Source organism: Rhodococcus sp. BS-15 (assembly GCF_000813105.1).
GTDB lineage: Bacteria > Actinomycetota > Actinomycetes > Mycobacteriales > Mycobacteriaceae > Rhodococcoides.
In genome coordinates this window covers 1-51,977 of the sequence record NZ_BAOX01000005.1, presented here as the reverse complement: position 1 = coordinate 51,977, position 51,977 = coordinate 1, and the positions used below count along the sequence as shown (strand labels likewise).

The following is a 51,977-nucleotide window of genomic DNA, read 5'->3' as shown; positions in this document are numbered from 1 at the left end:
TTGGCCCGGCCGCGGCGGCATCTGCGTCGGCACGGTCGGCACCCGGCCGCGGACGAGGATCGTCAGCAGCCAGGCGTAGCCGGCGACCATCACGGCCTCGCTACCGATGCGGAAGAGATTGAGTACTCCTGCTGCGGTGCCGCTGCTGTGCGGTGGAACTGCCGCGAGTGCTTCACCGTCGACCAGGCCGATCGGGAGCCCGAATCCCAGCCCCAACAGGATCATCGGGGCCACGACGGCGGCGAGCGGGAGGCCGGGTTCCAGGGCCAGCATGCCGAGATTGCCGAGAATCAGGCAGCCGAGGCTCGCGAGAACGATGCGGTCGGGGGTGATTGCGTCGAACATCTCGGTCAGCTTGGCGACGGTCAGTGGGGCGATCAATACCGGGATCGTCATCGCCAGCATGAACAGTCCGGCTCGCCCGGGAGTGAGGGATGCCACGGCGCTGAGCGCAGCGGGCAGATAGGTGAGAAGGGTGACGAATCCGATGGCTCCGGCGACCGGGACCAGGCACAGAGCGAGGAAGCGGCGGTTGCGCAGTAGGCCGAAATCCAGCAGTTTCGATGGTGTCGATGCGCTTCGCAGAGCAGGAAGGGCCAGTGTTCCGACGGCCGCGACGAGCAGAACGAGCGCCTGAGCGGCGAACACTCCACGCCAATCGAGTACGGCGATCAGCAGTCCGGAAATGGTCGGCCCGAGTGCCAACCCCAGTCCGTTCACGGTGCCGAACAGGGCGAAGGCCGTCGCTCGTTCGGTCCCCTGGAAATGCAGCGAGAGAATGGACGTCGAGCCCACCAGGACCGCCGCGGCACCGATGCCGGCGAACACCCGCGCGGCGTCGAGTAGGAGCAGTGAGGATGCCAGGGCGCTGACCAGGCTGGCGACGGCCGTGAGTACGACGCCGATGCGAAACGACGTGCGGTGACCGATGCGATCCGAGACCGCACCCCAGACGACGGTGAACAGTGCGAACGCGACGTTGAAGCCGTTGACGACCCACTGCAGCGGCGTCGGATCGGAGCCGAGATCTGCGGCGATCACCGGGAGCGCGATGGCGGTGCCCGAGATGGACATCGGTACGACGAACTGTGCTGCGAGTACGACCGGCAGAACTGCTCTCATGAATCCCCCTGGGCTTAGGTACGATGATTTTCGTACTAGACCAGGTTTGGAGGTACGGCGCAAGTCGTACCTTGTTGAGGGGAGGAGCTCATGGCTGACGAAAACGGGCATCCGGAGCCCGAGGAAATGCAACTCGGCGCGGTGATGTCGGCACTGGCGGATCCACTGCGCCGCAAGGTGGTCACCGAACTCGTCGGCGACGAGGACGGAGCCGAGCGAACCTGTATGTCCTTCGATCTGGGTGTCACCAAATCAACTCTGACGCATCACTTTCGAGTGCTGAGGGAAGCAGGACTGGTGTTCCAGGTCGATCGCGGAAACAGTCGTAAAGTGACGCTGCGTCGAGTGGAGCTGAACGATCGATTTCCCGGCTTGCTGGATCTGATCGCCAACGAAATCCACTAGCTCTCCGTGCGCGATGCACCCTACGGTGGGCACCATGCACATCGCCATGATCGGCACGACGGCCCCCAGCCACATCTATCCATCGCTGGCAGTGATTGCCGAGCTGGTCCGGCGAGGGCACCGCGTCACCTATGCCGTCGGTGATTCTCTGCGGCACGTGGTCGAGCCCGCGGGCGTCGAGGTGGTCCCGTTCTCCTCGATACTTCCCGACGGAGAGGCGTCGTGGCCGGACGATCCGGCGGCGGCGATGCAGGTCTTCCTCGACGAGGCAATCGCGTCGTATCCCGTGCTCACCGCGTTCTACGACGACGATCAGCCTGATCTGTTCCTGTACGACATCGGCGGAATGACAGCACCCGTCCTCGGTGTGCGATACGGGGTGACGGCCGTGCAACTCTCGCCGACCTACGTGGCGTGGGACGGATATGCCGAGGATCTCGGTGATGGGATGACCTCTATCCGAGAGTCGACAACGGGCGTTGCGTATCGCGATACCTATGCATCGTGGTTGCGAGACAACGACATCGACGCCGATCCCTGGGAGTGGATCACGTATCCGGCGCACTGCCTGTCGCTGATTCCGCGAGTGATGCAGCCCAACGCCGACCGGGTGGCCGACAACGTTCGCTTCGTCGGACCGTGCCTCGACCCGGCACGCCTGAAGGACCGCAGTTGGACCGCACCCGATGGGCCGATCCTGTACATCTCCTTCGGCACCGGTTACAACGAGCGACCCGAGTTCTACCGACTGTGTATCGAAACCTTCGCGAACACCGACTGGCACGTGGTGATCTCGATCGGCCGACGCGTCGATCCTGCTGCGCTCGGGGCACTACCTGCCAATGTCGAAGTACACGAACATGTTCCGCAGCTCGCCGTACTCGATGCGGCCACGGTGTTCATCACCCACGCCGGAATGGGTGGCTGCACCGAGGCGCTGTGGTTCGGCGTCCCGACCGTGGCCATTCCCCAGGCGGTGGATCAATTCGGCAACGCGGCGATGCTCGCCGAACTCGGGGTCGGCGTGCACCTCGAATTCGAGAAAGTGACGGCTGCGAGCCTGGCCGACGCGGTTGCCCAGGCTCGCCGATTGGCATCGCGCGCAGCGGCGATGAGTGCGAAGGTGCGATCACACGGAGGCGTCGAACAGGCGGCGGACGCGGTGGAAGCATTCCGGCGCTGACCGACGTCACGGCTATCGAGCTGCTGTCAGGATCTCCAGCTGCCCGAAGATATCGGCGTAGGTGTCGCGGACCTGGCCCCAGGATGCCGCCATGTCGACGCTCTGCGGATCGGGAGTCGGCAGCGCGTAACCGTACTGCGAGCGAGGCACAGGATTGCCGGGCAGGACCAGTACTTGAGTGAACGCCGCGGAATCGGGATTGAACGTCAGAGTGTGGGAGGCGACGTTGCGGTCCCAATCCTCCGACGGCCACGACAGAAAGATCACGTGCTGCGGGTTCGCCGCGACGTCGGTGTACGAGACGTAGCTGCCGTAATGATCCTCGCCCGGAGACATGATCTTGTATGCGCCGTTGTCGGTATAGATGAGCAGTGCCTCGGCAAACGGCTTCTGATCGAACAATGCCGTGTAGCGAAGTGCCTGAACGAACACGGGCTGTCCCAGGGGGATCGAGATGGACTCTGGTATCGAGAGCATTCGGTGTCGCATCCTTGCGTTCTCGGGTGACGGGACCACGATACCGACGCGAGACGAAGCGACATCGATTCGCCGAACGACAATGGGCGTCGGCAACGCTAAGGTCCGAATGTGGGGAAAATATTCGAGCGCATCGACGACTCGCTGAAGGCATGGATCCTGGCGCAGCCGATGTGGTTCGTCGGGACCGCGCCACTGCAGGGTGACGGGCACGTCAATGTCTCACCCAGAGGGCATGATTCGCTCTCCGTGCTGGGGGATCGTGACGTCGCGTGGGTCGACTACACGGGCAGCGGAGTGGAGACGATCGCGCACATTCGAGAGAACGGTCGAGTGTGTTTGATGTTCGCCGCGTTCGACACCCGACCGCGAATAGTCCGTCTGCACGGAACGGGATCTGTCTGGCTGCCGGGCGATCCCATGTTCGACGACGTGGTTGCCCGCCACCCATCGAATCCGAGCACTCGCGCAGTGATTTCGGTCGATGTGACGCGAATCAGCGATTCCTGCGGCTGGGGTGTACCGATCATGGATCTGGCCGGCGAACGCGACTTGATCCAACGGCACGCCGAAAAGAAGGGCGTCGACGGCATGGTGAAGTACCGCGCCGAACGAAATGCCGCCAGTATCGATGGTCTGCCGGGGTTTCCGGGCTGAGCGGACCCTCGAAGCCGACTCGGGAACTCGGTGCCGGTGAGATTCGGTGTCCGGAGGAGTCTGTCCCTGCATGAGCACAATCATCATGACTTCTGCCGGTGCAACCATTGCCTACGCTGTCCACGGCGCATGAACGCCGTCCGAGAGTGCCTTGTCGTGAGCCGAACGATGGCCGCGAGCCCGGCCGAGATCTTCGCTGTTCTGTCCGACCCCAACCGGCATCAGGACACCGAACCGGGCAATTGGGTACGCGCGGCGGTCGATGCGAATCCCATTACCGCGATGGGGCAGGTGTTCGCGGTCAACATGTTCCTCGACGCCGCGGGTGGGCACTACGTGATGCACAATCTGGTGATCGCCTACGTGCAGGATCGAACGATCGCGTGGCTGCCGGGAGCACGAACGGACGATGGCCCCATCGGCTACGGCGGCTGGTGGTGGCGCTACGACCTGGCGACGGCGGACGAAGGCACGACAGTGACCCTCACCTACGACTGGACCGATACCCCGGAAGCCACTCGGGCAGAAATCGGTGGACTGCCGTCGGTCCCCGAGTCCTTCCTCGCAGAGTCGTTGGCTTCGCTGGAGTCGAGCCTGCGTGAATCGGGTGCAGCCAGCCGCGCCTAGCGCGGTCAGGCACCGCCGGTGTCGCCGAGGGAGATCAACAACTTTCGCAGAAGCCGCTCCAGCTCGCGTCGTTCGCTCGGTTCGAGGTCCGACACCAGGCGGGCTGCATTCGCCACATGGCCGTCCACGACGCGTTCGACCACGTCGTGTCCCTCGGGGGTCAGCGTGATCAGGATGCTGCGTCGGTTCGCGGGGTCGGTTTCGCGAGTCACGAGGGATTTGGTGACGAGTCGGTCGACCCGGTTGGTCATCGCGGCCGAGCCGACCATCGTCCGCGCAACAAGGTCTTTCGGCGTCAAAGTGTAGGGCGGCCCCGACCTGCGCAGAGTCGCCAACACGTCGAATTCCCAGGGCTCCATGTTCTCCTCGGCGAAGTAGCCGCGGATCTCGTGCTCGACCAATCGCGAGGTCCGCGACAGTCGTCCGACTATGCCCATGGGGGATGCCTCCATCTCGGGCCGCTCTCGTTTCCATTGCTCCAGAAACGAATCCACTGCGTCGGTCAATGAACTCTCCTTGTGCACTGCGGGTGCAATTCAATATTTCGACATCGAACTGTTTGACAGACGGTAGCACTTGAAGTAGCTTTTCGTTGTCAAATGATTCGACATCGAAATATTCGGGAACGAGACATGAGGCCTTCAGAAGGAATTTCCGTATCGGACGCGATCAGGTCACGTCGAAGTCATAGGCACTATCTGCCCGATCCGATACCGACACACACGCTCGACCGGGTGCTCGAACTCACGCTCGAAGCGCCGTCCGCATGGAACTACCAGGGCCGATCCATCGTCGTGGTGAGCGACCCCGATGTCCGCGCCGGACTCGAGGCCGCAACCGGTGGTCAACCACACCCCAGGGAAGCCCCGGTCGTGTTGGTCTTTCTCGCCGAGATGGACGCATGGCGACGGGACAACCACGACGTGTTCCACACTGCGCGCCGATCGGGTGCGTGGTCGGAGCAGTTCATCGCGGGGTCGGCCGAATCCAGCCGGACATTTCAGCAGGACCTTCTCGAACGCGGCCTCGAGCGAGAGTACGCAGTCAAGGACGCCGTGATCGCGGCCAGCTTCGCGATGCTCGCCGCCACCGAGCAGGGCCTCGCATGCTCGCCCATGAACGGCTGGGACGAAACGCAAGTCAAGAAAGTGGTCGGCGTGGACGATCGCACCGATATCGCAGTCGCGCTGCTACTTCCGCTCGGGTTCGCAGCCGAGGAACGACGCCACCCCGGCCGACGGCCGGTCTCGTCCTCGGTGCACTACCAGCACTACCGAACGACACTCACCGACACTTCTGGGAGAATTTCATGAGCGCACTCGTACAGGTCGCAGGCATCATCGACGAGGCAGAGGCACAGATGCTGTGCGAAGCCGGTGTCGATTGGCTCGGGTTCCCGCTTCGACTCCCGTCGGGCAAGGACGACATCACCGAGTACGACGCCGCGAAAGCGATCGCGGGGCTGCCGGCACCTCACCAGGGTGTGCTGATCTCCTATCTGACGGACGCCGCCGAGGTTGCCGGATTCTGTCGCGAACTCGGGGTTCGCGCGGTGCAATTGCACGGTGACGTCGAGGACGAGCAGTTGCGAATCCTGAAGGACATCGCGCCCGAACTCTATGTTCTCAAGAGCCTCGTCGTGCGGACCGACAATGCGAAAGAACTACTTGCGCAGGTGGATCGAACCGCCGATGTCGTCGACATGTTCATCACGGACACCTTCGATCCGCGCACGGGAGCCAAGGGTGCGACCGGTCTGCTGCACGACTGGTCGGTGAGCGCCGAACTCGTCGCGCGCTCGCCCAAGCCCCTCATGATGGCCGGCGGCCTGAGCCCGGACAACGTCGCCGACGCGATCAGGCAGGTGCGCCCGGCGGCAGTCGACGCTCACTCTCTGCTCGAGGGTGCCGACGGACGCAAGGATGCCGTCAAGGTTCGTGACTTCGTGACGCGTGCTCGTGATGCGTTCGCCGAAATCAACTGAGGGACAACGGGCCATGACTTCGACAGAACTGCGCGGGAACTCGACCGCGTTGACGACAACCACCCGTGATCGTCCAGGCATCCACCTTCTCGTCCAGACCAAGCAGTTGCGCGCTATGCATACGATCATCCGAGATCGGCACGCAACGCAGGAAGCCTTCGTGAACTACGCGGGCAGAATCAACCGGCTTCTGCTCGAGGCGGCTGTCGATCTTCTACCGTTCGATTATCACGAGGTGACCACTCCCGTCGGCGAAACCTACCGTGGTCTTCGGTTCGCGTCGAGGGTCTGTGCGGTCCCGGTGATCCGGGCGGGTGAGAGCATGGAATCGGCGTTTCGGGAGCTGTATCCAGGAGTGAGTATCGGAAAGATTCTCGTGCAGCGGGACAAGAACACGAAGCTGCCACGACTTTATTACTCGCATCTCCCCGATGACATCGCGTCCCGCCACGTTCTTCTGCTGGAGCCGATGTTGGCGACCGGCGGGTCTGCACTCGCCGCGATCGACGTTCTCGTCGAGGCAGGCGTGCGCGAGGACAGAATCGTCTTCGTCAACTTCCTCGCATCACCCCAGGGGCTGGAGGCAGTCTGCCGTGCGAGGCCGCAGGTGCAGATCGTCACGTCGTCGATCGAGGAGCGCCTCAATGACGAGGCGTTCATGATCCCCGGCATCGGGGATTTCGGGGACAGGTTCTTCGGAACCGTGCACGCCGGACCGGTGCGATGAAATCCGGAAGCACGGTGCGCGATTCGTTGCTGACCGTGCTCGCGCCCGCGGTCTGGGGAAGCACGTACCTCGTGACGACCGAACTCCTTCCGCCCGACCGTCCTCTTCTTGCATCGGTCGTGCGTGCACTTCCCGCCGGTCTGATCCTTGTTGCATTGGGACGTGCTCTACCCCAGGGTATCTGGTGGTGGCGCGCGATCGTGCTCGGTGTGCTCAATATCGGCGCGTTCTTCTACTTCCTGTTCGTTGCGGCGTATCACCTGCCCGGCGGTGTCGCGGCACTCGTCATGAGTGTTCAGCCGATGATCGTGCTCGTTCTCGGTGTGGGACTGCTGGGGGCGAGGATCAAGAGCATTCACATCGTTGCCTGTGTCATGGGTGCAGTGGGCGTGGGACTTCTGGTCCTCCAGCCGAACGCCGGCCTGGATCTGATCGGAGTACTCGCAGGACTGGCGGGTGCCGCCAGCATGGCCTCCGGTCTGGTGCTGACCAAGAGATGGGGCAGACCCGAGGGCGTCGGGGTGCTGACGTTCACCGGGTGGCAGCTGACGGTGGGAGGCTCAGTTCTGTTGCCGTTCATGTTGTTCGGAGAAGGTCTTCCTGACTCCATTACGACAGAGAACGTATCCGGGTTCCTCTACCTCAGTGTGATCGGTGCGCTTCTCGCCTACGCGGTGTGGTTCCGCGGTATCGGCAAACTTCCCGCGCTTGCGGTGTCGTTCCTGTCGTTCGCCAGCCCACTCGCCGCGACTGTGCTGGGGTATCTCGTTCTGGGCCAGTCACTCTCACCACTGCAATTGGTCGGTGCTGCGACCGTCGTTGCAGCAGTGATCATCGCGCAACCGATCCGAACTCGCCGCGCCGCGGCCCGTTCCACCGTGAAACCGACTCAACCCGTTTGATTCTCGTCAGCTCTGCGTTCGACACCTACTGCCGTTCCGACTCACAGGGGAATCCCGTTGGATACAAGACAGTTCGATGCACGCATTCAAGCCGCCCATCTCGTCGCCAGCCTGCCGGACCTGCTGCGACGCCAATCCGAGAGCCGGCCGGATCAGGTCGCCGTCGTCGCTTCCGACGGCGACCTGACCTTCTCCGCCCTGCACGAGCGCGCCGAACAAGTCGCAGCGCACCTGCGTGACATGAGCGTCGGCGCAGACGACTGCGTTGGCCTCTACGTCGAACCGTCCGCACAGACGATGGTCGGTGCCTGGGGCATTCTGTTCGCCGGCGCCGCTTACCTACCGTTGTCGCCGGAGTACCCGGACGATCGACTGCGATACATGATCGAGGACAGTGCCACCACGGTCATCGTCACTCAGGAGCACCTCGCGGCGCACCTCACCGACATGGTTCCCGCGGGCACACGCGTCGTATCGCTGGAAACCATCACGCCGCGAACACCGTCTGCACCGTCGGCTCGTCCGAACCCGGGCGATCTGGCCTACGTCATCTACACCTCTGGTAGCACCGGTAGGCCGAAGGGGGTGATGATCGAGCACCGCAGCATCGTGTCGCAGATCAACTGGATGGCATCGTGCGGCCACCTCGGCGACGGTGCAGTCGTACTGCAGAAGACACCGATGAGTTTCGATGCCGCCCAGTGGGAGATCCTGGCACCGGCCGTAGGCAGTCGAGTGGTGATGGGGTCGCCGGGTATCTACCGCGACACCGAGGCTCTCGTCGATGCCATCAACGCGCACGGCGTGACGACGTTCCAGTGTGTGCCGACGCTCCTGCTTGCGCTGCTCGATTCGGACCGTTTCCGAAGCTGCGTCAGCCTGTCGCGGGTGTTCTCCGGGGGCGAGGCGCTGTCGCTGTCGCTCGCCAGAGCGTTCTCCGACGAGCTGCCGTGGTCGTCGCTCGTCAACCTGTACGGACCGACGGAGTGCACCATCAACGCCACTGCGTTCCTGGTAGACCCGGACACGATCCGCGACGGAGCAGGATCGGTTCCCATCGGGGTGCCCGTCGACAACACGCAGTGCTTCATTCTCGACGAGAACCTGGCTCCGGCCGACATCGGTGAGGTCGGTGAGCTCTATATCGGGGGAGTGCAGCTCGCCAGGGGGTACCTCGGACGCCAGGACCAGACGCGTGACCGGTTCATCGTGTCGCCGTTCGTTCCCACGGAAAAGCTATACAGGACAGGTGATCTCGCATACTGGAACCCCGACGGTTCGATTCAGTTCTCGGGGCGGGTCGACAATCAGATCAAGCTCAGAGGCTACCGGGTGGAGCTCGAGGAGATCGCTCTGTCGATCGAGGAACACACCTGGGTGCGTCGGGCTGCGGCGATCGTGACCGACGACAGCCGAACCGGGAGCCGCACACTCGTCGCGTGCGTCGAACTCAATCCGAAGGAAGCCGCCCTGATGGACCAGGGCAACCATGGCAGCCATCATCAGTCGAAGTCGAGCAAGGTGCAGCTCAAGGCGCAGCTCGCCGATCCGGGAGTTCGGCGGCCCGAGGAGCTTGCAGACCGGGCCGTGATCGAACTGCCCGGCCGAGCAGAGACGGCGCTGCAGCGATCGGAGGTGTTCGCGCGCAAAACCTATCGCTTCTTCGACGGTGATGGGCGGATGTCGCGCGACCGATTGTTCGACTTGCTGGCGACGCCGCGGACGCACCGGTCCTCGGCTACGCCGCGTCCGTTCGACGATCTCACCGGGGACGAACTCGGAGAGATCATGCGGTGGTTCGGGCAGTTCCGTAGCGACGAGCGCCTGCTTCCCAAGTACGCGTATGCATCCCCTGGAGCCCTGTACGCCGATCAGATCTATCTCGAGACGCCGGGCAACGACACCCTCGAACCTGGTGTGTACTACTACCACCCGGTCGATCACGCCTTCGTGTCGATGCACTCGAACACGACCGTAGACTCCAGCCGCATTCACATCGTCGGGCGCCGAAGCGCCATCGAACCGGTCTACCGCAACAACGTACTCGAGGTACTCGAGTTCGAGGCCGGACATCTGATGGGTGTGTTCGAGACGGCGCTGGCTCGCTACGGCTCGACGGTCGAACCGGGGTCGTGGGATCCGACGGTGTCGCAGCGACTCGAACTGCCCGTCGGCGACGAGTACCTGGGCAGCTTCGACATCGTTGCCGCACAGGATGTGCCGCGGACCTTGGATGTCGACGTATACGTCCAGGCACACGGAGATGTCGTCGGGATGGCATCGTGCTTCTATCGATTCGACGGCGTCGCAGACTTCGAGATCGTCTCGGATTCGGTGGTGCAATCCCGGCACGTGATCGCGATCAATCAGCAGGTCTACGACCGTGCGAGCTTCTCGATCGCGCTGATCTCTCGTGTCGACGAATCCTGGATGGACTACATCGAACTCGGTCTGGCTCTTCACCGTCTTCAGCGTCGAGGAATCGACGTTGGGATCGGCTTGATGTCCTCCGGTTACAGCTCCAAGACAGGGAATCCGCTACCTGCCGCCAGGCGCATCGACGACATCCTCACCTCGTGTGGGCTTCCGACGGGAGCCTCGTATTACTGCGTCGGCGGACCGATCGGTGCCGAACAGCTGGCGAGCGAGGGAATGAACGAGGATGCCGTGCACATGCGGGGCCCCGCCGAGATCATCAAGGACGAGCTCGCGAACTTCCTTCCCGACTACATGATCCCGAATCGCATTCTCGTCATGGACGCGCTGCCGTTGACCGCAAACGGAAAGGTCGATTGCACAGTGCTGAGCCGATCCGAGGAGGTGCTCGCTGCCGATTCGTCCGCGCCCTACGTCGCACCGGCGACAGACACCGAGCGTTGGTTGGCCGAGGTGTGGGGCGCGGCCCTGCACTATGACTCGGTGTCCGTCGAGGACGAGTTCTTCACTGCCGGTGGCAATTCCCTCATTGCCGTCGCGCTCGTCAACAGAATCAATGCGGAATACGGGGTGAAGCTTCCGATTCAGGTGATTCTGGAGCGTCCGAAGTTGAGGGACCTGGCCGCGAGAATCCAGGGTGACGCTGGCGGTCCCGAATCGCGATTGTCGTTGCTGCACAACGTGGGAACGTCCGCGCCGGTCTTCTGCTGGCCCGGCCTCGGCGGCTACCCGATGAATCTTCGACTGCTCGGGGCCGAGGCGAGCCCGACGCGTCCGTTCTACGGGATCGCAGCTCACGGCATCAACCCGGGCGAGACGGCCTACCGCACGATCGGCGAGATGGCCGCGGCCGACGTCGCCGAGATCGTCCGAGTCCAACCCCACGGACCGTATCGGTTGTGGGGATACTCGTTCGGAGCGCGGGTCGCCTTCGAGACCGCCTGGCAGCTCGAACAGGCGGGCCACGACGTCGAAGAGCTGTTTCTGATCTGCCCGGGCAACCCGGTGGTGGAGGGCGCAGGAACCACTCGGAGCGCGAGCTACGACGATCACGGATATCTGACCATCCTGCTGTCGGTCTTCACCGGGAAGATCGCCGGTCCCGAACTGGACGGGTGTATGGCCGCCGGAGTCGCCGACGAGAGCAGCTTCGTCAGATACGTACACGGTCTGCTTCCGGCGCTCGGGGAGGTGCTGATCACCAACATCGTGCGCGTCGTGGAACAGACGTACGAGTTCGAGTACACATTTCGGGAGATGGCCGGTCGGACACTCACCGCGCCGGTGACGATCTTCAAAGCAAACGGTGACGACTATTCCTTCGTCGAAAATCAATCGGGATACTCCACGTCGACACCCCGGATCGTCGAGCTGAAGGGCGACCATTACTCGGTGCTGCGGTCGGCTGGCGTCGGAGAACTCGCAGCTGCGATCAGAGGCATCGCCGGTCCGTCCGATCGTGCGCTCGACGAGGTACCCGAGCCGGAAGTTCGTTCTCGACTCGAGACATCGCAGGAGCACGCATGAGAATGTCGAAAACTCCCTTGCGGATGACCGAGGAGGTCGCAGAGGCTTTGCACAGCGGCTTACCCGTCGTCGCACTCGAGTCCAACGTCATCACCCATGGATTGCCGTACCCGGAAAATGCACAGACCGCGTACGAGGTCGAGAACGCGGTGCGCACAGGCGGTGCGATCCCGGCGACCATCGGAATCGACGAAGGCCGACTCTCGATCGGAATGACCGAATCCGACATCGAGCGGTACGCGTCCACGCCGGGCATCCCCAAGGTGAGCAGCCGAGATCTACCGGTCGCACTGGCACGAGGCATCACCGGTGCAACGACGGTCGCATCGTCCTTGGTCGCTGCAGAACTCGCGGGCATCCGCTTCTTCACGTCGGCGGGGATCGGCGGTGTGCACCGAGGTGCGGAGAAGTCGATGGACGTCTCGTCGGACCTGATCCAGTTCACCAGGTCCAAGGTCGCGGTGGTGTGCGCCGGAGCGAAAGCGATACTCGATCTGCCGCTGACGATGGAGTTCCTCGAGACGCACTGTGTGCCGATCGTGTCGTACCGCTCGGACGACTTTCCTGCCTTCTACTGCGAATCGAGCGGCATCCGCAGTCCACACCGTGTGGACGACGAGGACATGATTGCTCGGATCGTCGAAAACCACTGGGATGCAGGAGGATCAGGCGGAGTCCTGATCACCACACCGCCCCGAGCCGAGGACGCGGTGGACCGTGAACTCGCGGAAGCCGCGATCGGTACGGCGCTGCGATCCGCCGAGCGGGACGGCATCCGCGGAAACGCGATCACCAAGTATCTGATGCGAGCCGTCGACGAGATGACCGGCGGCAGAACCTCCGAAGCAAACAAGGCGGTTCTGATCAGCACCGCCGAAGTCGGCGGCATACTCGCCGCCGCCCACGCACGCACCACAGCACAGACGACACACCCGACGCGAGAGACTGGAGCAGCATGACCACCATCTTCGATCCGACAGAACTCGGTGCCCTGACGCTGAGCAACCGACTCGTCATGGCCCCGATGACACGGAACCGAGCAACCGTCGACGGCTGTGCAACCCCCTCCATGGCAACGTATTACGCGCAGCGGGCGAGTGCGGGACTGATCGTCTCCGAAGGGATCCAGCCGAGCGTGATCGGTCAGGGATTTGCCTCGACCCCAGGTCTGCATTCGGCGGAGCAGGTTCGATCCTGGCGACAGGTCACCGACGCCGTCCATGCCGCCGGTGGGCGAATCGTCGCCCAGTTGATGCACTCCGGTCGTATCGGACATCCGAGCTTGTACCCGTCCGCGCACACGTCGGTCGCCCCATCGGCGATCGCCGCTGCAGGCACGTGCTTCTCACCCACCGGTCCGGTGGATTACCTCACCCCAACCGCGTTGTCCGAGGACGACATCGCGGAGACCGTCGCCGACTTCGTCGCGGCCTCGACGGGTGCGATCGACGCAGGGTTCGACGGTGTCGAGATCCATGCGGGCAACGGATTCCTTCTCCACCAGTTCCTTTCGGACAACACCAATGTCCGTGACGACTCGTACGGTGGATCGATCGAGGGTCGGGTGCGATTCCCGGCAGAGGTGATCAGCGCCGTGGCTCGCGCACTCGGTGCCGACCGCGTCGGTGTCCGCATTTCGCCGGCCAACCCGTACAACGACATCACCGAGTCCGATACTGCCGCGCTCTACCGCCACTTCGTCGATCGGTTACCAGCCTGGCGTACCTGCACGTCATGGAATCCGGCAACCGATCCATCACCGCTGCCGTCCGGGAGCAATGGACGGGCGCGCTCGTGCTGAATCCCCACGAACACACCGACTCGGGTCCCGTGACGCCCGAGATCGCAGGCACCGTGCTCGACGAACAGGCAGCAGACGCGGTGTGCTTGGGTGCGCTGTTCCTGGCCAACCCCGATCTGGTCGATCGTATCCGGGCGGGCGGGCCGTACAACGAGCTCGATGAAGCCACGTTGTACGGCGGCGGCGACGAAGGCTACACCGATTACCCGACGATGAAGTCGCCCACGCGGGAAGAACCAGCATTCGCAACGTCCACCTAGGGAGCGATGGATGTACCCGACCACGCAGCAGAACTCGATACCCCGCAGTCTCTGCAGTCATCAGAAATTCGATGTCGCCGTGACACCTGTTGACCCACCTGATTCGTTCCGAGCCGAGACCGTCCTGTTCGACCTCGATGGGACTCTTACCGACTCGGCACCGGGGATCCGGGCAGGCTTTCGGCACGCATTGGCGCATATCGGAGAGCCTGAACCGACCGCCGACATGCTGAGCACAGTCATTGGACCCCCACTGCTGGAGTCGTTCCTATCTCTCGGCCTGAACGAGACTCGTGCTGCGCGAGCCGTCGATTCCTACCGGCAGAGGTACGGCGAACGCGGCTGGGCCGAGAATTCGGTCTTCGATGGAATGGACGCAGTCTTGTCCTGTCTGAAGGACGCCGGCGTGATCATGGCCGTAGCGACATCGAAGACCGAGCTGACTGCGCACCGCATACTCGAGCATTTCGGTCTGTCGAAATACTTCGATTTCATTGCCGGATCCGACGGTTCGCGGCAGTCGAAGTCCGATGTCATCGCCCGTGCACTCACCGAGACTTCGACTACGCCGATCGCGCAGGCCGCAGGCGGCACACCCGGCGTGGCGATGGTCGGGGACCGGATTCACGATGTCGACGGGGCGGCCCAGTGGGGGATCCCCACAGTGTTCGTCGAATGGGGATACGGGCTTCCGGCAGAGAACCTCGGTGCGCGCTGGATCGCGTCATCGGTACCGGAGCTCGGCGCGCTACTGACCACTCTCACCGACGGCACATAGTGCCGATCGGTGCGGCGTGCACCCGATTCAGTCTTCGAGGACGCTGACGCTCACGCCGTACGGCAGGAACCGGACGCGTCGACGCGGGTCGGTGTTGTCCTTGTGTGCACGGAGGGCATCGAGTTCGGTGGCGTAGAGCTGGTCGATCTGCGGTGATCCGGCGTCATCGACGCTGTAGATCGCCCAGACTCCGTCACCCTTCTGACCTGTGGTTTCGGGCTCCGGCGGAGCTTTGGGCGCCCCGGTGCCCGAGGCGAACAGTGAGCCGACCACCTCGCGCAGTCCCTCGGTCGCCTCACGCGCGAACTTGTCGAAGTCGTCGGATCCGAATCCGAAGGGTCCTTGATTGGCCATGGCGGTACCTCCTCAGGTGATACTCCAGTATGCGCGTTTTCTCCGAACAGCCGCCGTGCGTCCGAACGTTCACCCTGCCGGGCAACCCGGAACCGGCCATGGTGTTCCTGCACGGGATCGGTTCAGCCGGCGTTCCGGCGTTCGGTGCCATCGCCACAGACGCTGCCTTCGAAGGTAGAGAGCGGGTGTTGCCGGATCTGCTCGGATTCGGATTCAGCGACCGTCCGCACGACATCGGCTACTCGCTCGACGACCATGCCGCCGCCATCGCAGACATACTCGATCGACGGAACCTCTCGGCGGTGGACCTGGTGGGTCACAGCCTGGGTGGTTCGATTGCTGTCGTGCTGGCCTACCGGCGACCGGACCTGGTGGGCCGATTGCACGTGCTCGAACCCAACCTGCTGCCGTGGGACGGCACTGCCAGCGTCGAGATCGCTCGGCAAACCGAAGGCGAATTCGTCGAGTCCGGCATCTCGAGGCTTGTTGCCGCCGCGGATCCTGAGTGGGCGTCCACCCTGCGCGTTGCAGATCCGATCGCTCTCCACCGCACAGCCGTCGGGCTTTGCCTGGGTCCGGAGCGGACAGTGCAGTTCATGCTCGAGTCGCTGCCCATCCCGAGGGTGTTCGTATACGGAGAGCGCACTGGTGCTCCGAGTCAGGAGCCTCGACTGACCGATTCCGGCGTAGTTTTCGTACGAATCGACGACGCCGGACACGTCATGATGGCCGACAACCATAGAGGCGTTGTCGAGGTGCTGCGAGCCGAACTACTGCTGTAGCCGAGCTCCGATGGTGTTGTGCAGCGCTCGCAACGAGTTCTGCCCCAGTGAGACCGTCTGAGATTCGATGTAGCGCAACAGATGTGAGTCGTTGAGAACCTTCTCGCTGGACTGGATCAGCACTGTGCCTGTACCGGTGAAGTCGAACTGACGCTCCTCGCCGCTGTTGGCACCGAGGAATCCGCGGGCTGCACCGAGGAAGTTCTGCATCCAGTCGGCATCGAAGTGATGCGAGGGCGACGGGCAATCTGCCCATCCGACAAGGGCTTCCGGGTCGATGCGCAGCGGCGGCTCGGCGAACATGACGGGGCCGTTGGACGAGGCCAGGAACTTGCCGGTGCCGAGCAGAGTCAGGAATCCCGGGACGATGGACTGCTTGAGATCCAGAGTCGGCTCGAACGCAAGGAGATTCGCGGCCCGGATGGTGAGGTTGCCGTCGTCGAGGTCGTAGCTGTTGATGTTGAACCCGCGATCGCCGAGGATCAGCTTGCCCTGGCCCTGCGCGAGCACCCAGTCGTTCGAGTACAGCGGAGAGGAGAACCGCGCGGCGACGATGGCGGGCATGGACGTCTGCCCGAGCGGTTCGAAACGAACATTGCCGTAGTACGCGATCATCGCGCCCTTCGACGTGAACCACGGCTGGCCTGCGAGCTCGACGCAGAACGCGTAGTCGTTGCCGGGGACGTTGTCGTTGACCGGCAGGGTGTACGGGGTGTGAATGTCCAGACCCATAGGGTGTCCCTCCTAGAACTTCTGCTCGGACGCCTGCACCCATACGGTGCCCATGCCGGTCATCTTCAACTGGATTGCCTCGCCGCTGCCCTTGCCGACGGCGTCGCGCCACCCGACGTTCGCGGAGATGTCGACGTTGATGTTGCCGATGTGGCAGACGTACGCCTGCGGATCCACCACGACCTGGGGGTGATCGGGCCCGACCTGCAGCGGAGTCGCCCCGCCGTGCGAGAGAACCGCGACGCTGCCCTGGCCGGTCAGTTGTGTCGTGAACAGACCCTGCCCGGTCATCGCACCGCGCACCGCTCCTCGGACGCCGCCCTGCGAGGTCAGGGCCACGATTGAGCTCTGGAGGTAGCCGTCGTGCACCAGGAGTCGATCGGCTTCGACGGTGAGCATCGACGATCCGTCGAGTTCGATCACCTCGATGTACAGCCCGGCGTGACCGTAGAAGACCTCGCCCTGCCCCTCGGCGGCCATCATCGCCGTGTGCTCGCCTGCCATCATTCGGCCTGCCATCCCGGCCATGCCGCCCATACCCGGCATGGCACCGGCCGAGCCGCCCATCGAATGCGGAACGAACCGGACGTCGCCGGTGTAGTAGAGCATCGATCCACGACGCGCGAGCACGTTCTGATTCGGTGCCAGAACGGATTTCACGACTTTGCTGTTGACCAGTTCGAGCGGCACGTCAGCGCTCCTCGGGTTGGATGTAGACGACGCCCTGGCCGTCGAAGCGGAGAGAGAAGGCCTCGCCGCTGCCGCCGCCGATGGCGGAACGCCACGTGACGTCGGTGACGAAGCTCTGATTCAGTTGGCCGCGATGGGCGACGAAGGCGTCGGGATCGACGACCAGTGGGTACTGCGGATCGACGGCGAGTGCGATGATCGGCCCACCCTTGGACAGCAATGCCACGGTGCCGGATCCGCTGACGACGGTGGTGAACAGTCCCTGGCCCGAACTTGCGCCGCGCAAGCCGGAGAATTTGATATCCGTCTTCAATTGCCCTGTGAGAGCAAGTAATTGGGAGGACTCGACGTGGAGGTTGTCGCCCTGGACCTCGACGAGAGTGATGTCCTGGGCGTCGACGGCGAAGTGGACGGTGCCCTTGCCGGACACGTCCATCAGCGACAGCGACTCGCCGGTCACCTTCTGTTTGAGTGCGGCGCGGAAGCCTCCGCCACCACCCATGCCGGCGCTCTTGAAGGTGACATCGCCCTCGTAGGCCACCATCGAGCCCGACATTGCGCGCAGGGAGTCGCCGGTCAGGTCGGCGACCAAGACACGGTGCCCGTTCATCCTCAGCTGAGCCACGGGGGAACTATGCCACTGCACGCGCCCCCGCGGCTACTGCTGGAGAGAAAATCTAGACGAGCTGCTTCAGGGCTCTACCCGCCAGTTCGACGGCTCCCGGCTGATGGCCGTTGGTGATCAGGTTGATGATGATGCCGTCGATACCCTGATCGAGCACGCGCTTCTGCACCTGCTCGGCGACGTCGTCGGGGGTTCCGCAGAAGTGCCGATCGGTGGCCTTCGCCGCATCCTCCTCCGACAGGTTCGTCAGATCGAGGCCCTGCTTGAGTACGAACTCGCGCTGCAGCTCCTTGGCCTTGTCACCGTCCTCGTCGACGATGACGAACGCGAGGAAACTCGTTTCCAGATCCTTCGGGTCGCGGTCGACCTCCTCGCATCGGGCTTGGACCGCAGCGACTTTGCGCGGCAGTTCGTTTGCGTCGCAGATGATGTTGAGATGATCGGCGAACTGAGCGGCAAGGCCGAACGTCTTCTTCTCGCCACCGCCGCCGAGCATGATCGGCAGATCGTCGCGGATGCGAGGTTCGTTCATCGCGTTCTCCACCTGGTACCAGAGCCCGTCGAAGGTGGGCCGCTGTCCGCGAAGCATCGGCTCGATGATCTGCAGGGCTTCGTCGAGTCGCTCGAAACGGTCGGTGAAGGTGCCGAACTCGAGCCCGAAGCTCTGGTGCTCGAGCTCGTACCAGCCGGCACCGATACCGAGGATCGCGCGCCCACCGCTGACGACGTCCAGGGTGGTGACGGTCTTGGCCAGGATCGCGGGATTGCGGTAGGTGTTGCCGGTGACCAGCGCGGAGAGCTGGATGGTGTCGGTGGCCGTCGCGAGCGCCGACAGGGCGGAGTAGGCCTCGAGCATCGGCTCGTCGGGCTTGCCGATTCCGGGCAGTTGGTAGAAGTGATCCATCACGAACGCCGTATCGAACCCTGCCGCTTCGGCCTCGCGGGCCTGTGCGATGACCTGCGGGAAGAGTTCTGCGACCGAACCGTCGTAGCTGAAGTTGGGCATCTGATAACCGAGGCGAATAGTCACAGGAGCCACGCTACTGAAGATATCGGCCCGCGGCACCTGCGAGAGCGCAATAATTCGACCATGACAATCATGGAGCTGACCAGGCAGCCGTTCTCAGGATTCGGCGTCGACGACCTGCAGACGGCGCGCACGTTCTACGCCGAGACACTCGGTCTGACGGTGACCGAGAACGAGATGGGCATGCTCGAGCTGCACCTGGGGTCCGGGGCGATCGTGCTGATCTATCCGCGTCCGGAACATGTGCCCGCGCAGTACACCATCCTGAACTTCCCGGTTGCCGATATCGAGAGCGCAGTCGACTCCTTGATCGCCAAAGGTGTTGTGTTCGAGCAATATCCGGACATACAGCGTCGTTCCGCAGGCTCCACTCCTGCCATGGGAACCGACGAGAAGGGAATCTTTCGACACGGCGGCCCGCTGATCGCCTGGTTCACCGACCCGGCGGGCAATGTGTTGTCGGTGCTGCAGGACTGACCTTCATGCAGTCGGCATTCCCGGGGCGAGAGTGATTGTGCCGGAGCTGGTTACGCCTGTGTCATCGACCCAATCGACGACGGCGGAATCACCCGGGCGACGTCCGAGCAGCGCCTCCGATAGGTCCGATGAGGATTCGATCTCCCTGCCGTCGAACGTCACGATCACGTCCCCCGCCGACAATCCCAGGACCTCCGCCGGGGAATCGAACGTCACCGATACCACGGCCGCCCCGATCGCCGGCTTGTTCTCGAAGACCGACACATCACGCACCGAGACCCCGAAATACGGTGTGGGGCCCACGTGTACGGTGCCACCGGACTGGCCGGCGACCACCTGATCGAGCACCGCGACCGCCTCTGAGATGGGGACGGCGTACGCCTCGGGCGCCTGTGGGGGTGAGAACTCGGTTCCGTTGCGCGCCTCGTCGGACAATCCCGCGGTGTTCACTCCCACCACACGGCCCCAGGCGTCGAAGAGAGGCCCGCCCGAATCCCCCGATCGCACATCGGCGTCGACGCGAATCATTCGCTCCAACGTATTTCCTGAGCCGTCCACCGAACTGCGAGTACGCACCTGCTGATCGAGGGCGGTCACCGCCCCCGGGGCAGGCACCAATACCCCCGCACCCGAGGCATTCCCGACGGCGGTCACCGCATCACCCACCTCGGGAAGTGGGTCCGGAGCAAGCTCGACCACCGGCAGGTCGGCCGCGGTGATCAACTGCACGACTGCCACGTCACGGGACTTGTCGTAACCCAACACGGTGGCGTCGTAGATCAGTCCGTTGCCCATGTGCACTGCGCTGATCTCGGTGGCGTTCTCGACGACGTGGAAGTTGGTGAGCACGATTCCGTCGGGGGCGACGACGAAGCCGGTGCCGGCGACCCCGGAGAATCCTGCGGACGCCGAGAGGGTGACGACGGTGGGATCGACGCGAGCCGCGAGCTCCTCGGGCGTCAACGGTGGCGGTTCGACGACGGGAGCTGCCGGTGCGAGGGGTGCCGGCGCGGCGACGAAGTCTGCGGTTCCGGGATCGAGTTGCGGCGTCGCGAAGAGCCACACACCGGCAGCGACCAGCGTCAGTACCACCGCTCGTCCACCCGACCGCATAGGAACCGATTATGGTCCGGTGGCGATGGTGGTGCCAGCTACACCGACGAATCCACGGGTTGCCACCATCGATTCGGGGACTTTCGGCCGACAGACTTCGGGAATGACCAACAACGAACGAATCGAACACACGGAGGACAGAGTGGCTGCTGCGATTCTGCGGGCACCGTTCGCGAGGCGAACGTGGCGAGAGGGCGGCTATCTGCTCGTCGGTTCGATGCTGGGATTCCTCGGAGCGACGTACCTGTTCCTGGGCGCGGTATTCGGGCTGAGCCTGGTGATAGTCCTGATCGGCATTCCCTTGATCGCCGCCGTCATCGTCGGTGCGCGGAGTTGGGGTGTGGCCTACCGGGCGCTGTCGGAGACGATGCTCTCGACTCCGGTGGCTGCTCCTCCCCCCTTCCGTGCTCGCGGAATCTCCGGGTCCATCGCCGCCGGGTTGACCGATCGGGTCGGCTGGCGTGCGGTGCTGTTTCTCGTCATCCAGTCGTTGCTGTCGGTGGTCAACGTGTTCGTGGTGCTCATGTTCGCGGTGATCTCGGCTTTTCTGGTCGTGTCGCCTGTGGTGTGGGCCGTCGTGAAGCCGGTCAGCTACGACGCGGACGGGGTGGCCCGCCAATCCCTGATCCAGATCGATCAGACCTATTTCGACACGCTGCCCCAGATGTTGGCCGTGGCCGTGCTGGGAATCTGTGGGCTGTTCATTGCGCCATGGCCGATTCGAGCGATGGCAGCGGTGGAGCGCACGCTGACCGGATTGCTGCTCGCTGCCTCCGACGAGGATCGGCGAGTCTCGGACCTGGAGACGTCCCGCGCGGAGGTGGTCGACAATTCGACTGCGACTCTTCGACGGGTCGAGAGAGATCTACACGACGGCACACAGGCTCGACTTGTCACCATGGCCATGGCGCTGGGGAGAGCGGAGGAGAAGTTGGCACGCGGCGAAGACGCGTCGGAACTGGTGTCGGCTGCCCACGGCACCGCAAAGGAAGCGCTCGTCGAGCTTCGAGAGGTGGTACGCGGAATACACCCGCCCGCACTCGATCTCGGACTCGAAGCGGCCCTGCAGACACTGTGTTCGCGCAGCCCGATCCCGGTCGAGCTGACGGTACTGTTGCCACACCGTCCGGCTCCGAGCATCGAGACCATCGCATACTTCACGGTGGCCGAACTGTTGACCAACGCAGCCAAGCACTCCCATGCTTCGCAGGTGTGGGTCGATGCGCACGCGGACATAGCGAGTGTCGTGATCAGCCTGCGTGACAACGGAATCGGTGGTGCGGTTCTCGGAGCCGGCACCGGCCTGAAGGGTTTGCAGGCTCGAGTCGAATCCGTCGACGGAGCACTGCATGTGGACAGTCCGGTAGGTGGCCCCACCGCCGTGAAAGTGCATCTGCCCCTGACGTCTGGAGGAATCGGATCATGAAGGTGGTCATTGCCGAGGACAGTGTGATCCTACGAGACGGGTTGGTGCAGCTGCTGATCGATCGCGGATACGAGGTGCCGGCGATGGTGGGTGATGCCGAGGCGCTGGTGGCCGCAGTCGACGAGTATGCGCCCGACGTCGCGATCATCGACGTGCGAATGCCGCCGAGCTTCACCGACGAAGGACTCGTTGCGGCAGTACATCTGCGACGCCGCCATCCGGACGTGGGCGTACTGGTCTTCTCCCAGTGGGTCGAAACCCGATACGCTGCAGAGTTGTTGTCCGGCAGTACGTCCGGGGTCGGCTATCTGCTGAAGGACCGCGTCGCCGACGTCGGTGAATTCGTCGACGCATTGGTTCGGGTCGCAGCCGGCGGGACAGCGCTGGATCCGGAAGTGGTGGCTCAATGGGTGGGGTCCAGCGCAAAGCGGAGCACATTGGATGCGCTGACCGCGCGCGAACGCGAAGTGTTGGACCTCATGGCGCAGGGACTGACCAACGCAGCTCTTGCTGCATCCCTGCATGTTTCGGAAAGAGCAATCGAGAAGCACGTGGGAAATATCTTCGGCAAGTTGGGGCTACCCCCGTCGGATACCAACCATCGGCGAGTGATGGCAGTACTGCAATATCTCGGTCAGCCGTCGGGCACGGCTTCGTAGTCGACACCGGGCTCACCGATACCAGCGCCAGAGTCGCGGAGTTGTGCAGACCAACAGCACCGCCAAGGCAGTGACCACGGCCTGTCCGACGCGACCTGCCGTTATTCCGTCCGTCGGATCGTGGGGCGGGTAGTTCACGACGGCGTTGGCCGCCGCATCGAGAAGCAAGATCGCTGCGCCGAACACCAATCCGATACGTCTGCGTCGAGCGATGAGAACTGCCGCGAGCGGATCGAGGACGACGAGCGCGACGAAGAACCACGCGATGGCTACCGGTACCCCCGGATATGGATCTGATCCACCGCCGACGAGCTGCACCAGATGAACGACCGTGCCGTAAGCGAATACGGCCGTGAACACATACGTCAACGCATCGACGTGCCGTGGGGTGGATCGCACGGATACGAAGGTACCGCCCGTCTACAGTCTGCTCATGCCCGCGTCGCATCGACCCCGAGTCCTGATCGGCATCTCCGGTTGGACGTACGCGCCGTGGCGAGGAGATTTCTATCCGGCGGGCCTGGCGCATCGCAAGGAGCTCGGGTACGCATCGGAGCATCTGACGTCGATCGAGATCAACGGCACGTTCTATGCGATGCAGAAGCCGTCGAGCTTCACCAAGTGGCACGACGAGACGCCGGACGACTTCGTGTTCTCCATCAAAGGCGGTCGCTACGTCACCCACATCAAACGGCTCGTCGGCGTCGAGGCGGCACTCGCGAACTTCTTCGCCACCGGAGTGTTGACGCTGGGCGACAAGCTCGGACCGTTCCTGTGGCAGTTGCCACCGAACCTCGAGTTCGACGCGCAGAAGATGTCGGACTTCTTTGCCATGTTGCCTCGGACGGTCTCTGCTGCAGTCACTTTGGCCGAGTCTCGCGACGACAAGTTGGCCGAGGATCGAGTGTTGTTGCCTCCTGCGTCGGCTCGGGTCATGCGGCACTGTGTGGAGGCCCGGCATCAGAGCTTCGCCACCGACGAGGCCGTGCACCTGTTGCGAGAGAACGATATTGCGTTCGTTGTCGCCGACACCGCAGGCAAGTATCCGTACGTCGAAACTCCGACAGCCGATTTCATGTACGCCCGCCTGCACGGCGACGAGGAGCTGTATGCCAGCGGCTACACGGATGCGGCGCTCGATCGATGGGCCGCGAAGATCTCGGACTGGACGGCTACGGGCCGCGACGTGCACGTGTACTTCGACAACGACATCAAAGGATACGCACCCTTCGATGCAATGAAACTGATCGAGCGAATCGGTAGATGATTATTCGGCTCTCTAATTTCTACCGTAGAGAGCAGTAGGCACCACAATGGAGACGCGGGGCGCTGCTGTGAGCAGAGATCCGATCAGGCCGGTCGACGGCGACGAGGACCGGATCACCGGCACACTGGGTGCATGAAGCTATTGGTCCTCGGCGGCAGCGACTTCGTTGGGCGAATTGCCGTCGAACATGCTCTCGATCTGCAGTGGGATGTCACGGTCCTCAACCGCGGACACTCTCGTCCGAATCCGCGGGCAACCCCACTCCTCGGGGACAGGCGAGTCGCAGGCGGACTCGATGCACTGCGGAAGGGGCAGTGGGACATGGTGTTCGATACCTGGTCGTGGGAGCCGAGCGTCGTCGAGGAGTCGGCGGCGATGCTCGCCGGACGGGTCGACAGCTACATCTACGTCTCGAGCCGGTCGGTGTACGACGCGCCGCGAGCGGGATCGACCGAGACCTGGCCGACGGTGCAGGGGCCTGGCGAGGACTATGCGCGGCAGAAGTTGGGCGGTGAGCGAGCGGCAGTTGCGGCTTTCGGCGATCGAGCGCTGCTGGTCCGCGCCGGGCTGATTCTCGGGCCGTACGAGAACATCGGCCGACTTCCGTGGTGGCTGAACAGAATCGAGCGCGCCGGCGATGTGCTTGCGCCCGGTCCCGCTGACTTGGCACTGCAGTACGTCGATGCCCGCGATCTTGTCGCCTGGAGTCTGGCTGCAGCCGCGCGGGGTCTCGGCGGACCGTACGACGTGGTGAGCCGGCCAGGTCATGCCACGATCGGCGACGTTCTGCAGGCCTGCATCCAAGCCACCCGGTCCGATGCTCGCCTGTGCTGGGTGGAGCCGGATGTCCTCGGCGCTGCAGGTGTGCGGCCGTGGACGGAGCTTCCGATCTGGATTCCGCCGGGGGCTGATCATGATTCGCTGCATGCATCCGACGTATCGAAGGCATTCGACGCGGGGCTCCGGACACGTCCGATTCAGGAGACTGTGGCAGACACGTGGGTGTGGCTGCAATCGATGAACAGGCGGACGCCGATGAGGGGTGATCGGCCGCCCATCGGACTCCCGGCCGAGCGTGAGGCGGCAATTCTCGCGGGTCGGTGAACTCGACAGACGCGCGCGGAATAGTCAGACGCGTTCGGAATTGCCAACGGATCGGTGTCGAATTCGCGCGCGTGTGACGAACGCGCGCGCGTTTGCGAGTAAACCGGCCCGCTACCCCACTATTCATGACTCTTGGCTGAAGACTAGAGAGTGATAGACAACGCTACGGAGTGCAGAGTCGTCGCACCGCGCCCTCGATGATCGACGCCCGGCGCTGGTGTTCGGTGTCGTCGACGGGTCCGCAGTCGCTGCCCGGCGCAGTCATCCACGCGGAGGTGATGCCGAAGATCATGGTGAACAGGTCGTCGACGGTGTAGGCGTCGGAAATCAGGCCGTCCTGCTGCGCAACTGCCATGGCGTGTCGTCGCTCGGCTATCACCGCATGGATGTCGTCGGCACCCGCGACCGCCATACCGCCTTGAAGTTGCGTCCACAGCAGCAGTCGGTGTTCCTGAGGGTTCGCGGCGAGGTGCAGATACTCGCGTGCGGCGTATCCCCCGAGATCGTCGACGGTGAAGGGAACCGACTCCAGAAAGCGCGCGAACCCGTCTTCCACGACGGCCCGGAACAATGCTTCCTTGTCTCCGAAGTACGCGTACAGGCGTTCCTTGCTCGCTTTCGCCGAGACCGCGATGCGATCCACCCGTGCCCCGGCCAATCCGTGCTCGGAGAACTCTGTGCGTGCGGCGACGACGATGCGGGCGCGGGTTGCGCTGGCGTCTGGCTTCATGTCGGCCACCCTACCGCCAACCAACTAGTTCGTTTGACACTCGGTGCCGCATCGCCTACGTTTTCGTCGGGACATTTTTCGGGCCCGAGAATCAACGAGTACGAGTGGGGTAGAAACATGTCGCAGGTCTCCGAGCGCGAAGCGTCGGATCCGAATCCGAACTACGAGCGCCGGTGGTTGGTGCTCTGCATCGTCGCCATCACACAGCTCACGATCGTGCTGGACGGCACCATCGTCAACATCGCCCTACCGCAGGCGCAGATCGACCTCGGCATCAGCGACACCAGCCGCACCTGGGTGATCACCGCCTATGCGCTGGCCTTCGGTGCTCTGCTGCTGCTCGGTGGCCGCATCGCGGACTACTGGGGACGCAAGCGGTCGTTCATCGTCGGCATGGCCGCTTCGCCGTTGCCTCCGCAGTCGGCGGACTCGCCCAGGAGGGCTGGCAGCTGTTCATCGCCCGCGCAGGTCAGGGCGTCTTCGCTGCACTGCTCGCACCGGCCGCACTGGCGATCCTGACGGTCACGTTCACCGACACCAAGGAACGCGCCAAGGCATTCGGTGTGTTCGGAGCGATCGCCGGTGGCGGCGCAGCCGTCGGCCTGCTCCTCGGCGGAGTGCTCACCGAATACGCGAACTGGCGATGGTGCCTGCTCGTCAACATCCCCGTTGCGATCGTCGCCATCGCAGCCGCTGTCCCGCTGGTCATGGAAAGCAAGGCGCACGGAGACACTCGCTACGACCTGCCGGGCGCGATCCTCGTCGCACTCGGGCTGGCATCGCTGGTCTACGGCTTCACCGAAGCCGAAGACGGCTGGGCGACGGTACCCACCATCTCCTTCATCGCGCTCGGCATCGCTCTGCTCGCCGCGTTCGTCGTCGTCGAGACCAAGTCCGACAACCCGTTGCTTCCGATGAGTGTGCTGCTGGACCGTGACCGCGGTGCCGCCTACATCGGATCCGCCGTGATCGGTGCCGCACTGCTCGGTGGCACGTTGTACCTCACCTTCTATTTCCAGATCGTGCTCGAGATGAGCCCGGTGATCGCAGGCGTGGCATCACTGCCCATGACCGGCGGCATCCTGATCACCGCCGCGATCGCGTCCGCTCTCGTTCCGAAGATCGGGCCCAAGCCTCTCATGGCCGTCGGCCCCGTCGTCTCGGCGATCGGCCTGCTCCTGCTGACGCAGATCGGCGTCGACACCTCCTACTGGACGCACGTGCTTCCCGGAGTCGTGCTGCTCGGCCTCGGTCTCGGCCTGCTGATGGTGCCGATGCAGAACGTGGCACTCATCGGCGTACCGGATCACGACGCGGGTGCCGCCTCCGCTCTGATCAACGCCACCCTGCAGGTCGGCGGCGCACTCGGCGCAGCGGTGTTCACCACGGTGTACACCTCGTCCAAGACGTCCTACCTGGCCGACAACCCCACGCCGACTCCGCCCGCAGGAGTCCCCGCCGAGGCCCTCGCGGGCCAGGAGATCCCGAGCGACGAGGTACTGGCCGCGCTGCCGGAGCCGATCCGCGACTTCGTGCTCGCCACCATCGATCACGCCTTCGCAGCCGAGGTATCGGGTTACGCCTGGGCCTTCGGCACCGCCGCGATCCTGGTCGCGCTCGTGTGCCCGGTCGTGCTCGGGCTCGTCCGCGCGAAGAAGGACGACCTGCCCGTCGGAGACACCCCGGTCCACATCGGATAGCTCCACTCCCGCACAGACGAGAACCCCGCTGCTCACCGTCGAGCAGCGGGGTTCTTCGTTTCGAAAAGCCTCGTCAGTCCGGATCGATGGCATCGGACTGCGCGGTGAGCAGCATGTGCAGCAACTCGGGAGGCAGGGCCATCGGCGGCATCGCGCCCAGATCGATCGAATTCTCGGAGTCGCCGCCCAGTTCCGCCACCTCGTCGTGCAGGCTCTCCATCTTCTCGTCCAGCTTGTTCGCGCTCTCGGCGGCATCGGTCAACTCCGCGAGCAGAGTCGGCGGGATCTCCCCGCGGTACTTGTAGAAGATCTTGTGTTCCAGGCTCGCCCAGAAGTCCATCGCGATGGTGCGGATCTGCAGCTCGACGAGCACCGGTTGGACGCGGTCGGACATGAACACCGGAATCTCGACGATCAGGTGCAAACTCTTGTAGCCGTTGGGTTTCGGATTCGCGATGTAGTCCTTGACCTCGACGACCCGAATGTCGGTCTGGCTGCTGAGCATGTCTGCGATGCGGTAGGTGTCGGAGATGAAGCTGCAGGTGATGCGGACCCCGGCGACGTCGAAGATGTTCGCACGGATCGCGTCGAGATTGAGTGCGCACTTCTTGCGCTGGGCCTTGTCGACGATGCTCTCGGGGGTCTTCAACCTCGACGAGACGTGCTCGATGGGGCTGTAGCGGTGAATGTGAGTGAATTCCTGCTTCAGGATGTTGATCTTCGTGATCAGCTCGTCAATTCCGAACTTGTAACTCATCATGAATCGCGTGAAATCGTGTCTCAGCCGACCCAGGTCGACCGCAGTCTCACCGTTCTTCATGACCTCGTTCATGATCACGATTGTCCACGACGGCCGGCCGAGCGCGCGCGGCGCGGGAATCGAAGCTTGCATCACTGCACGACGGACCCAGCTCCGGTGTGAATATCACGACGTCACAGGACTGGCACTGATGCGTGCGGTGATGCCCCAGCTCGCACGAACACGCTCGTGAACCGACGAGAACCGAACCGGCGACGAGCCGATGACCGTTGCCACACCGCGTGGGTGCTCTCTCGGCCCACCTGTCTCCGACGCGGTACAGCGAGCCGGCCGCGGGCTCTGGTTCGAGTGCCATCGCGCGCGACCGCCTTCGAGAATCCATGCCGTCCGATATGGACCGCCCGAAGTGGCTCCGCTGGCTGCATCGCCAACTCCGGGGGCCTGCTCAGGCTAACAGAACTCGAACGTGTGTTCTAACTCGTATGTCAAAACCACGTTTTGCGGCCACCGACTGCGCGCCCCATCGAACCGAGCACCGTCAGAACGAGGCCGACGACAATCAAAATGATGCCGATGGGCGTCAAAAACGAAAGGGTCGTGAAATAGCCGATGAGGGCGAGGATAATTCCGAGAACGATCATGACCACTCCTGGTGTTGGGGTGAGCCCGGTACCGGCGGATGCCGATAAGACCGAAGCTACGCCACCGAGATGGAGGAATGGTCACAATTGTCGCTATTTTCCGGCATCCACTTTCGCTGCGAGGAATGCCTCGGGGTCGATCAGATCGGCCTGTCCCACGATCGACCCGAGATCCGCGATACGTTCGATGCCGGTGAGCACCATCTCTTCTTCGACCGTGCCCTCGGCGTATCCGTAGTAGCAGGTCGACGTCGTGTGGTTGTGGTCCTTGTCGATTCGGTTCGCGCGGCCCTCGATCTGGCGAATGTCGATGGGTGTCCAGCGAGGATCGTGGATCAGCGTCACGCGTGGCGCGAGAGTGGAGACCGTCCCTTCCGGGAGCAGTAACTCGTTGGTGTGCAGGTTGATTGCGCTGGTGGTGGTCGAGACGATGACCGACGCGTCACCGGTCTGAAAACGTCTGATCGACGCCTCCTGCTCCGGGCTGCTCATACTGCCGTCGACCACTGCGACGTCGAGACCCTCGTCGCGCAGTGTCTGCGCCAGCGCGGCGACCGACTCGCGGTAGAACATCGAGACGAACACCTGATTGCCGGCCTTGACCCACGTCCGCACCTGATCGGCCGACGCGGGAATGCGTAAGTACGAACACTTCTGACGGAATCGCAGGGTAGCGGCGCGGGTGCTCGGATTCTTCTGCAGCACCCGCTTGCCGCCGACGGCCTTCCAGATCGGAAGCCCGACTTCCTTGCGGTAGTCCACCCACGCCGAGTTGTACAGCCGCTTCTGCGCGGCCGTGAGTTCCTGGCCGAGTGGCTCGCGCGGAGTCGGCGGCGAGGGACGCGAAATCGACCACGGCACAGCGCCTCCCGACAACCACCCGTGCACGGACGCGATATCGCGGGCGCGTCGGGCCGCGTCCTCGGGCTCCCACCGCCACGTCGTCAACCCCGTCGTCGCCTTGCCTGCCTTGACGGCGAACCCGGATTCGATGAGGAACTCCGCCCACTTCATCGTCACCGCATAGCCGAGATACTCGTCTTCACCGAGGATCTCGACCCCGCGGCTGCGCTCGACGGCCCTGGCCATGTAGGCGAAGTGCAGCGGCTGATAGCCGGGCGTGGCAGACATCCAGACCACCGAGCGGGCCGCTTCCTGATACCGCCAGAGGATCTGCGACTGCTGCGATTCGATGTTCATCAGCGCATGCGATTCGTCGGCGATCACCACATCGATGTCGAACCGAAGCTCGCCGAGCGAGATGGTCCGCTTGTTCTGAGTCCGTTTACGTTTGCCCAGGTCGGTCTCGGGCGGAACCGACAGGAGCTTCTTCGTCGACTGGTACGTGATCAGCAGCCAGCGCTTGCGGTCGGCCGGCTCGATGTCTGCCTCACTGTCTGCGATGGTTCGACGCCACCCCGGCAACGCACCCTTGGGTGCGACCACCAGTACCGTGCCGATCTCGGCTGCCGACATCTGCCGGACTGCCTCGCACACCGCCAACGTCTTGCCCAGACCCGTCGAATCCATCTGCGCGAAGTACGGGAACCCGGCCTCGAGCGCGGCGAGATGGCGTCGAACGGATTCGAGCTGCGTGTCACGCGGCTGCATCGCCCGCTCCCGCACCTCTTCGTCACGCCAGCTTTCGTTGGCATCGTCCTCGAGCCACCGCTGCAGGCTGTAGGGCATCGACTCGTACGGCTGCAGATACTCGGGCAGCTCCGTGCCGTAGTACGCGAACACCCGAGGACCCGGATACCAGCGCGCCCCGGCAGCGCCCGCTGCCGACCGATCCTCGAACGGCACGTCCAGTACCCAGACGCGCTCACCGGGATCGGGCACCCGCAGATCGGGGGCAGCGGACTTGCGCGGGGCTGCTCTCTTGCGAGGTGCGGCCTTCTTCGCCGCGGGTTTCTTGTCCGCAGGCTCACCGTTCTTGGCGGCCGCGAACTTTCGCGCAGCGCTGCTCTGCCCGGCCTTGACGGTGCGGGCAGTGGTGGATCGGGCTGTGCGTCTACGAGGTGGCATCGGATCCAGTCTGTCGTACGGTGTGCACGAACACCGTAAAGGAGCCCTGTGACATACACGAACGACCCGCGCGCCGTAGTACTCGTCCACGATCAGGATCCGGCTCTCGCGCGACGCGACATCGGCACCCTCGACGCCGAATTGCGCACCAGGGGTTTCCAGTTGGACGTCCACTCCTTCGATCACAGCCCCGATGTTGCGCCGCCGCTGCTGTCCGACGCGCAGCTGTTGGTGGTCATGGGCTCGCCCGACGCCGTCTACGACGACACGCTGACGTGGCTCGCCCCGGAACTCGCGTACGTCCAGGACGCGATCGACGCGCAGGTTCCGGTCCTCGGTGTCTGCTTCGGCGGCCAACTGCTTGCGCGAGTACTCGGCGGATCGGTCCGCAAGTCCGCGCATCCCGAGTACGGATTCGTCGACGTCGTGACCTCCGATCCCGAGCTCGTGGCCCCAGGGCCGTGGATGGAGTTCCACGGCGACACCTTCACCGCGCCGCCGCAGGCACGGTCATCGCCCGCAACGAGGCAGCGCAACAGGCATTCGTGGTCGGACCGCACCTCGGGCTGCAGTTCCACCCCGAGATCGACCTCGATACCTACGACGCGTGGGCCGCAGCCTGGGACCGCGACGGCGTCGAACATGCGGTGGACGTGCACGAGATCAGGAGAGCGATCGCCGACGCCGAAGCGGCGGCTCGGGCGCGTTGCTCGGCCCTGCTGGACGCATTTCTCGCCCGATCCTCGGCGGTGCCCCGGTAGGGTCGAACGATGACCGAGGCCAGGCCCAGCAACTTCAGCGATCACCAACTCGGCATCTACGCCGCCGGGATGTTCGCGCAGCAGACACCGTCGATCACCACCAACCTGGCGCGGCTGGAGGACCAGGCCGCCGAGAAGCTCTCGCCCGAGGCTCTCGGCTACATCGTCGCCAGCGCGGGCAGCGGCTCGACGGCTCGTGCGAACCGGGCTGCCTTCGACAGATGGGCCATCGCGCCGCGGATGCTGCGCAGCTCGGCTGCCCGTGACCACGCGTGCACCGTGCTCGGCACCGACATGCCTGCGCCGCTCATGATCGCTCCCGTGGGCATTCAGACTCTCGCGCACCCGGAAGGAGAGCTTGCCACCGTCCGTGCAGCTGCGGAACTCTGTGTGCCGTACATACATTCGACGCAGGCCTCGCATTCGTTCGAGCAGATTGCCGAGGCGGGCGGCGACGCTCCCCGCTGGTATCAGCTCTACTGGCCGACGGACGAGTCGGTGCTGCTGAGCTTCCTGCAGCGTGCGAAGGATTCCGGGTTCACCGCGCTGGTGCTGACTCTCGACACCACCTTGCTGGGCTGGCGGCCGGCCGATCTGGACCGCGGTTACCTCCCGTTCCTGGCCAACCTCGGTATCGAGAACTACTTGACGGATCCGGCATTCCAGGCCGGCCTGGGGCAGCCGGTCGAGGAGAATCCCGTTGCCGCCGCTATGCATTGGGCGCAGATGTTTCCCAACCCGGGTCTGTCGTGGAAGAACCTGGCGTTTCTGCGGGAGCATTGGAGCGGCCCGATCGTGCTCAAGGGAATCTGCACGGTGGGCGACGCGCAGGAGGCTGCTGCGCACGGAGTCGACGGCATCGTCGTCTCCAACCACGGTGGTCGTCAGATCGACGGGGCCAGAGCATCACTCGACGCGTTGCCCTCCATCGTCGACGCGGTGGGCGAGCAGCTGACAGTCCTGTTCGACTCGGGCGTACGCACCGGAGCCGACATGGCCAAGGCCCTCGCGCTCGGCGCCGATGCGGTACTGCTCGGCCGACCGTTCCTCTACGGACTCGCACTCGGCGGGCAGGAGGGCGTCGCGCACGTATTACGTTGCCTGCTGGCCGAATTCGATCTGGTCACCAGCCTGTCCGGTCATGCCGGTGCGGGCGAGCTCGGCCGCGACTCGATCATGGAGTCCTGATGGAGTGGACGAAGCACTCGATCTGGTGGCACCTGTACCCGCTCGGCTTCACCGGAGCGCCGGTGCACGGCTGGGACGGTGAGTCCCAAGCGAATCTGCACCGGCTGAACAGAATCGAGAAGTGGCTCGATTACGCACTCGAGCTCGGCGCGTCGGGCATCGCCCTCGGTCCGATCTTCGAGTCCGAGAAGCACGGCTACGACACGGTCGACTACTACCACGTCGACGGCAGACTGGGCACCGACGAGGACATCGAGTCCCTGATCGCCGCAGCGCATTCCCGAGGCTTGAAGATCATGTTCGACGGCGTCTTCAACCATGTGGCGCAGAGCTTTCCGAAGTTCCGGCAGGCCCTCGCCGAGGGCCAGGACTCCGAGGCCGCGCAGTGGTTCCACCTCGATTGGTCCGGCGACGAGCCGACGCATCGCAACTTCGAGGGCCACGACGAACTGGTTGCGCTCAACCACGAGAGCCCGCACGTGCAGCAGTACGTCGTGGACGTGCTCTCGCACTGGCTGGGGCGAGGCGTCGACGCCTGGCGGCTCGACGCGGCATATGCGGTGTCGCCGCGTTTCTGGGCCGCGGTGCTGCCGAAGGTTCGGGAAAAGCACCCGGACGCATACTTTCTCGGCGAGGTCATTCACGGCGACTACGACCGAATCGTCTCTGCCTCCACGCTGGATTCGGTCACCCAGTACGAGCTGTGGAAGGCGATCTGGAGTGGTCTGAGCGAGAAGAACTTCTTCGAGCTCTCCCATGCGCTGGAGCGGCACAACGGGTGGCTCGACGCCTTCGTGCCCGCCACGTTCGTCGGAAATCACGACGTCAATCGCATCGCCAGCGTGATCGAGGACGAGCGACATCTGGTGCACGCGTTGGTGGTTCTGTTCACCGTGGGCGGTATGCCGATGATCTACTACGGCGACGAGCAGGCGTTCCGCGGCATCAAGGAGGACCGTGTCGGCGGCGACGACGAGGTGCGTCCGGAGTACCCGGACACGTCCGAGGATCTCGCCCCGTACGGCTGGCCGGTCTTCCACATTCATCAGGAGCTGATCGGTGTACGGCGTCGAAACCCGTGGTTGTACTCCGCGCGCACCGAAACGCTCGAGCTCACGAACACCGCGCTGCTCTATCGTGCGCAGGCGGGCGAGAATTCGCTGACGGTGGCGCTCAATCTCGGCGACGATGCCATCGACCACCCGGTCCAGGGCAGCGAAGTACTGGCAGGTGAGGCGAACGTGAACGACGGGCGGGTGAGCGTTCCGCCGCACGGCTGGGCTGTCATCGGCTGATCGCTGCATACGGTTGTGTTCGGCTGTCTACGCCGAACACAAGAAAGCGGTAGAGGCCGCTACAGGTACAGTCGAGCGCGACACGGGGTGCCCCCAGGGGCTGAGAACACACCCGTCGAACCTGATCTGGTTAGGACCAGCGAAGGGAATGTCGTGACGTTTCGGTATTTCCTGTCCCTCGCGACGGTCCTGACCTCGAACGAGAGGCGAGGCGCATGAAATTCGACGAGCAGACGGTCTTGGTGACCGGCGGTGGACGCGGACTGGGAGCATCGATCGCGGCAGCATTTGCCGGTCAGGGTGCACGCGTGGTGATCGATTACCGCAACAGCAAGGATGCTGCCGAAGCGCTGGCGGACCGACTCGGCGAGAACGCGATCGCAGTGCAGGGTGACGTCACCGACGAGTCGGCCGTCGCCGCACTGTTCGATACTGCACGCGAACACTTCGGCACCCCGATCACCACCGTCGTCAACAATGCGCTGGCCGATTTCTCCTTCGACGGTGATGCCCGCCCCAAAGCCGACACCATCACCTGGGAGCGTTTCGACGCACAGCTGCGTGGCAGCGTCCGCGCGGCCTTGCTCACCACCCAGGCTGCAGTGCCGGGTATGCGGGAGGCGGGGTTCGGACGAATCATCAACGTGGGCACCAATTTGTTCCAGAATCCGGTGGTGCCGTACCACGACTACACCGCGTCCAAGGCCGCCCTGCTCTCACTGACGCGAACGTTGTCCGCGGACCTGGGCGCAGACAACATCACCGTCAACATGGTCTCGGGCGGACTGCTCCGCACCACCGATGCCAGTGCCGCGACCCCGGCCGAGGTGTTCGACTTCATCGCGGCCTCGACCCCGTTGCAACGCGTCACCACGCCCGAGGAGTTCGCCGATGCCCTGCTGTTCTTCGCTTCGCCGTGGGCGCGGTCGGTGACCGGGCAGAATCTCGTCGTCGACGGCGGCCTGGTCAAGGACTGACATGCACCTCAACGCGTTTCTCTACGGTTGCGGCCACCACAGCGCCGCGTGGCGTCATCCCGATTCGCGGGTGGAGGAGCTGGGCGACATCTCGTACTACGAGGAACTCGCGCGGCTCGCCGAACGGGGAAAGTTCGATGCGGTGTTCTTCGCCGACGGACATTCGGTGCGCGACCCGGCCGGAGCCGGCACCTGGTTCCTCGAGCCGATCACCGCTCTGTCGGCCATGGCCAGGGCCACGACGCACATCGGTCTCGTCACCACGGTGTCGTCCACGTTCTACACCCCGTTCCATGCTGCACGCATGTTGGCGTCGCTCGATCACATCAGCGGCGGCCGTGCGGGCTGGAACGTCGTCACCTCCATGTTCGACGCCGAAGCACGCAATCACGGAATGGACGTCATCCCCGCTCGTGAGGAGCGCTATGCGCGCGCCGAGGAGTTCGTCGATACGGCTCTGGCGCTGTGGGATTCGTGGGACGCCGACGCGTTGACACTCGATCGAAGCGGACACTACGCCGATCCGGCCAAGGTGCACTCGATCGATCACGACGGCAAGCACTTTCGGGTCGACGGCCCGTTGACGGTGCCGCGGTCGCCGCAGGGCAGGCCGGTCCTGTTCCAGGCCGGCGCGTCGGGCCCGGGGCGTGATCTCGCCTCGAAGTACGCCGAGGCGATCTACGCCGTCGCCTACGATCTCGTTGCGGCGCAGAGCTATTACGAGGACGTCAAGCTACGCATCGACCGCTCCGGTCGCGACAGCGCGGCGGTGGGGATCATGCCGGGGCTGGTGACGTACGTCGGCTCGACCATGGAAGAAGCCCGCCGGAAGAAAGCCGAGCTGGATCGGCTGCTACCCACCGAGCAGTCGCTGGCGATGCTGTCCACGTTCACCGGACAGAACTGTGCTGCTTGGGAACTCGATGCTCCGGTACCGCCCCTGCCCCCGGCGGCCGAGTTCACCGGACCGCTGGGTCGCTACGAAACGATCCTGCGCATCGTCGAGAAGGATGCGCCCACCGTGCGGGAACTGCTCGGTACCCTCGCGGCAGGCGGCGGGCACGCCACCATGATCGGCACCCCGGAGTCCATAACCGACGAGATGCAGTCGTGGATCGGCCGTGGTGCCGACGGATTCAATCTGATGTGTCCGCGATATCCGGACTCACTCGCGGACTTCGTGGACCACGTGGTCCCGATCCTGCAGCAGCGCGGTATCTTTCGGACGGACTACACCGTGTCGACGCTACGCGGACACCTGGCTACCTGAGCCGATTCACAGAACGGCCGGCCCGAAGACTCCACGATCGACGAACGCGACGAGAGCGTCGAGACCGTCGTTGGGCGAGCCCTGCCACAGCCGGGCGAAGTTTTCCGCCGCACCGCCGATCAGTATCGCGGTGGTGGCAGGGGATGCCGGTAGGTCGACTCCCGAAGCCTCGAATGCAGTCAGTCGAGCGACCCAGGGCTCGAACTGAACTTGCATGAATCGCTGCACTTGCCGCGCGAAGTCCGCGTTGACCAGCGCGGCATCACGGAGGGCGTCGATCACCACTCGGTGCCGAGTGAGCAACTGCCAGAACACTTCCACGTGGGGGCGCATCGTCGGGTGCTCGCGTCCCGCCGGATCCTGAGTGGCGACGATGACGTCGGCGTCGTCACCGATCTGCTCGGCGAGGGCGAGCAACAGCTCGTCCTTGCTGGAGTAGTGGTTGTAGAACGACCCTGCCGCTCGTCCGGCCTCGCGGGTGATGTCGACGATCTTGGTGTTCAGGTATCCGGAACGAGCGAACGCGACGCGGGCGGCGTTCTCCAGTTCGACGCGGGTCTGTTCGGCCTGTTGCGCCCGTGTTGTGGCGGCCATGTCTGCTCCCTGCCTGTTGACACCTCTGCCGTCACGATACACACTGAATCATGATTCAGTGAATGCTCATTCGTCGAAAGGGTTGTTATGAAAGCAGCAGTTCTGACCGAGTTCGGTGTACCGAGGTACGCCGACCACGGGAATCCGGCACCCGCCCACGGGCTGGAAGTGATCGACGTGGCGGCGGCGACGCTCAATGCCGTCGACATCGCCATCGCCTCGGGTAAGCACTATTTGAGCCCGACGTCGCTGCCGACGGTGAGCGGCATCGAAGGCGCAGGTACGACCTCGGACGGCCGCCGCGTCTACTTCTCACTGCCCGTGTCGCCCTACGGCTCGATGGCTCAGCAGGCGCTGGTCTCGACGAGCTCGCTCATCGAACTGCGCGATGGACTGGACTTCTCTACCGCCGCCACTCTCGGGAACGCGGGACTGGCAGCGCTGATGCCCCTCACTCACGGCGGGCGGATGGAGGCCGGTGAGAATGTCGTGATCCTCGGCGGAACGGGCGTCGTCGGCCGACTCGCGGTCCAGGCTGCTCGCCTGCTCGGCGCGGGATCGATCACCGTCGTCGGGCGCGACGAGGCTGCACTCGAAGCCACCCGCGAACTCGGTGCCACGGCGACGGTTGCCGTCCGCGACAAGGGCGTGGACGAGCTCGGCTCGGCCATTCGGCAGGCATCCTCCGGCGCGGATGTCGTACTCGATTACACCTGGGGCACAGCCGCTTCGGCGGCACTGCGCGCAGGAAACCGGCTCGTTCGTCTCGTGCAGATCGGTGATCGAGCCGGCTCCGAAATCACTCTACCGGCGCAGCTTCTTCGATCGCTCGGGGCGACCATCGTCGGTTTCATGCCGCTGCACTACGGACCCGATGCCACCTCGCAGGCCTATCGAACCCTGACCGACTGGGTCGCGGCGGGCAAGATCACCGTGGAGTTCGAGAGCGTCCCCCTGGCTGAGGTGGCAGATGCGTGGGAGCGAGCCCCACACACCCGTCACAAGCTGGTGCTACTGCCTTGAATTGGGTCGTTCCTGCAGGCTCCACTCCCGGCCCTGACTCATCGGTCCAACGAGTCGATGAACTCTCTTGTCAATCGAGCGATGTCGTCGGCATGGGAGATCGGTGACCAGTGCCCGGCCGGAATGTCGTTGCGGGTCAGGTCTTTCACCCACTTGCCGGTATCGTCGTAGTGATACGGACGCACCGCGACGTCCTCGGTGTTGACGATGAGGTGCACCGGAATGTCGATGTACCGGTCGCGTGGATTGCTCAGGTGCGGAATGATGTTCGCGCGGTAGAGATTGGTTCCGTTGGTCGCGTCCGACCACAGCGTCGGGTTCTGGGTGACGAGCTTCGGGTCGACTCCCGAGAACTCTTCGAGGAATGCAGGCCAGCCCTTGGCGAACTGCCGCTTGATCCGCAGCGTCGACAGCCCGGGGATGTGGAAGGTGACGGTGTACCACGACGCGCGTACCTGGGCGAGCACCTGCTTGATGCCGGTGAGGGTGGGTTTGCGCAGCCGCGACTGCGACCACTTGCCGAGATGATCGAGATTCGGCCCGGAAATCGATGTGTACGAGCGGATTCGGTCCTTCGCGCGCGGCTGGGCGGCGGCTTCCCATACCTCCACGGCGCCCCAGTCGTGGGCGAGCACGTGCACCGGAGCGTCGGGGCTGACGGCGTCGGCGACAGCGTAGAAATCCGAGGCCAGACGCGCCAACTTGTACGCGGACTGCTCGGTGGGAACCGAGCTCTCGCCTGCACCGCGGGAGTCGTAGCTGATCACCCGAAAGCGATCCTCGAGCTGGGGCACGATGTGGCTCCACAGCTCGTGGGTATCGGGCCACCCATGTACGAGGACGATGGGGTCACCGTCGGGGTTACCGCTCTCGAACACCGCGAGGCGGATTCCCTCGTTGACGACCGTCGTACGAACCGCGTTGCTGCTCAACAGGTTTTCCGTTCTATAGATCGAGTACGAGGCGTGCGCTGCGTGCGCGGGAGACGCAGATGAGCATGTGATCGCGTTGCTCCTCCGGCGTCAACCGTGTTTCGAGGTGCTCGGGCTCGCCCGACAGCACGCGAACCTTGCAGGTGCCACAGAAACCCTGCTGGCACGAGTACGCGATGTTGGGTTTCTGCTGCTTGACCGCCGTCAGCACGGAGGCGTCGGCGGCGACGTCGAGCACAGCGCCCGTGCTGATCAGCTGCACCTCGAACGGCGTGCCGTCGAGAATCGGCGGTGGACCAAAGCGCTCGAAATGCAGTGCGGTGGAGGGACACTCGCGAAAGTCGCGGCGGACGGCGTCGAGCATGGGGGTGGGACCACAGCAATAGACGGCACCGCCGGCCGGCGCGCGCTCGAGCAGTTCGCCCTCGGTCGGGTAGCCGTACACGTCGTCGGTGCGGACGAACACGTGGTCCGACTCCCAGCTCTCGATCTCCTCGAGGAAGGGCATCGTCTCGCGGGATCGACCGCAGTACACGAACTGCCAGTCCATGCCGAGAATCCGTGCGGCGCGGACCATCGCGATGATGGGAGTGATGCCGATACCACCCGCGATGAACAGGGCGCTGCCCTCACCGACGAACGGAAATCCGTTGCGGGGACCACGGACGGTCACCTCGGTGCCTGGCTCGAGCCCGTGCATCTCCATGGATCCACCTGCTCCGGTAGGGATTCGGCGCACCGCGATCCGGTACGAGCTGCGATCGGACGGGTTGCCGCACAGCGAATACTGTCGGCGGCGGCCCGAGGGCAGGTGCAGATCGAGATGGCAGCCCGGATGCCAGATCGGCAGCCGATCCCCCGTCGGCGACGCGAGGGTGAGGGCGGCGACATCGTTGTCCTCGGCGATGATCTCGCGTTCGGTGACGACCAACTTCAGCGCGGAATCGGGATTGTGGCCTGCGACGGCATCGTTGTACTCCGCACCGGCCGCCGCCTGCATGTACCCGTTGAGGAACGTACCGAGCAGCTGCATCGAGCGATCGGGACGTGCTCGTCCGCGCAGGTCCGGCGGCGCATCCTTGGGAAGCAGCCGCGGGACGCGTCGTGAGTTGAGCTTCACCGTGCCGCAGCCTGCGCGGCAGGCGAGGACGCGAGGTACCGGACTGCCTGTGCGGTGGAGCCTTCCTGGCTGGGGTGGTACGAATTCTTCAGGTACCGGGACATACTGCGACCGACGTGCGTCAGCGCGGGCAGGGTGCCGCGTTTCACCGACTTCCGCCACAGAGCCGACCGAGGCTTGCGCACGGACTTGGGCGCGGTCGCCAGCTCCGGGTCGTTCTTCATCAGGAAGATGATCCCGCGCATCCAGATGTACGCCATCAACGGCACGACCACCACGAACGTGCGCAGGCGACGGACCTCGCGCTTGTCGAAGTATCGAAGGGTGTCGTAGGCGACCGAGCGGTGCTCGACCTCTTCGGCACCGTGCCAGCGCAGCAGATCGAGCATGGTGGGATGGATGCCCGCGCGGTCGAGACCGTCGGCGTTGAGCACCCAGTCGCCGAGAAATGCCGTCACGTGCTCGATTGCCGCGATCAGAGCCAGTCGCTCGACCAGGTTGTTCTTCGATCGCAGACTGGTCACCGAATCGGATCCGAGGACCTTGCCGAAGGCCCATTCCATCTGGTCGGTGAAGGGTTTGGGGTCGAGTCCGTTGGCTTTCAGGTGTACGAGTACGCCGGTGTGGGCCTCGGCGTGGACGGCCTCCTGGCCGATGAAGCCGATGACGTCGTCGCGGAGCTTCTCGTCGTCGATGTACGGCAGGGCTTCCTTGAACGTGTCGACGAACCAGTGCTCGCCGGCGGGCAGCAGCAGGTGCAGCACGTTGAGCACGTGCGTGGTGTACGGATCGCCCGGCACCCAGTGCATCGGCAGATCGGTCCAGTCGAACTTCACGTTCCTGGCCTGCAGCATCACTTCGCCGGGATCCGACGCGACGGTGTTCCGTTCGTTCATCGAGCCCACCTCCTCAACATCCGCATGTGTGGCCGATGCCACAGTGCGGGCTTAAGTATAAACATCAGTTACATATAAAAGGAACCGTGTCGGTCGTGAATGAGAGACTGCGAAGATGACCGACTCCTCCCCCGTGTCGATTCCCCCTGCCCCGGCGTCGACTCCCCCGAGTCGAGTCCCTATCGCCTGGCCTGCCGAATGGCCCGCCGAGGTGCGAAAGATCGCCGATGCCACGAACGATGCCCTCGCCGCCGTGGCGGCGCGGGATCCGATCGCGTTCGACGACACCGTCGAACTCCTGGGCCGCTCGGACTCGGTGCAGGCCGGTCACGTGCATGCCGAAATGGTACGCACGTTGCTCGAAGAGGTACATAGCGATGGATTGACCGGCGAGAACGTCCAGGAGGTGCTCGGCCGAACCGTGCGAGGCGCGGACTGGCTGCCGAATCTGGACATCGCCGGGTTCGTCGAGGTGCTCACCGGAGCGCTGGGTGTGACGGACGTCGATGAGCAGCCGCGGTCGAGACCGCGGCCCGCCCATGCCCTGTTGGTGGTGGCGGACCTACTCGCGGTGCGCCGCGGTCGCGCCGAGACCTACCTACGCCTCGCGCTGGCCGATATCCACCGAGCCGAGACGATCGAGATGCCCTAGCGAAGTCTTCGCCTGTCTTGCATACATGCAAGACAGGCGAAGAAAGCGCTACCGACGACCTCGGCGAACTCGAAGCTATGGACACTTTCAGGCTGTTTTTCGTCCCCAACTTCGAGTTCGCGGCGTTGGACGGGGCTACCGATGCAGAATGTTCGCTCCGGCGATGATGGCCCGGACGGCCGACAGGGTTGCGTCGGCCTCGATGGACATCGACCATTCGCGGCGACCGTCGTGCTCGGTCAGGACGAAGGTGGCGGTCTCGTCGCCGACGATCTGCTGGTGGAACGAGAGGATCTCGATGCGGAATCCGGCGTCGTGGAGCATCGACGTCAATGCCTCGATCGGCCCGTAAGTCGTTGCGGCACAGGCGATGATCGTGTCGCCGATGCCGAAGGTGGCGTCGAATTCGATCTTTCCGGCGCTCGCCCTCGTTCCGGTCCACGATCCGAGCCGAAGAGGGCCGGTGGTGGGCGAGAAGCGGTCGGTGAAGGCCGTCCACGTCATGGTGCGCCAGGTGGACTCGGTGATCTCGTCGCGCATCGTGCGCGGCAGAGCGCAACCGAGACGGCCGTGGAAGGGATCTGTGGCGAAAGAAGAAGCAAGTGCATTCATTTCAGTGGTCTTCCGAATGTGAAGGGAGGACCGAGATAGCACGACGACCCGCAGCGAGGGGTCGGTCCGAATCAGACCCCGCTACGGCGGCGTACTACGAGAATGTGCTTCACGTTGTCGAATCTAGCGGCGACGTGGGCTGCGGCGCAAGTATCGAGTGAATTCAGATATCTAGGACACGTGCTAGATGTCCGCAGATATCGCACGATTGGTTGTAACTTTGGCCCCATGGACCCCGTGCGTAACCCCTACGCTCCCGGCGCCGGCCAGCGCCCACCCGAGCTCGCAGGTCGAAAGAAGCAGCTCGACGCCTTCGACGTCGTGCTCGAACGCATCACCCGCGGCCGACCGGAACGCAGCGTCGTTCTCACCGGGCTGCGAGGCGTCGGGAAGACGGTATTGCTCAACCAACTCCGATCTGCGGCCATCGCCCGCGGATGGGGCACCGGCAAGATCGAGGCTCGGCCGGACCAGGAACTGCGTCGACCGCTGTCGTCGGCGCTGCACATGGCGGTCCGTGGAATCGCGGCCTCGCATCGAGATCCCGAACGCGTCGACGAGTTCCTCGGCGTCCTCAAGGCCTTCGCTCTGCGCTCCACGGCCGACAAGGGCATGCGGGAACGGTGGCAACCCGGCATCGACGTCCCGGCGAAGACCGGCCGCGCCGACTCCGGCGACATCGAGATCGACCTCGTGGAACTGCTGCTCGACGCCTCCGCACTGGCAGGCGACGTGGGCGTGGGCATCGCCATCTTCATCGACGAGATGCAGGATCTGGGGCCCGCCGACATCTCCGCGTTGTGCGCGGCCTGCCACGAGCTCAGTCAGGACACCGCGCCGCTGATCATCGTCGGGGCCGGGCTGCCGCACCTGCCCGCCGTGCTGTCGGCGTCCAAAAGCTATTCCGAGCGCCTCTTCAGCTATCACCGGATCGGCCGACTCGAACGAGCGGCGGCCGATCTGGCTCTGATCGCCCCGGCCGATCGCGAGGACGTCGAGTTCACCCCCCGACGCGCTCGACGCGCTGTACGCGGCCGCCGACGGTTACCCGTACTTCGTGCAGGCGTACGGCAAGGCCACCTGGGATCTCGCCGCCGACACCCCCATCACCGTCGAGGACGTACGCGTCGCCGCCCCGACGGCAGAAGAGGAACTGGCCGTCGGATTCTTCGGTTCTCGCTACGAACGCGCGACGCCGGCCGAGCGTGAATACATGCGCGCGATGGCCGAACTGTCGGTGGACGACGGCTCGGTCCCGACCTCGGCCGTGGCGACCGAGCTGGGGCGCAAGCCGGCGTCACTGTCTCCGGCACGGGACGGCCTGATCAAGAAGGGCCTGATCTACTCGGCCGAGCGCGGCACCATCGCCTTCACGGTGCCGCACTTCGGCCGTTACCTGCGGGCGCAGACCGACGAACCTGCGGCGGTCTGACGGACGCCTAGTGTGCGCGGGCTCTTTCGGCGCACAGCTGCTCGAGTTTCCGCACTGCCCGTCGGTCGGAGCGGTCGACGTTGACGAGGTCGGGGTCACCGTCGTAGAAGTCGATCAGACGCTGATCCATCACCGTGCGCCACAGCGGCGGAACCAGCGCGCAGAAGATCATCACCGCGTAGCCGGCCGGTAGCTGGGGGGATTCGTCGACGGTGCGCAGTGCCTGGTACCGGCGCACCGGATTCGCATGATGGTCGCTGTGACGTTGCAGGTGGTAGAGGAACAGGTTGCTCCACAGGTGATCGCTGTTCCAACTGTCTCGGTGGGTCGGCTTGCCGTATCGACCGCTCGATCGCTTCTGTCGCAGCAATCCGTAGTGCTCGAGGTAGTTGGCCGCCTCGTACAGGACGATGGCGATGGCTGCCTGAATCAACAGATACGGCACGATCACCGTGCCGAAGACGGCGATCAGTACCCCGAACAGCAGCACGCTCATGGCGCCGGCGTTGAACAGGTGATTCTTGTGGGTCCACCTCGACATTCCCTGCCGCGCGAGGCGTCGGGACTCGAGCTCCCAGGCCGAGCGCAGACCGTGCACGATCGTGCGCGGCAGAAACTTCCAGAACGACTCGCCGAATTTGGCCGACGCCGGGTCCTCCGGGGTCGCCACGCGCAGGTGGTGGCCGTGGTTGTGTTCGACGTAGAAGTGGCCGTAGAGCGTCTGCGCCAGCGTCACCTTGGAGAGCCAACGCTCGCGGAGTTCGCGCTTGTGACCGAGTTCGTGGGCGGCATTGATGCCGACGCCACCGACGATGCCCACGGTGATCGCGAGGCCGATTCGCTCGGGGACTCCCAACGGCCCGTGCGCCCACAGATAACAGGCGGCGACGAGCCCCGCGTACTGCAGCGGCAGGAACAGGTAGACGCACCAGCGGTAGTACTTGTCGTTCTCCAGCGCGGCGATCGCCTCGTCCGGGGGATTACTGCGGTCCACTCCGGCGAATTTGTCCACCAGCGGCAGGGCGACGCCCATGATCATCAGGCCGAGGGTCCAGAACGCCCCGGGCCCGAGAAGCGATACCAGCCCCCAGGCCAGGAACGGGCTAAGGGGAATGATCAATCCCAGCGGCCAGAGGTAGCGTTTGGGGTCGCGCCACCGCGGCGACGTACTCGTGGCGGACTCATCACGCATTGAAGGTTTCTTCACTCCTGGTCGGTGCCGTGCCCGAGGTGCGAGGACAAATCGGTAGTGGCGTGTCACAACTACATCGCCCGTCCTACCAGGATAGTTACCCAAGCAAATATTTGTAGGTTCCCCGATGGGCCGTCGGACGCCACGCTGCCCTTGTACGGTGACCGGATGAAGCATGTCGAGTCGGCGTTCGTCGGAGTTCACGGAACCCGAATCGTCTACGACGTCTGGACCCCCGAGACCACACCGACCGGGATCGTTGTGCTGGCTCACGGCCTGGCCGAGCACGCTGGCCGGTACCGGCACGTCATCGAACGGCTGGGCTCGCTCAGCTTTGTCGTCTACGCGCCAGACCACCGCGGACACGGGCGATCCGGTGGCAAACGGGTGTCGCTGGAGAAGTGGTCCGACTTCACCGACGACCTACACACGCTGTTCGGCATCGCAGCCGCCGAACATCCGAATCAGCGCACCTTCCTGCTCGGCCACAGCATGGGCGGTGCCGTCGCACTGTCGTACGCACTCGACCATCAGGGCGACCTCGACGGTCTGATGCTGTCCGGGCCCGCAGTGGCACCGAGCGTGGGACAGCCGAAAGCCCTGGTGGCGGTGGGCAAGGTCCTCGGACGTTTCCTACCGGCAATTCCCGTGCTGAAGCTCGACCCCGATCTCGTCTCGCGCGATCGAGATGTGGTCGACGCCTATGTCGCCGATCCGCTGGGTTACCACGGCACCGTCCCGGCGGGCCTGGCCGCAGCCATGCTCGGCGTAGGCGAAACCTTCCCGGCACGGTTGCCGTCGCTGAAGATTCCGGTGCTGCTCCAGCACGGGACTGCGGACGGACTGGCCGATGTCTCGGGCAGCGAACTCATCGCCGAACTCGCCGGATCGGACGACCTGACCCTGAAAACGTACGACGGGCTGTTCCACGAGGTGTTCAACGAACCGGAGAAGGAGCGCGTACTCGACGACCTCGTCGACTGGCTGCGCCCACGTGTACACACCGGCGCTGTAAGTTCCTGACGGATCTTTTCGAAGAAGGGGGTACGACCATGACCAGGCGAGCACTCGTATTGGGCGGCGGCGGAGTCGCAGGTATTGCGTGGCAGACGGGTGTCCTACTGGGATTGGCAGAATCCGGAGCCGACGTCACCGACGCCGAGATGCTGCTGGGAACGTCGGCCGGCTCCTCGGTGGCAGCTCAGATCTCCAGCGGAGTTCCGCTGGCCGAGTTCTTCGACCGCCAAGCCGACGAGGCGAAGCAGGACGACGAGCCGCACGCCGAGGCGACCATCGACGAACTGGTCACCATGTTGGCTCGGGCGGCGCAGAACTCCGACGGCAGTGCACTGGACACCCGCCGACGCATCGGCACCGCGGCACTGGCGGCATCGACGATCACCGAACGCGAGCGTCGCGCCATCGTCGGACGACGGTTGCCGACGCACTCGTGGCCCAACCGCGATCTGAGGATCGTCACTGTCGACGCGGTGACCGGCCGGCACCGGGTTCTCGACCGTGGCTCGGGCGTTCAACTGGTCGACGCGGTGGCCGCGAGCTGCGCCATCCCCGGCATGTGGCCACCGGTGACGATCGGAGATCATCGGTACGTCGACGGCGGTATCCGTGCAAGCGAAAATGCCGATCTGGCAGTCGGTTTCGAGAAGGTGCTGGTGCTCAAGGTCGGCGCGCTCGATCTCGAGGACGATCCCTTCGAGATCGAACGAGAGCGGCTGCTCGCCGGTGGATCCAAGGTGGAAGTGATTGTCCCCGATGCCGATTCGGCGGCCGCCATCGGCCCCGATGCCACCGACATCGCGGTCCGATCGGCTGCAGCCGTGGCCGGACGAGCACAGGGCAATGCCATCGCGGAACGCATCGCCGAGTTCTGGGTCCAGAGAACCCCCTAGCCGAACAGTGCAGCGCCGTTCCCCCAACAGACGGCGCGAACCCAGTCGTCGCCCAGATCGAGTCGGCTCACGGCCTGCAGGGCGTGCAGATACGGGTACGGGATGTTGGGGAAGTCGCTGCCGAACAGAATGCGATCCTGCAGGTCGAGCAGTCGCGGCCGCTCGTGCTTCGGGAACGGTGCACCGGCCTCGGAGAAGTCGGTGAACGCCATCGTGGTGTCCAGTCGAACGTTCTCGTAGCGATCGGCCAGGTCGAGGAACTCGACATACTCGGGCATGCCCATGTGCGCGATGATCAGTGGAAGATTCGGGAACCGTTGCAGCAGCTCGGCAATCGGCCCCGGTCCGGTGTGAGTGCCGGGTGCCGGGCCGGAACCGCAGTGAATCACCACGGGTACCTCGGCGTCCGAGATCGCGCTCCAGACGCCGTCGAGCAGGGGGTCGTTCGGTGAATAGTTGCCGACCTGGATGTGCGACTTGAAGATTCGGGCACCGTTCGTCAAGGCCTGCTCGACGTACTCGGTGGCCCCGTCCTCGGGGTAGAAGGTGGCGGTCTGCAGGCAGTCGGGGGTTCGCGCCGCGAAGTCGGCACCCCACGAGTTGAGCCAGGCCGCCATCGACGGTTTGTGCGGGTAGATCATCGACGTGAACTGTCGTACTCCGAATCCCCGAATGACCTGCAGCCGTTCGTCTTCGGCGAACCGATAGGAGATGGGCCAGACGCTGCCGGTCAGCGGACCTGCACTGTCGAAGTAGCTCCATACCTTGTCCATCACGTTCTTCGGCATGAAGTGCGTGTGGACGTCGAACAGGCCGGGCAGCGACAGATCGGTCCAGAAGGCGACGATCCGTTCCGTCTCCTCGGCGAGTTCGGCGTCGGTGCGCGGTTGCTCAGCGTGCGACATGGGCGTCGAACCACTCGAGAGCCTTGCCCCAGGCATCGGCGGCAGCGTCGGCGTCGAACACGGCAGGGCGGTCGTCGCAGTGGAATCCGTGCTTGCCATGGGCGTAGCGCGTGATCTCCGTGGCCACCGGTGCCGTCGCGGTGATCTCGCGCAGCGTCTCCACGTCCTGGAACGGGATGCCCTCGTCCAGGTCCCCGAAGAAGCCGTGCCATGGGGTCTGGAGAGCGTCGCCCACCGAGCCATCGCGGGATAGCCGAAGCGGCCCTTCGTTATTCCGCCGCCGTAGAACGTCGCTGCCGCACCGAGGGGGGCGTCGAACAGCGGTCTGGAACGCCACACTGCCGCCCATACAGAAGCCGACGATCGCGATCGACGAGGGCTCGAAGCCCAATTCGGCGAGGGCACTCGCCGCTGCGTCCACATCGGAGTCGACCTCGTCCGCTTTCAATCGCCCGATGGCCGCCATGGCCGAATCCATGTCCGAGTAGTCGAGCACGGTGACGCTGTCCTGCCGGTGGAACAGATGCGGGGCGACCGCGACCCACCCCGCAGCCGCGACACGATTGCAGACGTCGACGATGTGGTCGGTGACCCCGAAGGCCTCCTGGATGACGATGACGCCGCCGCGGGCGTCACCGTCGGGCCGAACGACGGTGAGGGGAGTGGTGTTCATCCCTCGATTGGAGCACATCACCAGGAGTGCATGCCGGTAGCGACGGTGAGTTCGGCAGTTTTGTACGGTGGCGTGCAGGGAACGATCCCGACCGAGAGGACAACTCATGCGTGCGGTTCAGATCTCCACCCTCGACGGACCCGATTCGGTGAGCGTGGTGGACATCGACGAGCCTGCCCCGCGCGACGGGTCGGTGGTCATCGAGGTCCATGCCGCGGGCGTTGCCTTTCCCGACGCGTTGCTCACCCGCGGGCTCTACCAGTACAAGCCCGAACTACCGTTCGTCCCCGGTAGCGAGATCGCCGGCATCGTTCGGTCGGCACCGCCGGAGTCCGGATTCTCCGCAGGTGATCGAGTAGCCGCCCTGACCGGACTGAGCGACGGTATGGCCGAGGTCGCCGTCGTATCCCCGGACACGGTGTTCGCGTTGCCCGAGTCGGTGTCCCTCTCCGCAGGGGCAGGGTTGTTGTTCAACGACCTGACGGTGCACTTCGCCCTCCGGGAACGCGGTCGTCTGGCACCGGGCGAGACTGTCCTGGTGCACGGCGCAGCAGGGGGTATCGGAACCTCCGCGCTGCGAATGGCTCCGGTACTCGGCGCATCTCGCGTCATCGCCGTGGTGAGCTCGGAGGCCAAGGCCGACATCGCCCGTTCCGCCGGAGCCACCGACGTGGTGCTCGTCGACGGGTGGAAGGACGCGGTGAAGGAACTGACCGGCGGCCGTGGCGTCGACGTCGTCGTCGATCCGGTGGGCGGTGACCGGTTCACCGACAGCATCCGCTCGCTCGCGCCGTCGGGCCGAATCCTGGTGCTGGGCTTCACCGGTGGCGAGATCCCGACGGTCAAGGTCAACCGATTGCTGCTCAACAACGTCGACGTCGTCGGCGTCGGCTGGGGTGCGTGGTGGATGACGCGCCCGGGCTACCTCGCCACCCAGTGGGCCGAGATCGAACCGCTCCTCGCCGACGGATCGCTCAGCGCACCGGAGCCGTCGGTGTTCCCGGCCGCCGACGCTGCCACCGCCATTGCCTCACTGGAGAACCGTACTGCCGCAGGCAAAGTGGTGCTCGACTTCACGCGCTGAGTTGCGGTCGAGCTGCCGGTTCACTCCGGCAGCTCGACGCCTCTCGCCTCGGCCAGGGCCGCGATCTCTGCAGGGAAGACGTTCTTGAACACGAACGGATCGGTCCCGAGCGCCCAGTTCGGTGCGAGCTCGATGGCGTATCGCTCGAAGTAGCCGAGCTGCTTGGCCACCAGGATCAATTCCTCCGGGCTCGACGTCTTGTACTGCTTGCCCATGCTCACCAGCGCTCGAATGAAGTCCGCCAGGCTGAAGTGCGCGAGGGTTGCCGAGAGCATCGGAGCGAACACCGACTGTAGGATCGCGCCGACCTCGGCATCCGAACCCATCTGCGGGGCAACGATTCCCAGACGCTTGACCGTGCCAGCGAGCCGGGTGAAGTCGCCGTCGATCACGGTGGCGTGGAACAGATCGAGCAGCAGCGCGCGCCACTGCTCGTCCACCTCGCCCATCACTCCGAAGTCGAGGAACGCGACCCTGCCGTCGTCGAGGACCCACACGTTGCCCGCATGCACGTCGCCGTGGAAGAGGCCGTGCAGCACAAGCGCTTCCATCCAGACCTTGGCGGCGCGGCGGACGATCAACTCGGACTGCTCGCCCGGCTCGTAGCGGTCGAGTGGGGAGCCGTGCATGCGCTCCATACAGATGACGCGCCCGCCGCAGTAGTCGAGAAACACCTCGGGCGCGGTGACGTGGGCGTTGTCGCCGAACGCGCCGATGGCCGCGCGAAAGCTGTCCTGACGCTTGGCTTCCACGGCGCTGTCGAGTTCGGCGAAGGTGGCAGCGTGCAGGTCGACGATGATCGCCGACGCGTTGGCCGTGGCGAAGAACGGAATGAACTTCTCGAGTCCGCGAGCGATGAGGTACGCGATACGCAGGTCGATCTTCATGCGGTGGTAGATGCCTCGCCGCTGCACCTTCATGACCACTTCACGGCCGTTGTCGCGGCGCACGCACAGATGCACTTGAGCGACCGAGGCGGACGAGAGCGGCACGTCGTCGAACGAGGAGAACAGGTCGTCGATTCCGCGGCCCAGATCGGCCTCGATCACCGCTCGCGCCTGCGACCCGGGGAACGGTGGCACCTCGTCGAGGCAGCGCAGGCAGGTGTCGGCGAGGACCTTGGGAAACAGCCCTGGTGAGGACCCCATCAACTGGCCGACCTTGACGAAGGTGGGACCGAGAACGAAGAAGGCGTCGACGACGGCCTCCGAGGCGTGCAGCGGCCACCCGCGCCGTGGCGCGCGCACCCAACGGCCGATTGCGACGAATTGGAAGTACGCCAACACCGACCCGATGACGATGAGCCGCAGCAGTTCTCGTACCCCGAAAGTCTTCAGCTCGGGTGCCGGCTTGGGCGTCATACGTGCACCCCCGCAGGCACCCGCGCAGCCGAGGCTTCCAGACGCGCCAACAGTCGATCGAACCGCGTCGCATCGCCGGAGGCACGTGAGAGCACCAACGCGCCCTGAATTCCGGCCACGATCTCCTCGGCCAGTTCGGCTGCGGATTCGCCGTGACCCAGACGGCGCAGTACCGGAGTGAGTGCGTCGATCCAGTGGGTGAAATGCGCTGCGACGCGGCCCGAGAACACCGCCCGTTCGAGACCGAGCGTGAACGCTCCGAACAGGCACACCAGACGATTGGACCGGAAGTATCGAGCGGTCTGCTCGAACATCTCGTGGGTGGTCGACGCGGCATCGGTGCCGTGTCGCAACGGCTCGAACACGTTGTGGTGGAACCACTGCTCGACGTCGTCGAGGACGGCCTCGGCCATCTCCTGCTTGCCCCGCGGAAAGTAATGGTAGAGGCTGCCTTTCCCCAGGCCGGTCTGTTTGCTGATGACCGCGAGGGTCGACCCGTCGAATCCGTGGTCGCGGAACACCCCTGCGAGTACCGGCACCACGTCGTGGCGATCGCTCATGAGCCGGTACTGTACCAATCGGTACACGCCGGGTGTATCGGGGTCGAGCGAGATGGGTCATGCAGCTGTGAAGAGAACTACCGTCCTGGCAGCTGGAGCCTTTCTCGTCGGCGGGGTGACCTATCTGGCCGCCGAGGCCGTCGCCGCGCTCGGGTGGACGGACCGGCCGTACAGCTACGCCCGCAACAACATCAGCGACCTCGGAATCCCGGACATCTCACCGCTGCACGCGGTGATGAACACCGGCTTCATCGTCGACGGCACGTTGTTCGTCCTGGCGGGGCTGGGACTGTCGGTGCTCTTCGAGGGCCGCGCGCGGTGGATCGTGGCCGGTACCTCCGTTGTGCACGGTGTCGGCAGCATCGTCGTCGGGCTCGCCCATGCGTCGGTCGACGGAGCCTCGACGCCTCATGCGGTGGGTGCGGGTATGGCGATCGTCGGCGGCAATCTGGTGCTGCTGGCCGCAGGCCGATACGGCGGCCGCGTCGGCGCGCCGCGTTGGTACACCGTGGGCAGTGCGACTGCAGGAGTGGCCCGGA

At 64.5% G+C, this 51,977-nt stretch carries 56 protein-coding genes, 1 pseudogene and 1 riboswitch; of the genes and pseudogenes, 33 read left to right on the top strand and 24 right to left on the bottom strand.

What is annotated here, in order from left to right:
- The coding region (locus tag RHBS_RS01590) for an MFS transporter (RefSeq protein WP_237668930.1) at positions 1 to 1,122 on the bottom strand (1,122 nt) is incomplete at its 3' end.
- Between the two features lie 90 nt (positions 1,123 to 1,212).
- On the opposite strand from RHBS_RS01590, the gene RHBS_RS01585 reads away from it, so the two are divergent.
- Entirely contained in the window at positions 1,213 to 1,527 is a 315-nt protein-coding gene (locus tag RHBS_RS01585) for a helix-turn-helix transcriptional regulator (RefSeq protein WP_121871477.1), read from the top strand.
- 34 nt (positions 1,528 to 1,561) lie between these two features.
- On the top strand, positions 1,562 to 2,710 hold the full coding sequence (locus tag RHBS_RS01580) for a macrolide family glycosyltransferase (protein WP_128644684.1): 1,149 nt from the start codon (positions 1,562 to 1,564) through the stop codon (positions 2,708 to 2,710).
- 12 nt (positions 2,711 to 2,722) lie between these two features.
- Here the strand turns inward: RHBS_RS01580 and RHBS_RS01575 are convergent, their stop codons facing one another.
- A complete protein-coding gene (locus RHBS_RS01575) occupies positions 2,723 to 3,187 on the bottom strand; it encodes a hypothetical protein (protein WP_128644683.1) in 465 nt (154 codons plus the stop codon).
- Positions 3,188 to 3,298: 111 nt separating this feature from the next.
- Here RHBS_RS01575 and RHBS_RS01570 point away from each other — a divergent pair, with 111 nt between their 5' ends.
- On the top strand, positions 3,299 to 3,844 hold the full coding sequence (locus RHBS_RS01570; RefSeq protein ID WP_128644682.1) for a pyridoxamine 5'-phosphate oxidase family protein: 546 nt from the start codon (positions 3,299 to 3,301) through the stop codon (positions 3,842 to 3,844).
- A gap of 129 nt (positions 3,845 to 3,973) precedes the next feature.
- Positions 3,974 to 4,471: an ATPase gene (locus RHBS_RS01565; protein ID WP_128644681.1), complete on the top strand. Its 498-nt coding sequence runs from the start codon at positions 3,974 to 3,976 to the stop codon at positions 4,469 to 4,471.
- 5 nt (positions 4,472 to 4,476) lie between these two features.
- Here the strand turns inward: RHBS_RS01565 and RHBS_RS01560 are convergent, their stop codons facing one another.
- Positions 4,477 to 4,977 carry a MarR family winged helix-turn-helix transcriptional regulator gene (locus RHBS_RS01560; RefSeq protein ID WP_128644680.1) on the bottom strand — a complete coding sequence of 167 codons (501 nt, stop codon included), beginning with the start codon at positions 4,975 to 4,977 and terminating at the stop codon, positions 4,477 to 4,479.
- A gap of 126 nt (positions 4,978 to 5,103) precedes the next feature.
- Here RHBS_RS01560 and RHBS_RS01555 point away from each other — a divergent pair, with 126 nt between their 5' ends.
- The 9 genes from RHBS_RS01555 to RHBS_RS01520 all read left to right on the top strand — a co-directional run bounded on the left by RHBS_RS01555 (position 5,104) and on the right by RHBS_RS01520 (position 14,886).
- Positions 5,104 to 5,784 (top strand): nitroreductase family protein, encoded by a 681-nt coding sequence (locus RHBS_RS01555; protein ID WP_128644679.1) that lies wholly within the window; start codon positions 5,104 to 5,106, stop codon positions 5,782 to 5,784.
- A complete protein-coding gene (locus RHBS_RS01550; RefSeq protein ID WP_121871473.1) occupies positions 5,781 to 6,455 on the top strand; it encodes a phosphoribosylanthranilate isomerase in 675 nt (224 codons plus the stop codon). The genes RHBS_RS01555 and RHBS_RS01550 overlap by 4 nt, the downstream gene beginning before the upstream one ends.
- 13 nt (positions 6,456 to 6,468) lie before the next feature.
- A complete protein-coding gene (gene upp / locus RHBS_RS01545) occupies positions 6,469 to 7,182 on the top strand; it encodes a uracil phosphoribosyltransferase (protein WP_237668929.1) in 714 nt (237 codons plus the stop codon).
- Positions 7,179 to 8,084 carry an EamA family transporter gene (locus RHBS_RS01540; protein WP_128644678.1) on the top strand — a complete coding sequence of 302 codons (906 nt, stop codon included), beginning with the start codon at positions 7,179 to 7,181 and terminating at the stop codon, positions 8,082 to 8,084. The genes upp and RHBS_RS01540 overlap by 4 nt, the downstream gene beginning before the upstream one ends.
- A gap of 57 nt (positions 8,085 to 8,141) precedes the next feature.
- Positions 8,142 to 12,047: an amino acid adenylation domain-containing protein gene (locus RHBS_RS01535; RefSeq protein ID WP_128644677.1), complete on the top strand. Its 3,906-nt coding sequence runs from the start codon at positions 8,142 to 8,144 to the stop codon at positions 12,045 to 12,047.
- The gene (locus tag RHBS_RS01530) at positions 12,044 to 13,006 is read left to right on the top strand and encodes a pseudouridine-5'-phosphate glycosidase (RefSeq protein ID WP_128644676.1); all 963 of its coding nucleotides are present in this window, start codon (positions 12,044 to 12,046) and stop codon (positions 13,004 to 13,006) included. Before RHBS_RS01535 ends, RHBS_RS01530 begins: the two co-directional genes overlap by 4 nt.
- The gene (locus RHBS_RS01525; protein WP_237668928.1) at positions 13,003 to 13,848 is read left to right on the top strand and encodes an alkene reductase; all 846 of its coding nucleotides are present in this window, start codon (positions 13,003 to 13,005) and stop codon (positions 13,846 to 13,848) included. The genes RHBS_RS01530 and RHBS_RS01525 overlap by 4 nt, the downstream gene beginning before the upstream one ends.
- The gene (locus tag RHBS_RS30035) at positions 13,842 to 14,108 is read left to right on the top strand and encodes a hypothetical protein (protein WP_237668927.1); all 267 of its coding nucleotides are present in this window, start codon (positions 13,842 to 13,844) and stop codon (positions 14,106 to 14,108) included. The genes RHBS_RS01525 and RHBS_RS30035 overlap by 7 nt, the downstream gene beginning before the upstream one ends.
- A gap of 79 nt (positions 14,109 to 14,187) precedes the next feature.
- A complete protein-coding gene (locus RHBS_RS01520) occupies positions 14,188 to 14,886 on the top strand; it encodes an HAD hydrolase-like protein (protein WP_237668932.1) in 699 nt (232 codons plus the stop codon).
- 27 nt (positions 14,887 to 14,913) lie between these two features.
- Here the strand turns inward: RHBS_RS01520 and RHBS_RS01515 are convergent, their stop codons facing one another.
- Complete coding sequence (locus RHBS_RS01515; RefSeq protein WP_032396836.1) at positions 14,914 to 15,240, bottom strand: hypothetical protein; 327 nt, start codon at positions 15,238 to 15,240, stop codon at positions 14,914 to 14,916.
- A gap of 29 nt (positions 15,241 to 15,269) precedes the next feature.
- Here RHBS_RS01515 and RHBS_RS01510 point away from each other — a divergent pair, with 29 nt between their 5' ends.
- A complete protein-coding gene (locus tag RHBS_RS01510; RefSeq protein ID WP_128644674.1) occupies positions 15,270 to 16,022 on the top strand; it encodes an alpha/beta fold hydrolase in 753 nt (250 codons plus the stop codon).
- On the opposite strand, the gene RHBS_RS01505 is transcribed toward RHBS_RS01510, so the two are convergent.
- The 4 genes from RHBS_RS01505 to RHBS_RS01490 form a co-directional block, all read right to left on the bottom strand.
- Entirely contained in the window at positions 16,011 to 16,754 is a 744-nt protein-coding gene (locus RHBS_RS01505) for an AIM24 family protein (protein ID WP_128644673.1), read from the bottom strand. The genes RHBS_RS01510 and RHBS_RS01505 overlap by 12 nt on opposite strands.
- 12 nt (positions 16,755 to 16,766) lie before the next feature.
- The gene (locus tag RHBS_RS01500) at positions 16,767 to 17,444 is read right to left on the bottom strand and encodes an AIM24 family protein (RefSeq protein WP_121871466.1); all 678 of its coding nucleotides are present in this window, start codon (positions 17,442 to 17,444) and stop codon (positions 16,767 to 16,769) included.
- 1 nt (position 17,445) lies between these two features.
- The gene (locus tag RHBS_RS01495; protein WP_128644689.1) at positions 17,446 to 18,054 is read right to left on the bottom strand and encodes an AIM24 family protein; all 609 of its coding nucleotides are present in this window, start codon (positions 18,052 to 18,054) and stop codon (positions 17,446 to 17,448) included.
- A gap of 67 nt (positions 18,055 to 18,121) precedes the next feature.
- On the bottom strand, positions 18,122 to 19,099 hold the full coding sequence (locus RHBS_RS01490; protein WP_183130301.1) for an LLM class F420-dependent oxidoreductase: 978 nt from the start codon (positions 19,097 to 19,099) through the stop codon (positions 18,122 to 18,124).
- A gap of 60 nt (positions 19,100 to 19,159) precedes the next feature.
- Between RHBS_RS01490 and RHBS_RS01485 the strand changes: the two genes are divergently transcribed.
- Positions 19,160 to 19,573: a VOC family protein gene (locus RHBS_RS01485; protein ID WP_121871464.1), complete on the top strand. Its 414-nt coding sequence runs from the start codon at positions 19,160 to 19,162 to the stop codon at positions 19,571 to 19,573.
- Between the two features lie 3 nt (positions 19,574 to 19,576).
- On the opposite strand, the gene RHBS_RS01480 is transcribed toward RHBS_RS01485, so the two are convergent.
- Positions 19,577 to 20,686, bottom strand: a complete 1,110-nt coding sequence (locus tag RHBS_RS01480; RefSeq protein ID WP_128644672.1) for a S1C family serine protease — start codon at positions 20,684 to 20,686, stop codon at positions 19,577 to 19,579.
- Positions 20,687 to 20,789: 103 nt separating this feature from the next.
- Here RHBS_RS01480 and RHBS_RS01475 point away from each other — a divergent pair, with 103 nt between their 5' ends.
- Positions 20,790 to 22,112: a sensor domain-containing protein gene (locus tag RHBS_RS01475; protein WP_237668926.1), complete on the top strand. Its 1,323-nt coding sequence runs from the start codon at positions 20,790 to 20,792 to the stop codon at positions 22,110 to 22,112.
- Positions 22,109 to 22,771, top strand: a complete 663-nt coding sequence (locus tag RHBS_RS01470; protein WP_128644670.1) for a response regulator transcription factor — start codon at positions 22,109 to 22,111, stop codon at positions 22,769 to 22,771. The genes RHBS_RS01475 and RHBS_RS01470 overlap by 4 nt, the downstream gene beginning before the upstream one ends.
- A gap of 12 nt (positions 22,772 to 22,783) precedes the next feature.
- Here the strand turns inward: RHBS_RS01470 and RHBS_RS01465 are convergent, their stop codons facing one another.
- On the bottom strand, positions 22,784 to 23,131 hold the full coding sequence (locus tag RHBS_RS01465) for a hypothetical protein (RefSeq protein WP_128644669.1): 348 nt from the start codon (positions 23,129 to 23,131) through the stop codon (positions 22,784 to 22,786).
- A gap of 73 nt (positions 23,132 to 23,204) precedes the next feature.
- On the opposite strand from RHBS_RS01465, the gene RHBS_RS01460 reads away from it, so the two are divergent.
- Both RHBS_RS01460 and RHBS_RS01455 read left to right on the top strand, forming a co-directional pair.
- Complete coding sequence (locus RHBS_RS01460; RefSeq protein ID WP_128644688.1) at positions 23,205 to 24,038, top strand: DUF72 domain-containing protein; 834 nt, start codon at positions 23,205 to 23,207, stop codon at positions 24,036 to 24,038.
- Between the two features lie 132 nt (positions 24,039 to 24,170).
- On the top strand, positions 24,171 to 25,142 hold the full coding sequence (locus RHBS_RS01455; protein ID WP_121871459.1) for an NAD-dependent epimerase/dehydratase family protein: 972 nt from the start codon (positions 24,171 to 24,173) through the stop codon (positions 25,140 to 25,142).
- 163 nt (positions 25,143 to 25,305) lie between these two features.
- Here the strand turns inward: RHBS_RS01455 and RHBS_RS01450 are convergent, their stop codons facing one another.
- Entirely contained in the window at positions 25,306 to 25,872 is a 567-nt protein-coding gene (locus tag RHBS_RS01450) for a TetR family transcriptional regulator (RefSeq protein WP_128644668.1), read from the bottom strand.
- A gap of 117 nt (positions 25,873 to 25,989) precedes the next feature.
- Here RHBS_RS01450 and RHBS_RS31370 point away from each other — a divergent pair, with 117 nt between their 5' ends.
- On the top strand, positions 25,990 to 26,391 hold the full coding sequence (locus RHBS_RS31370; RefSeq protein WP_272913833.1) for an MFS transporter: 402 nt from the start codon (positions 25,990 to 25,992) through the stop codon (positions 26,389 to 26,391).
- Positions 26,322 to 27,572, top strand: coding sequence for an MFS transporter (locus tag RHBS_RS01445; RefSeq protein WP_272913832.1), 1,251 nt, complete (start codon positions 26,322 to 26,324; stop codon positions 27,570 to 27,572). The genes RHBS_RS31370 and RHBS_RS01445 overlap by 70 nt, the downstream gene beginning before the upstream one ends.
- A gap of 73 nt (positions 27,573 to 27,645) precedes the next feature.
- Here the strand turns inward: RHBS_RS01445 and RHBS_RS01440 are convergent, their stop codons facing one another.
- The 3 genes from RHBS_RS01440 to RHBS_RS01435 all read right to left on the bottom strand — a co-directional run bounded on the left by RHBS_RS01440 (position 27,646) and on the right by RHBS_RS01435 (position 31,001).
- On the bottom strand, positions 27,646 to 28,404 hold the full coding sequence (locus RHBS_RS01440; RefSeq protein WP_128644687.1) for a GTP pyrophosphokinase family protein: 759 nt from the start codon (positions 28,402 to 28,404) through the stop codon (positions 27,646 to 27,648).
- A gap of 413 nt (positions 28,405 to 28,817) precedes the next feature.
- Positions 28,818 to 28,973, bottom strand: a complete 156-nt coding sequence (locus RHBS_RS28655; protein WP_187298324.1) for a DUF6131 family protein — start codon at positions 28,971 to 28,973, stop codon at positions 28,818 to 28,820.
- 93 nt (positions 28,974 to 29,066) lie between these two features.
- On the bottom strand, positions 29,067 to 31,001 hold the full coding sequence (locus tag RHBS_RS01435; protein WP_237668925.1) for a DEAD/DEAH box helicase: 1,935 nt from the start codon (positions 30,999 to 31,001) through the stop codon (positions 29,067 to 29,069).
- Between the two features lie 48 nt (positions 31,002 to 31,049).
- Between RHBS_RS01435 and RHBS_RS01430 the strand changes: the two genes are divergently transcribed.
- The 5 genes from RHBS_RS01430 (at position 31,050) to RHBS_RS01410 (ending at position 36,492) form a co-directional block, all read left to right on the top strand.
- Positions 31,050 to 31,775: a type 1 glutamine amidotransferase gene (locus RHBS_RS01430; RefSeq protein WP_237668924.1), complete on the top strand. Its 726-nt coding sequence runs from the start codon at positions 31,050 to 31,052 to the stop codon at positions 31,773 to 31,775.
- Positions 31,772 to 32,950 (top strand): alpha-hydroxy-acid oxidizing protein, encoded by a 1,179-nt coding sequence (locus RHBS_RS01425; protein WP_128644667.1) that lies wholly within the window; start codon positions 31,772 to 31,774, stop codon positions 32,948 to 32,950. Before RHBS_RS01430 ends, RHBS_RS01425 begins: the two co-directional genes overlap by 4 nt.
- Positions 32,950 to 34,245 (top strand): alpha-amylase family protein, encoded by a 1,296-nt coding sequence (locus RHBS_RS01420; RefSeq protein ID WP_128644666.1) that lies wholly within the window; start codon positions 32,950 to 32,952, stop codon positions 34,243 to 34,245. Before RHBS_RS01425 ends, RHBS_RS01420 begins: the two co-directional genes overlap by 1 nt.
- Before the next feature lie 73 nt (positions 34,246 to 34,318).
- Positions 34,319 to 34,411: riboswitch (TPP riboswitch) on the top strand.
- A gap of 49 nt (positions 34,412 to 34,460) precedes the next feature.
- Positions 34,461 to 35,222, top strand: coding sequence for a 3-oxoacyl-ACP reductase (locus RHBS_RS01415; RefSeq protein ID WP_128644665.1), 762 nt, complete (start codon positions 34,461 to 34,463; stop codon positions 35,220 to 35,222).
- A 1-nt stretch (position 35,223) separates the two neighbouring features.
- Positions 35,224 to 36,492, top strand: coding sequence for an LLM class flavin-dependent oxidoreductase (locus RHBS_RS01410; protein WP_128644664.1), 1,269 nt, complete (start codon positions 35,224 to 35,226; stop codon positions 36,490 to 36,492).
- 6 nt (positions 36,493 to 36,498) lie between these two features.
- On the opposite strand, the gene RHBS_RS01405 is transcribed toward RHBS_RS01410, so the two are convergent.
- The gene (locus RHBS_RS01405) at positions 36,499 to 37,086 is read right to left on the bottom strand and encodes a TetR/AcrR family transcriptional regulator (RefSeq protein WP_128644663.1); all 588 of its coding nucleotides are present in this window, start codon (positions 37,084 to 37,086) and stop codon (positions 36,499 to 36,501) included.
- Between the two features lie 87 nt (positions 37,087 to 37,173).
- Between RHBS_RS01405 and RHBS_RS01400 the strand changes: the two genes are divergently transcribed.
- On the top strand, positions 37,174 to 38,109 hold the full coding sequence (locus RHBS_RS01400; RefSeq protein ID WP_128644662.1) for a zinc-binding dehydrogenase: 936 nt from the start codon (positions 37,174 to 37,176) through the stop codon (positions 38,107 to 38,109).
- Positions 38,110 to 38,147: 38 nt separating this feature from the next.
- Here RHBS_RS01400 and RHBS_RS01395 read toward each other — a convergent pair whose 3' ends face one another.
- The 3 genes from RHBS_RS01395 to RHBS_RS01385 all read right to left on the bottom strand — a co-directional run bounded on the left by RHBS_RS01395 (position 38,148) and on the right by RHBS_RS01385 (position 41,057).
- Positions 38,148 to 39,041 carry an alpha/beta fold hydrolase gene (locus RHBS_RS01395; RefSeq protein WP_128644661.1) on the bottom strand — a complete coding sequence of 298 codons (894 nt, stop codon included), beginning with the start codon at positions 39,039 to 39,041 and terminating at the stop codon, positions 38,148 to 38,150.
- Between the two features lie 13 nt (positions 39,042 to 39,054).
- On the bottom strand, positions 39,055 to 40,074 hold the full coding sequence (locus RHBS_RS01390) for a PDR/VanB family oxidoreductase (RefSeq protein WP_237668931.1): 1,020 nt from the start codon (positions 40,072 to 40,074) through the stop codon (positions 39,055 to 39,057).
- A gap of 83 nt (positions 40,075 to 40,157) precedes the next feature.
- The gene (locus RHBS_RS01385) at positions 40,158 to 41,057 is read right to left on the bottom strand and encodes a metal-dependent hydrolase (protein ID WP_128644659.1); all 900 of its coding nucleotides are present in this window, start codon (positions 41,055 to 41,057) and stop codon (positions 40,158 to 40,160) included.
- Positions 41,058 to 41,172: 115 nt separating this feature from the next.
- Here RHBS_RS01385 and RHBS_RS01380 point away from each other — a divergent pair, with 115 nt between their 5' ends.
- Entirely contained in the window at positions 41,173 to 41,709 is a 537-nt protein-coding gene (locus RHBS_RS01380; RefSeq protein ID WP_237668923.1) for a hypothetical protein, read from the top strand.
- 135 nt (positions 41,710 to 41,844) lie between these two features.
- Here RHBS_RS01380 and RHBS_RS01375 read toward each other — a convergent pair whose 3' ends face one another.
- Entirely contained in the window at positions 41,845 to 42,321 is a 477-nt protein-coding gene (locus RHBS_RS01375; RefSeq protein ID WP_128644658.1) for a 2-isopropylmalate synthase, read from the bottom strand.
- 228 nt (positions 42,322 to 42,549) lie between these two features.
- Between RHBS_RS01375 and RHBS_RS01370 the strand changes: the two are divergent.
- Positions 42,550 to 43,753 (top strand): annotated as a pseudogene (locus RHBS_RS01370) (AAA family ATPase).
- A gap of 7 nt (positions 43,754 to 43,760) precedes the next feature.
- On the opposite strand, the gene RHBS_RS01365 reads toward RHBS_RS01370, so the two are convergent.
- Positions 43,761 to 44,945, bottom strand: coding sequence for an alkane 1-monooxygenase (locus tag RHBS_RS01365; RefSeq protein WP_128644657.1), 1,185 nt, complete (start codon positions 44,943 to 44,945; stop codon positions 43,761 to 43,763).
- 168 nt (positions 44,946 to 45,113) lie between these two features.
- Between RHBS_RS01365 and RHBS_RS01360 the strand changes: the two genes are divergently transcribed.
- The gene (locus RHBS_RS01360) at positions 45,114 to 45,968 is read left to right on the top strand and encodes an alpha/beta hydrolase (protein ID WP_121871445.1); all 855 of its coding nucleotides are present in this window, start codon (positions 45,114 to 45,116) and stop codon (positions 45,966 to 45,968) included.
- 29 nt (positions 45,969 to 45,997) lie between these two features.
- Positions 45,998 to 46,855 carry a patatin-like phospholipase family protein gene (locus tag RHBS_RS01355; protein WP_121871444.1) on the top strand — a complete coding sequence of 286 codons (858 nt, stop codon included), beginning with the start codon at positions 45,998 to 46,000 and terminating at the stop codon, positions 46,853 to 46,855.
- Here RHBS_RS01355 and RHBS_RS01350 read toward each other — a convergent pair.
- Both RHBS_RS01350 and RHBS_RS01345 read right to left on the bottom strand, forming a co-directional pair.
- Positions 46,852 to 47,760 (bottom strand): amidohydrolase family protein, encoded by a 909-nt coding sequence (locus tag RHBS_RS01350; RefSeq protein ID WP_128644656.1) that lies wholly within the window; start codon positions 47,758 to 47,760, stop codon positions 46,852 to 46,854. The genes RHBS_RS01355 and RHBS_RS01350 overlap by 4 nt on opposite strands.
- Positions 47,747 to 48,433 (bottom strand): dienelactone hydrolase family protein, encoded by a 687-nt coding sequence (locus RHBS_RS01345; protein WP_187298323.1) that lies wholly within the window; start codon positions 48,431 to 48,433, stop codon positions 47,747 to 47,749. Before RHBS_RS01345 ends, RHBS_RS01350 begins: the two co-directional genes overlap by 14 nt.
- Positions 48,434 to 48,539: 106 nt before the next feature.
- Here RHBS_RS01345 and RHBS_RS01340 point away from each other — a divergent pair, with 106 nt between their 5' ends.
- Entirely contained in the window at positions 48,540 to 49,517 is a 978-nt protein-coding gene (locus tag RHBS_RS01340; protein ID WP_128644654.1) for an NADPH:quinone oxidoreductase family protein, read from the top strand.
- Between the two features lie 20 nt (positions 49,518 to 49,537).
- Here RHBS_RS01340 and RHBS_RS01335 read toward each other — a convergent pair whose 3' ends face one another.
- Positions 49,538 to 50,878 carry an AarF/ABC1/UbiB kinase family protein gene (locus RHBS_RS01335; protein WP_128644653.1) on the bottom strand — a complete coding sequence of 447 codons (1,341 nt, stop codon included), beginning with the start codon at positions 50,876 to 50,878 and terminating at the stop codon, positions 49,538 to 49,540.
- Positions 50,875 to 51,438 carry a TetR/AcrR family transcriptional regulator gene (locus tag RHBS_RS01330; RefSeq protein ID WP_187298322.1) on the bottom strand — a complete coding sequence of 188 codons (564 nt, stop codon included), beginning with the start codon at positions 51,436 to 51,438 and terminating at the stop codon, positions 50,875 to 50,877. The genes RHBS_RS01335 and RHBS_RS01330 overlap by 4 nt, the downstream gene beginning before the upstream one ends.
- Positions 51,439 to 51,505: 67 nt before the next feature.
- Between RHBS_RS01330 and RHBS_RS01325 the strand changes: the two genes are divergently transcribed.
- Positions 51,506 to 51,977 (top strand): DUF998 domain-containing protein (locus RHBS_RS01325; RefSeq protein ID WP_187298321.1); only part of this gene is annotated, 472 nt, incomplete at its 3' end.

Coding starts and splice junctions, on each gene's coding strand:
- RHBS_RS01585 (WP_121871477.1), top strand. CDS start 1,213: ATGGCTGACGAAAACGGGCATCCGGAGCCCGAGGAAATGCAACTCGGC.
- RHBS_RS01580 (WP_128644684.1), top strand. CDS start 1,562: ATGCACATCGCCATGATCGGCACGACGGCCCCCAGCCACATCTATCCA.
- RHBS_RS01575 (WP_128644683.1), bottom strand. CDS start 3,187: ATGCTCTCGATACCAGAGTCCATCTCGATCCCCCTGGGACAGCCCGTG.
- RHBS_RS01565 (WP_128644681.1), top strand. CDS start 3,974: ATGAACGCCGTCCGAGAGTGCCTTGTCGTGAGCCGAACGATGGCCGCG.
- RHBS_RS01555 (WP_128644679.1), top strand. CDS start 5,104: ATGAGGCCTTCAGAAGGAATTTCCGTATCGGACGCGATCAGGTCACGT.
- RHBS_RS01550 (WP_121871473.1), top strand. CDS start 5,781: ATGAGCGCACTCGTACAGGTCGCAGGCATCATCGACGAGGCAGAGGCA.
- upp (WP_237668929.1), top strand. CDS start 6,469: ATGACTTCGACAGAACTGCGCGGGAACTCGACCGCGTTGACGACAACC.
- RHBS_RS01540 (WP_128644678.1), top strand. CDS start 7,179: ATGAAATCCGGAAGCACGGTGCGCGATTCGTTGCTGACCGTGCTCGCG.
- RHBS_RS01530 (WP_128644676.1), top strand. CDS start 12,044: ATGAGAATGTCGAAAACTCCCTTGCGGATGACCGAGGAGGTCGCAGAG.
- RHBS_RS01525 (WP_237668928.1), top strand. CDS start 13,003: ATGACCACCATCTTCGATCCGACAGAACTCGGTGCCCTGACGCTGAGC.
- RHBS_RS01515 (WP_032396836.1), bottom strand. CDS start 15,240: ATGGCCAATCAAGGACCCTTCGGATTCGGATCCGACGACTTCGACAAG.
- RHBS_RS01510 (WP_128644674.1), top strand. CDS start 15,270: ATGCGCGTTTTCTCCGAACAGCCGCCGTGCGTCCGAACGTTCACCCTG.
- RHBS_RS01505 (WP_128644673.1), bottom strand. CDS start 16,754: ATGGGTCTGGACATTCACACCCCGTACACCCTGCCGGTCAACGACAAC.
- RHBS_RS01495 (WP_128644689.1), bottom strand. CDS start 18,054: ATGAACGGGCACCGTGTCTTGGTCGCCGACCTGACCGGCGACTCCCTG.
- RHBS_RS01485 (WP_121871464.1), top strand. CDS start 19,160: ATGACAATCATGGAGCTGACCAGGCAGCCGTTCTCAGGATTCGGCGTC.
- RHBS_RS01480 (WP_128644672.1), bottom strand. CDS start 20,686: ATGCGGTCGGGTGGACGAGCGGTGGTACTGACGCTGGTCGCTGCCGGT.
- RHBS_RS01475 (WP_237668926.1), top strand. CDS start 20,790: ATGACCAACAACGAACGAATCGAACACACGGAGGACAGAGTGGCTGCT.
- RHBS_RS01470 (WP_128644670.1), top strand. CDS start 22,109: ATGAAGGTGGTCATTGCCGAGGACAGTGTGATCCTACGAGACGGGTTG.
- RHBS_RS01460 (WP_128644688.1), top strand. CDS start 23,205: ATGCCCGCGTCGCATCGACCCCGAGTCCTGATCGGCATCTCCGGTTGG.
- RHBS_RS01455 (WP_121871459.1), top strand. CDS start 24,171: ATGAAGCTATTGGTCCTCGGCGGCAGCGACTTCGTTGGGCGAATTGCC.
- RHBS_RS01450 (WP_128644668.1), bottom strand. CDS start 25,872: ATGAAGCCAGACGCCAGCGCAACCCGCGCCCGCATCGTCGTCGCCGCA.
- RHBS_RS31370 (WP_272913833.1), top strand. CDS start 25,990: ATGTCGCAGGTCTCCGAGCGCGAAGCGTCGGATCCGAATCCGAACTAC.
- RHBS_RS01440 (WP_128644687.1), bottom strand. CDS start 28,404: ATGAACGAGGTCATGAAGAACGGTGAGACTGCGGTCGACCTGGGTCGG.
- RHBS_RS28655 (WP_187298324.1), bottom strand. CDS start 28,973: ATGATCGTTCTCGGAATTATCCTCGCCCTCATCGGCTATTTCACGACC.
- RHBS_RS01435 (WP_237668925.1), bottom strand. CDS start 31,001: ATGCCACCTCGTAGACGCACAGCCCGATCCACCACTGCCCGCACCGTC.
- RHBS_RS01425 (WP_128644667.1), top strand. CDS start 31,772: ATGACCGAGGCCAGGCCCAGCAACTTCAGCGATCACCAACTCGGCATC.
- RHBS_RS01420 (WP_128644666.1), top strand. CDS start 32,950: ATGGAGTGGACGAAGCACTCGATCTGGTGGCACCTGTACCCGCTCGGC.
- RHBS_RS01415 (WP_128644665.1), top strand. CDS start 34,461: ATGAAATTCGACGAGCAGACGGTCTTGGTGACCGGCGGTGGACGCGGA.
- RHBS_RS01410 (WP_128644664.1), top strand. CDS start 35,224: ATGCACCTCAACGCGTTTCTCTACGGTTGCGGCCACCACAGCGCCGCG.
- RHBS_RS01405 (WP_128644663.1), bottom strand. CDS start 37,086: ATGGCCGCCACAACACGGGCGCAACAGGCCGAACAGACCCGCGTCGAA.
- RHBS_RS01400 (WP_128644662.1), top strand. CDS start 37,174: ATGAAAGCAGCAGTTCTGACCGAGTTCGGTGTACCGAGGTACGCCGAC.
- RHBS_RS01390 (WP_237668931.1), bottom strand. CDS start 40,074: ATGCAGCTGCTCGGTACGTTCCTCAACGGGTACATGCAGGCGGCGGCC.
- RHBS_RS01385 (WP_128644659.1), bottom strand. CDS start 41,057: ATGAACGAACGGAACACCGTCGCGTCGGATCCCGGCGAAGTGATGCTG.
- RHBS_RS01380 (WP_237668923.1), top strand. CDS start 41,173: ATGACCGACTCCTCCCCCGTGTCGATTCCCCCTGCCCCGGCGTCGACT.
- RHBS_RS01375 (WP_128644658.1), bottom strand. CDS start 42,321: ATGAATGCACTTGCTTCTTCTTTCGCCACAGATCCCTTCCACGGCCGT.
- RHBS_RS01365 (WP_128644657.1), bottom strand. CDS start 44,945: ATGCGTGATGAGTCCGCCACGAGTACGTCGCCGCGGTGGCGCGACCCC.
- RHBS_RS01360 (WP_121871445.1), top strand. CDS start 45,114: ATGAAGCATGTCGAGTCGGCGTTCGTCGGAGTTCACGGAACCCGAATC.
- RHBS_RS01355 (WP_121871444.1), top strand. CDS start 45,998: ATGACCAGGCGAGCACTCGTATTGGGCGGCGGCGGAGTCGCAGGTATT.
- RHBS_RS01350 (WP_128644656.1), bottom strand. CDS start 47,760: ATGTCGCACGCTGAGCAACCGCGCACCGACGCCGAACTCGCCGAGGAG.
- RHBS_RS01345 (WP_187298323.1), bottom strand. CDS start 48,433: ATGAACACCACTCCCCTCACCGTCGTTCGGCCCGACGGTGACGCCCGC.
- RHBS_RS01340 (WP_128644654.1), top strand. CDS start 48,540: ATGCGTGCGGTTCAGATCTCCACCCTCGACGGACCCGATTCGGTGAGC.
- RHBS_RS01335 (WP_128644653.1), bottom strand. CDS start 50,878: ATGACGCCCAAGCCGGCACCCGAGCTGAAGACTTTCGGGGTACGAGAA.
- RHBS_RS01330 (WP_187298322.1), bottom strand. CDS start 51,438: ATGAGCGATCGCCACGACGTGGTGCCGGTACTCGCAGGGGTGTTCCGC.